Source organism: Alteromonas gracilis (assembly GCF_036870955.2).
GTDB lineage: Bacteria > Pseudomonadota > Gammaproteobacteria > Enterobacterales > Alteromonadaceae > Alteromonas > Alteromonas gracilis_A.
In genome coordinates, this window is the sequence record NZ_CP145482.2 from 3,633,302 (window position 1) to 3,690,972 (window position 57,671).

At 44.1% G+C, this 57,671-nt stretch carries 41 protein-coding genes, 2 tRNA genes, 4 rRNA genes and 3 pseudogenes (2 of these 50 running past the window's edge); 24 read left to right on the top strand and 26 right to left on the bottom strand.

What is annotated here, in order from left to right; genetic code table 11:
- Both V6N89_RS17505 and V6N89_RS17510 read right to left on the bottom strand, forming a co-directional pair.
- On the bottom strand, positions 1-286 hold the 5' portion of the coding sequence (locus V6N89_RS17505) for a substrate-binding domain-containing protein (protein WP_338518701.1). Its footprint begins 284 nt before the window's first position; the window shows 286 of its 570 coding nt (coding positions 1-286); its start codon is at positions 284-286; its stop codon lies off the left edge, out of view.
- On the bottom strand, positions 267-602 hold the full coding sequence (locus V6N89_RS17510; RefSeq protein ID WP_338518702.1) for a LysR family transcriptional regulator: 336 nt from the start codon (positions 600-602) through the stop codon (positions 267-269). The genes V6N89_RS17505 and V6N89_RS17510 overlap by 20 nt, the downstream gene beginning before the upstream one ends.
- A 113-nt stretch (positions 603-715) precedes the next feature.
- Between V6N89_RS17510 and V6N89_RS17515 the strand changes: the two genes are divergently transcribed.
- Positions 716-2,215: a CoA-acylating methylmalonate-semialdehyde dehydrogenase gene (locus V6N89_RS17515; RefSeq protein WP_346993032.1), complete on the top strand. Its 1,500-nt coding sequence runs from the start codon at positions 716-718 to the stop codon at positions 2,213-2,215.
- Positions 2,216-2,233: 18 nt separating this feature from the next.
- Complete coding sequence (gene mmsB / locus V6N89_RS17520; protein ID WP_338518703.1) at positions 2,234-3,109, top strand: 3-hydroxyisobutyrate dehydrogenase; 876 nt, start codon at positions 2,234-2,236, stop codon at positions 3,107-3,109.
- An 88-nt stretch (positions 3,110-3,197) separates the two neighbouring features.
- On the opposite strand, the gene dld is transcribed toward mmsB, so the two are convergent.
- Positions 3,198-4,931 carry a D-lactate dehydrogenase gene (gene dld, locus V6N89_RS17525; protein ID WP_338518704.1) on the bottom strand — a complete coding sequence of 578 codons (1,734 nt, stop codon included), beginning with the start codon at positions 4,929-4,931 and terminating at the stop codon, positions 3,198-3,200.
- Between the two features lie 248 nt (positions 4,932-5,179).
- Between dld and V6N89_RS17530 the strand changes: the two genes are divergently transcribed.
- The gene (locus V6N89_RS17530; RefSeq protein ID WP_338518705.1) at positions 5,180-5,857 is read left to right on the top strand and encodes a helix-turn-helix transcriptional regulator; all 678 of its coding nucleotides are present in this window, start codon (positions 5,180-5,182) and stop codon (positions 5,855-5,857) included.
- Positions 5,858-5,927: 70 nt separating this feature from the next.
- On the opposite strand, the gene V6N89_RS17535 is transcribed toward V6N89_RS17530, so the two are convergent.
- The 8 genes from V6N89_RS17535 to V6N89_RS17570 form a co-directional block, all read right to left on the bottom strand.
- The gene (locus V6N89_RS17535) at positions 5,928-6,689 is read right to left on the bottom strand and encodes a CsgG/HfaB family protein (RefSeq protein WP_338518706.1); all 762 of its coding nucleotides are present in this window, start codon (positions 6,687-6,689) and stop codon (positions 5,928-5,930) included.
- A gap of 8 nt (positions 6,690-6,697) precedes the next feature.
- Entirely contained in the window at positions 6,698-7,147 is a 450-nt protein-coding gene (locus tag V6N89_RS17540) for a curli assembly protein CsgF (RefSeq protein ID WP_338518707.1), read from the bottom strand.
- Entirely contained in the window at positions 7,147-7,503 is a 357-nt protein-coding gene (locus V6N89_RS17545; protein ID WP_346993033.1) for a CsgE family curli-type amyloid fiber assembly protein, read from the bottom strand. Before V6N89_RS17545 ends, V6N89_RS17540 begins: the two co-directional genes overlap by 1 nt.
- A gap of 74 nt (positions 7,504-7,577) precedes the next feature.
- Positions 7,578-8,258 (bottom strand): hypothetical protein, encoded by a 681-nt coding sequence (locus V6N89_RS17550; RefSeq protein WP_346993034.1) that lies wholly within the window; start codon positions 8,256-8,258, stop codon positions 7,578-7,580.
- On the bottom strand, positions 8,242-8,421 hold the full coding sequence (locus V6N89_RS17555; protein WP_346993815.1) for a hypothetical protein: 180 nt from the start codon (positions 8,419-8,421) through the stop codon (positions 8,242-8,244). Before V6N89_RS17555 ends, V6N89_RS17550 begins: the two co-directional genes overlap by 17 nt.
- Before the next feature lie 13 nt (positions 8,422-8,434).
- On the bottom strand, positions 8,435-8,854 hold the full coding sequence (locus tag V6N89_RS17560; protein ID WP_346993035.1) for a hypothetical protein: 420 nt from the start codon (positions 8,852-8,854) through the stop codon (positions 8,435-8,437).
- A gap of 50 nt (positions 8,855-8,904) precedes the next feature.
- The gene (locus V6N89_RS17565) at positions 8,905-9,030 is read right to left on the bottom strand and encodes a hypothetical protein (RefSeq protein WP_338518711.1); all 126 of its coding nucleotides are present in this window, start codon (positions 9,028-9,030) and stop codon (positions 8,905-8,907) included.
- 31 nt (positions 9,031-9,061) lie between these two features.
- Positions 9,062-9,574 (bottom strand): curlin subunit CsgB, encoded by a 513-nt coding sequence (locus tag V6N89_RS17570; protein ID WP_338518712.1) that lies wholly within the window; start codon positions 9,572-9,574, stop codon positions 9,062-9,064.
- Positions 9,575-9,981: 407 nt separating this feature from the next.
- Here V6N89_RS17570 and V6N89_RS17575 point away from each other — a divergent pair, with 407 nt between their 5' ends.
- The 4 genes from V6N89_RS17575 (at position 9,982) to V6N89_RS17590 (ending at position 15,898) form a co-directional block, all read left to right on the top strand.
- Positions 9,982-12,504 carry a S8 family serine peptidase gene (locus tag V6N89_RS17575; RefSeq protein ID WP_338518713.1) on the top strand — a complete coding sequence of 841 codons (2,523 nt, stop codon included), beginning with the start codon at positions 9,982-9,984 and terminating at the stop codon, positions 12,502-12,504.
- A gap of 166 nt (positions 12,505-12,670) precedes the next feature.
- Positions 12,671-13,321: a response regulator transcription factor gene (locus V6N89_RS17580; RefSeq protein WP_338518714.1), complete on the top strand. Its 651-nt coding sequence runs from the start codon at positions 12,671-12,673 to the stop codon at positions 13,319-13,321.
- 42 nt (positions 13,322-13,363) lie between these two features.
- A complete protein-coding gene (locus V6N89_RS17585; RefSeq protein WP_338518715.1) occupies positions 13,364-14,965 on the top strand; it encodes an MASE1 domain-containing protein in 1,602 nt (533 codons plus the stop codon).
- Between the two features lie 96 nt (positions 14,966-15,061).
- A complete protein-coding gene (locus tag V6N89_RS17590) occupies positions 15,062-15,898 on the top strand; it encodes a thioredoxin family protein (protein WP_346993036.1) in 837 nt (278 codons plus the stop codon).
- A gap of 46 nt (positions 15,899-15,944) precedes the next feature.
- Here V6N89_RS17590 and V6N89_RS17595 read toward each other — a convergent pair.
- From V6N89_RS17595 to V6N89_RS17605, 3 genes and pseudogenes are all read right to left on the bottom strand, one after another.
- Positions 15,945-17,340 (bottom strand): annotated as a pseudogene (locus tag V6N89_RS17595) (DEAD/DEAH box helicase).
- 362 nt (positions 17,341-17,702) lie between these two features.
- On the bottom strand, positions 17,703-18,833 hold the full coding sequence (locus V6N89_RS17600; protein WP_346993037.1) for a putative bifunctional diguanylate cyclase/phosphodiesterase: 1,131 nt from the start codon (positions 18,831-18,833) through the stop codon (positions 17,703-17,705).
- Positions 18,799-22,677, bottom strand: a complete 3,879-nt coding sequence (locus V6N89_RS17605; protein WP_346993038.1) for a response regulator — start codon at positions 22,675-22,677, stop codon at positions 18,799-18,801. The genes V6N89_RS17600 and V6N89_RS17605 overlap by 35 nt, the downstream gene beginning before the upstream one ends.
- 562 nt (positions 22,678-23,239) lie before the next feature.
- Between V6N89_RS17605 and V6N89_RS17610 the strand changes: the two genes are divergently transcribed.
- The gene (locus V6N89_RS17610) at positions 23,240-24,565 is read left to right on the top strand and encodes a mechanosensitive ion channel family protein (protein WP_338518718.1); all 1,326 of its coding nucleotides are present in this window, start codon (positions 23,240-23,242) and stop codon (positions 24,563-24,565) included.
- Between the two features lie 57 nt (positions 24,566-24,622).
- Here V6N89_RS17610 and V6N89_RS17615 read toward each other — a convergent pair whose 3' ends face one another.
- Both V6N89_RS17615 and katG read right to left on the bottom strand, forming a co-directional pair.
- Positions 24,623-25,108 (bottom strand): hypothetical protein, encoded by a 486-nt coding sequence (locus tag V6N89_RS17615; RefSeq protein WP_338518719.1) that lies wholly within the window; start codon positions 25,106-25,108, stop codon positions 24,623-24,625.
- Positions 25,109-25,360: 252 nt separating this feature from the next.
- Complete coding sequence (gene katG / locus V6N89_RS17620) at positions 25,361-27,655, bottom strand: catalase/peroxidase HPI (RefSeq protein ID WP_338520168.1); 2,295 nt, start codon at positions 27,653-27,655, stop codon at positions 25,361-25,363.
- A 520-nt stretch (positions 27,656-28,175) separates the two neighbouring features.
- On the opposite strand from katG, the gene V6N89_RS17625 reads away from it, so the two are divergent.
- The 3 genes and pseudogenes from V6N89_RS17625 (at position 28,176) to V6N89_RS17635 (ending at position 32,038) form a co-directional block, all read left to right on the top strand.
- Positions 28,176-28,772, top strand: coding sequence for a porin family protein (locus V6N89_RS17625; RefSeq protein ID WP_346993039.1), 597 nt, complete (start codon positions 28,176-28,178; stop codon positions 28,770-28,772).
- 345 nt (positions 28,773-29,117) lie between these two features.
- Positions 29,118-31,334: pseudogene (locus tag V6N89_RS17630) on the top strand (VTT domain-containing protein).
- Positions 31,322-32,038 (top strand): annotated as a pseudogene (locus V6N89_RS17635) (endonuclease/exonuclease/phosphatase family protein). Before V6N89_RS17630 ends, V6N89_RS17635 begins: the two co-directional pseudogenes overlap by 13 nt.
- 9 nt (positions 32,039-32,047) lie before the next feature.
- Here V6N89_RS17635 and V6N89_RS17640 read toward each other — a convergent pair.
- Positions 32,048-33,034 (bottom strand): LysR family transcriptional regulator, encoded by a 987-nt coding sequence (locus V6N89_RS17640; RefSeq protein WP_338518722.1) that lies wholly within the window; start codon positions 33,032-33,034, stop codon positions 32,048-32,050.
- Between the two features lie 434 nt (positions 33,035-33,468).
- Here V6N89_RS17640 and V6N89_RS17645 point away from each other — a divergent pair, with 434 nt between their 5' ends.
- The 6 genes from V6N89_RS17645 to V6N89_RS17670 all read left to right on the top strand — a co-directional run bounded on the left by V6N89_RS17645 (position 33,469) and on the right by V6N89_RS17670 (position 40,672).
- Entirely contained in the window at positions 33,469-36,117 is a 2,649-nt protein-coding gene (locus tag V6N89_RS17645; RefSeq protein ID WP_346993041.1) for a TonB-dependent receptor plug domain-containing protein, read from the top strand.
- An 87-nt stretch (positions 36,118-36,204) separates the two neighbouring features.
- Positions 36,205-37,026 (top strand): sulfite exporter TauE/SafE family protein, encoded by an 822-nt coding sequence (locus V6N89_RS17650; protein WP_338518723.1) that lies wholly within the window; start codon positions 36,205-36,207, stop codon positions 37,024-37,026.
- Between the two features lie 33 nt (positions 37,027-37,059).
- Entirely contained in the window at positions 37,060-38,226 is a 1,167-nt protein-coding gene (locus V6N89_RS17655; RefSeq protein WP_346993042.1) for a pyridoxal phosphate-dependent aminotransferase, read from the top strand.
- A 231-nt stretch (positions 38,227-38,457) separates the two neighbouring features.
- Positions 38,458-38,823 carry a response regulator gene (locus tag V6N89_RS17660; protein WP_338518725.1) on the top strand — a complete coding sequence of 122 codons (366 nt, stop codon included), beginning with the start codon at positions 38,458-38,460 and terminating at the stop codon, positions 38,821-38,823.
- Complete coding sequence (locus V6N89_RS17665) at positions 38,820-39,404, top strand: chemotaxis protein CheX (RefSeq protein WP_338518726.1); 585 nt, start codon at positions 38,820-38,822, stop codon at positions 39,402-39,404. Before V6N89_RS17660 ends, V6N89_RS17665 begins: the two co-directional genes overlap by 4 nt.
- Positions 39,404-40,672, top strand: a complete 1,269-nt coding sequence (locus V6N89_RS17670) for an ATP-binding protein (protein ID WP_346993043.1) — start codon at positions 39,404-39,406, stop codon at positions 40,670-40,672. The genes V6N89_RS17665 and V6N89_RS17670 overlap by 1 nt, the downstream gene beginning before the upstream one ends.
- 24 nt (positions 40,673-40,696) lie before the next feature.
- On the opposite strand, the gene V6N89_RS17675 is transcribed toward V6N89_RS17670, so the two are convergent.
- Positions 40,697-41,713: an MBL fold metallo-hydrolase gene (locus V6N89_RS17675; protein WP_338518729.1), complete on the bottom strand. Its 1,017-nt coding sequence runs from the start codon at positions 41,711-41,713 to the stop codon at positions 40,697-40,699.
- Positions 41,714-41,891: 178 nt separating this feature from the next.
- Between V6N89_RS17675 and V6N89_RS17680 the strand changes: the two genes are divergently transcribed.
- Entirely contained in the window at positions 41,892-44,288 is a 2,397-nt protein-coding gene (locus V6N89_RS17680) for a DNA polymerase II (RefSeq protein WP_338518730.1), read from the top strand.
- Positions 44,289-44,346: 58 nt separating this feature from the next.
- On the opposite strand, the gene rrf (V6N89_RS17685) is transcribed toward V6N89_RS17680, so the two are convergent.
- From rrf (V6N89_RS17685) to V6N89_RS17710, 6 genes are all read right to left on the bottom strand, one after another.
- Positions 44,347-44,462 (bottom strand): 5S ribosomal RNA (rrf, locus tag V6N89_RS17685).
- Between the two features lie 141 nt (positions 44,463-44,603).
- Positions 44,604-44,719, bottom strand: a 5S ribosomal RNA gene (rrf, locus tag V6N89_RS17690).
- A gap of 123 nt (positions 44,720-44,842) precedes the next feature.
- A 23S ribosomal RNA gene (locus tag V6N89_RS17695) occupies positions 44,843-47,721 on the bottom strand.
- Positions 47,722-48,155: 434 nt separating this feature from the next.
- Positions 48,156-48,232, bottom strand: a tRNA-Ile gene (locus V6N89_RS17700).
- Between the two features lie 125 nt (positions 48,233-48,357).
- Positions 48,358-48,433: transfer RNA gene (locus V6N89_RS17705), tRNA-Ala, on the bottom strand.
- A gap of 77 nt (positions 48,434-48,510) precedes the next feature.
- Positions 48,511-50,043 (bottom strand): 16S ribosomal RNA (locus tag V6N89_RS17710).
- Together the 16S, 23S and 5S rRNA genes with 2 tRNA genes alongside form the textbook arrangement of a ribosomal RNA operon.
- Before the next feature lie 483 nt (positions 50,044-50,526).
- Between V6N89_RS17710 and V6N89_RS17715 the strand changes: the two genes are divergently transcribed.
- Positions 50,527-50,991: an RNA recognition motif domain-containing protein gene (locus V6N89_RS17715; protein WP_338518731.1), complete on the top strand. Its 465-nt coding sequence runs from the start codon at positions 50,527-50,529 to the stop codon at positions 50,989-50,991.
- A 63-nt stretch (positions 50,992-51,054) separates the two neighbouring features.
- On the opposite strand, the gene V6N89_RS17720 is transcribed toward V6N89_RS17715, so the two are convergent.
- Positions 51,055-52,374 (bottom strand): DUF5610 domain-containing protein, encoded by a 1,320-nt coding sequence (locus tag V6N89_RS17720; RefSeq protein ID WP_338518732.1) that lies wholly within the window; start codon positions 52,372-52,374, stop codon positions 51,055-51,057.
- 203 nt (positions 52,375-52,577) lie between these two features.
- On the opposite strand from V6N89_RS17720, the gene trmA reads away from it, so the two are divergent.
- Positions 52,578-53,672, top strand: coding sequence for a tRNA (uridine(54)-C5)-methyltransferase TrmA (trmA, locus tag V6N89_RS17725; protein WP_338518733.1), 1,095 nt, complete (start codon positions 52,578-52,580; stop codon positions 53,670-53,672).
- An 8-nt stretch (positions 53,673-53,680) separates the two neighbouring features.
- Here trmA and fabR read toward each other — a convergent pair whose 3' ends face one another.
- Positions 53,681-54,283, bottom strand: a complete 603-nt coding sequence (fabR, locus tag V6N89_RS17730) for an HTH-type transcriptional repressor FabR (RefSeq protein ID WP_338518734.1) — start codon at positions 54,281-54,283, stop codon at positions 53,681-53,683.
- 219 nt (positions 54,284-54,502) lie between these two features.
- Between fabR and V6N89_RS17735 the strand changes: the two genes are divergently transcribed.
- From V6N89_RS17735 to V6N89_RS17745, 4 genes are all read left to right on the top strand, one after another.
- On the top strand, positions 54,503-55,558 hold the full coding sequence (locus V6N89_RS17735) for a hypothetical protein (RefSeq protein WP_346993044.1): 1,056 nt from the start codon (positions 54,503-54,505) through the stop codon (positions 55,556-55,558).
- 147 nt (positions 55,559-55,705) lie between these two features.
- The gene (locus V6N89_RS21865; protein ID WP_431189811.1) at positions 55,706-55,843 is read left to right on the top strand and encodes a hypothetical protein; all 138 of its coding nucleotides are present in this window, start codon (positions 55,706-55,708) and stop codon (positions 55,841-55,843) included.
- A 66-nt stretch (positions 55,844-55,909) separates the two neighbouring features.
- Positions 55,910-56,842 (top strand): alpha/beta fold hydrolase, encoded by a 933-nt coding sequence (locus tag V6N89_RS17740; protein WP_338518736.1) that lies wholly within the window; start codon positions 55,910-55,912, stop codon positions 56,840-56,842.
- Between the two features lie 149 nt (positions 56,843-56,991).
- On the top strand, positions 56,992-57,671 hold the 5' portion of the coding sequence (locus V6N89_RS17745) for an acyl-CoA desaturase (RefSeq protein ID WP_346993045.1). Its footprint extends 448 nt past the window's final position; only the first 680 of its 1,128 coding nucleotides appear in the window; it begins with the start codon at positions 56,992-56,994; its stop codon lies beyond the right edge, outside the window.

Sequence of the window (57,671 nt, forward strand, 5' to 3'; positions counted from 1 at the left end):
TTAGCTGAGGCGCATAAACAAGGTCTGGAACATAACTCACTAAATTGAACTGGCTGAGCTCTTGTAGTGTTTTAGGCTTAGACGTTTCAACAAGCGACTGATGCGTATACAAATAAAGGCTATAGTCGGTAAGCTTTTGCGTAACGAGTAGCCCCTTGTTTGGCTTTTCTAGCAAAATAGCCATGTCTGCTTCGCGCTTATTCAGGTTTAAAAAGCCGCTGGTCGCCACTAATTCAATACAAATGCCAGGGTATAGCCGTTTAAATTCAGGTAATAGTGGCGCCAAAAACCAGCTGCCAAACCCTTCTGATACGCTTACGCGAATAGTGCTTAGCTAGATGAGAACGTTCATCGCTAAGCTCGTTCTGCGCCTCTAGAAAATAATGCTCGGCTTTTTCAATATAACGAACGAGTTCACTGCCTTGGGACGTGAGCACATAACCTTTTTTTGTCAGTTCAAATAACTTGCAATTTAGCGAATCCTCCAGCTTTTTTACACGACGTATTAATGTTGTCGGGTCTACACCTAAACCTTTAGCTGCAATAGCTACACGACCATTTCTTGCCAACCCAAGAAACAGTCGCATGTCATCCCAATTCATAATTTCACCTGCATTTTTACAGCACTTAGCTGCAAGTATATGTATTGCTATTGCAAACACAAGGTTTCAATATTGTTAATATATTTTTGAAGCGCTTAGTCAGGAGCCACGTCATGAGAAAAATTGTTCACTTTATTGCTGGTAAAGATTTTGAGGATAGCAGCGAGCGTACATCGCCAGTGTACGCGCCAAACACTGGCGAAGTTCAGGCCGAAGTAAGTTTAGCCAATAGCGCCACGCTTGAATATGCCATTGATACTGCAAGGGCAGCGCAAGCTGAATGGGCCGCTACCAACCCTCAGCGACGTGCTCGTGTTATGTTTAAGTTCAAAGAACTGGTAGAAGCTAACCGCGATCGCCTTGCCGCACTACTTTCAAGCGAACACGGTAAAGTACTTGTTGATGCGCAGGGTGATATTCAGCGCGGTCTTGAGGTTATCGAGTTCGCGTGCGGCATTCCCCATGCTCAAAAAGGAGAATATACCGAAGGTGCAGGCCCTGGTATTGACGTTTATTCAATGCGTCAAGCGCTAGGCGTTGTTGCGGGTATTACACCGTTCAACTTTCCAGCCATGATCCCTATGTGGATGTTTGGTGTGGCTATTGCGTGCGGCAATGCTTTTATCCTCAAACCTTCTGAGCGCGATCCATCGGTTCCTGTGGAACTTGCAAAGCTTATGATTGAAGCCGGGTTACCCGCGGGCGTACTTAACGTTGTTCACGGTGACAAAGAAGCGGTAGACGGCATTTTAGATCATCAAACCGTTAAGGCAGTCAGCTTCGTCGGCTCATCAGATATTGCTAATTACGTGTACGAGCGCGGCGCACGCGCAGGTAAGCGAGTGCAAGCAATGGGTGGAGCAAAAAACCACGGTATTGTTATGCCAGATGCTGATTTAGACCAGGTTGTCACCGACCTTGTGGGTGCAGCCTATGGTTCTGCCGGTGAACGCTGCATGGCATTGCCTGTTGTAGTGCCAGTCGGTGACGAGACCGCAGAAAAACTGAAAGCCAAACTTATTCCTGCCATTAAAGCCATTATGGTGAGTAACAGTGAAGATCCTAACGCGCACTACGGCCCTGTTGTTACCGCAGCGCACAAAGCGCGAGTAGAAGGCTATATCGACTTAGCCATCGAAGAAGGCGCAGAGCTAGTATACGACGGTAGAAACAGCCAAATTCCAGCAGATAGCAATGGTTACTTTATTGGCCCAACATTCTTTGACCATGTGACCAAAGACATGCGTTCTTACAGAGAAGAAATTTTTGGCCCGGTACTTCAGATGGTGCGCGCTAAAGACTTCAACGAAGCAGTAAGCCTTGCAAGCGATCATCAATACGGTAACGGTGTTGCTATGTATACGCGAAATGGCCATGCCGCACGTGAGTTTGCCCAGCGCGTCAATGTAGGCATGGTAGGTATTAATGTACCTATTCCAGTGCCTGTGGCATACCACACATTTGGTGGATGGAAGCGTTCGGCATTTGGCGATACAAACCAACACGGTATGGAGGGCGTGAAGTTCTGGACCAAAGTGAAAACCATTACCCAACGCTGGCCTGATGGCTCAGATACTAACGATAACGCCTTTGTTATTCCAACCATGGGCTAAGATAGCGAGGACATGACAATGACAACAGTAGCATTTATTGGCCTAGGTAATATGGGCTCAGGCATGGCGGATAACCTTGTCAAAAATGGCTTCAATGTAGTTGCGTTTGACTTAAGTGAAGCGGCACTGGCTAAAGCCAAAGACGCTGGCTGCGCTATTGCGCAAAGTACACAAGAAGCCGTAAGTAATGCCGATATCGTGGTAACTATGTTGCCAGCGGGCAAACATGTGATGGACATATACACATCGCAGATCCTTGATAATGTGGGTGGAAACACGCTGCTTATCGACTGCTCGACCATTGATGTTGAAACCGCTAATAAAGTCTCTGAACTGGCTGCAAGTAAAGAGCTTCAAATGCTTGATGCTCCGGTGTCTGGTGGCATTGCCGCCGCAGCTGGCGGTACACTAACCTTTATGGTTGGTGGAGACAAAGAAGCGTTTGAAAAAGCACAAGGCGTGCTTGGCGCCATGGGTAAGAAAATTGTACACGCTGGCGGACACGGCGCAGGGCAAGCAGCAAAAATCTGCAACAACATGCTACTAGGCGCAACCATGATAGCCACGTGTGAAAGCTTTCAACTTGCCACCAAGCTTGGCTTAGACGCCCAAGTTTTTTTCGATATTGCCTCGAATGCATCGGGCCAGACATGGTCTATGACAAGCTACTGCCCAGTGAAAGGCGTAGGCCCGCAAAGCCCAGCCGACAATGACTTTGCAGGCGGTTTTGCATCAGCGTTAATGCTTAAAGACTTAGGTCTTGCCATGCAGGGCGCTAAGGGTGTGGATGCTCAGGTGCCTATGGGTGAACTTGCAGCAAAGTGGTTTGAAATGCACTGCGAAGAAGGTAATTCGAGCATGGACTTCTCATCTATCATCAACCGCCTAGCGTAGTCCCAACTTACACGCTCTTAAAAACAAAAAGCCAACAGTGTTGGCTTTTTTTGTGTACGCAGTAATTTAGCGTAATGATGACAGCACGCTAATCGTGGCCACCACAACAACCAGAAGAATGCTCTGCCCAATTTTTCAATTTTGTGGTTTTACCAATACCTGGGTTAAAGCTGTTTGTTGGGTCGAGCTCACGATAAAAGTTTTTGAGTGCGTCTTTAGCAAAATACTCATGCCCCACATTATGTTCAGCTGGGTACTCAGCGCTTCGCGCGTCAAACGTTTCCAAAATTTTACCTTTAAGCACTTTCGCGTCGGCACCCTTTTTCAACACATAGTTCTGGTGCATCACGTGGCAAAACAAGTGGCCGTAATACAACTTGGTATCTATTTTATCGTCTATTTCTTTAGGCAGTACTTCAAACCAGTCGGGATCATTTCGTCGAAGTGCCACATCAATGGTCATCATAGCGCCGACCTCTTTGCTGTGCATAACGTGATATCTGCCTATTGCACCACCCGCTACAAAGCGATGTAAGATTGCCTTATCTGCCTCTTCTTCAGTACATTCAAAGTAACTACCTTCATTTGTTTTGAAGAATTCATCAAGATACGCCTTTGCCTCGTCAACGCCGTCGTTACTCATCTCCAAAATCCAATGATGCTGATATTTGTCGCGGTAGTCTTCCATTCTTTTTGGCAAATGGTTGGGGAATAGGTAGCTCATGTACTGCATTACACGATCTGACATTTTATTCGGTAAAAAGCCCAATTTGTCGGTAAATGCATCGAACTTACGCTTAAACGCGAAAAGCTTAGGAATAAATTTAGCACCTAATTTACTAATAACGATAAACATGTCTTTACCGTACTTTTTAGATACGTCGTAGCAATCGCGGTGTAAATACTCACCTGAATCTGGCAGGTTTTTAAACGTAGAGAGAATATCGCGGCGTACTTTTGTAAACACCGCGGCGTCGTTAGAGCCTACGTAGAACACCTGTTTCTTTTCAGGAATAGGAAAGGTGTCTAATCGAACTGCAAATACTGCTAGTTTGCCTGCACACCCTGATGCCTCGTGTAGTCTGCGACCATCATTGTTAAAACGCGACGGTGTATCTGAGTCAACGTCGCGCACGCGCTCATCGTATTCATTATCAGACGCCCTTGCATCAGGATGTTTAACATCACTCGCTTGATAGCGTTTTTGTTCAAGGTTGGTCAGTATTTCTTCTGGTTCGCTTCCAAGATCAATACCTAAGTTATTAACCAGCGACAGGTCACCATTTGCATTGATTTGAGCAAAAAGCGAGAGTTCGGTATACGCTGGCCCGCGTTTAACTAATGCTCCCCCCGAATTGTTGCAAATGCCGCCAACAATAGACGCGCCAATACAGGATGAGCCAATGACCGAATGAGGCTCTCGGCCGTAAGGCGCTAATGTCTCTTCAAGGCCAAACAGTGTGCTTCCCGCTAAACCAACTATCTGCTTTCCATCGTCCACCAGTTGAATATCGTCGATACGCATAGTACTGATAATGACAAGTGGGCGATCGTAGTCTTTACCATCAGGGGTTGAACCACCCGTTAGGCCAGTGTTTGCGGCTTGCATAATAACCGCCACATCCGCTTCAACACACAGCTTAAGCACGCGCCAAATTTCCACAAGTGAACCAGGACGAACAACCGCGAGGGCCTCACCCGCGCCAAAACGAAAACCTTTACAATAAGGCTGTTTTTTCGCTTGATCAGTTAACAAATAGGCTTGCCCTACTACATCGCGCATCGATGTAATCAAAGACTGTGTGTCAACGTTTACGGTCATGGTTCTCTCTGTGGTGTTAGTGGAAAATGACATTGGTGACGAACTATACACTAATCATTTTTTTAACAAAGGGGGCAGGTGCATTTTGCACCGACAATTTACTTATATTTAATGCTGATTTTATGCGCATTAGCTCCCGTTTTTGCTTGTTACATTTTGTTACGCTTTGACACATCAAGTAAGACCAGGCTCCTATTGTAAAGACAGGGCGATACTCGTAAGGTTGGATGATAGAAAAAGGAGCTTTCATGTCACACCAAGCGTTTGTTCTTACAAGAAATAGCCATGCTGAAAGCATTAAAAATAAAAGCGGTCACGAGCGTTTTCTGGCTATTCTTTCTTCTTGCGGCTTCACTATCACAACGGGTGCCATTCATCCGCCGCGCAGCGTACTCAACAGTACCCATATTTTCTTTATCGACGCAGAATATTGTAACCCTCAGGCTATGTTGAAACTCCCTGTCGTTAACGATTACCCCGAGCTTAACAAAGTCATTTTTAACGCCCCTGAAGATAATGTAGACTTCCACCTCGATGTACTGAAAAAAGGAATAAATGGTATTTTTCACACGCACGATAACTTAGAGCTTATCGTAAGAGGTGTGCAGCAAGTTCAAACGGGTAACAAATGGTTTAGCCGAGAGATAATGAGCCGATATATAGATGCTAATTTGGCGGCAAAAACGAAGTCCGTTACACCGCTTCAAATCACATCGTCAGTGCTTACCAAACGAGAAATGGCTATAACGCAAAAGATTGCGGAAGGTGCACAAAATCAAGAAATTGCTGACAACTTCCATATCAGTGTAAACACGGTAAAAACCCATGTTTACAGTATTTTTAGAAAAACAGACTGTAGGAATCGGGTAGAACTGATTAAATGGTTTGATAACCAGTACCGTCAAATTCAACCAGTAAATTACTGATGGTAAGAAAAAGCGCCATTTGAAAAATTACAAAATGGCGCTATGCGGCGAGCCTTCTAGTATATCTAGCTTAGGTTTTTGCTCGCCACACTCCTTTTTCCATGCCTTGAACAACAAGTTCAGCAACCGCTTTTTCTATGCTTTGTTTCACACATTCAAACATAGGCTCATTGGTGGTGTAGCCCGTCTCTGCCTCTAATAAACGCTTTAATGAAACATAGCGAAACAGACCAGCACGCACCTCTTGGCTTAGCACTTTTTTCGACGTGGAGACCGAAACCAAAATTTGTCCGGTTCTTACATCAACGGCTCTCATGTAAATTGAGATAAGATCTTCTCGAAACAATTCACTCGTGCCTATACCAAAGTACTCTACACCCGCTCCGCCTGTTCTTATATTGGTGTCGTAGCTAATAATGCCACCTTCGATAATAATTCGCGCAGTGGTTAGAGGAGGCAGTTCGGCGCTATTTTTGTCGTCAGCGCGAATAATTTTTCGTTCGGTTAATACATTCTGTAGCCCTTCCCGCTCAACGGGTAAAAACCACGAGGTTTCACTTAAGGTTTGTACCAAAATTGAGGTTGCGCCTTGGGTAACCGCAGTAGAGAAGGAACTTGCGCCTGAACTAGGTTTATATTGCCCTGTTTGATCGCGAAACGCATAAACCGACACCGGTATTTGTCCCATTGGCTGGGGTAAACTTTTGACTTCTGACAGTGTTTCACTGTCTTTGATAATTGCCGCAGCAGTGGCGTCGGGCGGCAGTGTATTTTTGATTGCCTGACATCCTGACATCATTAATGCAATCACTAGTATTACGGTACTTCTCATGTGCATCCCTACCCAAACCGTGGAATTTCGACAACGGTAACTTCACCTGTTAGCAAGTTCGTAATATTGACAATAATACTGTCGGGATTACTAGTAATAAGCTCTACTTGAAAATCTCCGCTTACAAACAAGCTGTCTTGGTCAAATATGCTCGGTATTGGGTTGCCATCGTCATCAAGCTCTTGCTCACCAAAAGCTAAATCAGTTATTTCGCGAACAATGCGGTTGATGTACGCACGTTCCAATGATTCTTGTAGCCGTTCGTCGTAAGTTCTTTCATTTATTGGCGCTGAATGTGCATTTTGCGAGTTGGCTTTACTCAACAAAAACGCCCCATTTAAGGGGTTTCCACCAAACGAAGGGTTAATTGGTTCATACACCAACTCTGTAGCAAATACAGCGGTAGATAGCAGTGTACTGCCGACCACAACTGCTGCGGCGTTAATTGTTTTTCTCATCAAAATTCATCCCCTGCTAAATCTGGACTTCGACTGTCCACATTTGCATTTGCGACTGCATCAAGCACCAAAACAATGGCTTGCTGGACCTTTTCATCCATTGGTACTTGCCTTCTTCCCATGTATGTTTGATACACCACTTTGTTGTCGTAGATTATTGAAAGCAACGTGCCTGCCTGAGGGACAATAACCTCTTTGACTATCAGATTTTTACCCGAACTATCAGGCACCTCTCGCCAATATTGACCAATTTTTGAAGCGAACTCGTGTCCTTGGCGGCTTATGCTGTTGTCGAGCAATAGCCCACCAAGATGAATTTCATCGGCGAAGGCGGTGTAAAAAAAGCGTGCGCCCACAAAACGCACGCAAAACCAAAGGAAATAAACTTCATTGCAATACTAAAGGCCGAGATCACTCGGCCCACACTGCTTTACATTTGAACAACAGTAGCGACATTATAGTCACCCACTTGTGTAACGCTGATTGTGCCACCGTTACCTGAGATGCTGCCTGTCACTAAGTTATCATTGCCCATTTGCGTTACTTCAAAAGTATTTGAATTACCGCTTATAGCAAATTGACCACCTGCGTCACTTGTTACCCAGTTACCCGCACCTTCTTGCATGATGCTGATAGTGTTCTCTTCACCATTAACCAGTAAATCGAGCAAGTTAAGGTCGCCACTCTGCTCAACATTGATTGAGTTGAAGTCAGTTGTCATATCACTTGCTAATTCAACAGAGGCCGTATTTTCAATACCGTCTTGTGACATTTCAATCGCATTGCCATCAGCAATATTGGTTGCTTCACCAATTCCTGCTTGTGCTAGTGCTAAGTTGCCATCACCTGACTGTTCAATCTCTACCGTGTTGAACACACCGTTGAAGTTAACCGTGCTAATTTCGTTGTTATTACCTACCTGAGTGAGTTCAAATTCATTAAACAAACCGATAACGCCTGCGTAGGCAACGTTTTCATCACCAACTTGGTTAATTTCAAAAGAATTGGAAATACCGTCAACGGTTTCGATAGTAGCAAGGTTTAAGTCGCCAATTTGGTCTACATTTACTTCGTTAGTAGAACCTTCGAAAATGCTAGGTTGTGATCTCATTCGAGTTACCATCTTGCTCAAACTCAATCTCATTTCCGTCGCCGACTAAGCTCCAGTTAACCGCGTTTTGATCACCATTTTGATCAATCTCAATTTCATTTTCAGTTCCAATAACAGACGCAATATCGGTTACGTTGTAGTAACCATCCTGAACGATTTCGATTTCATTTAAGTCGCTAAGTCAAGTCGCGTACATATGACTCGTGCCACTCGCCAACCTGCTCTACAGAAATGCTGTTATCATCACCTTCAATACTATTATTGGCCCAGTTGCCACCATCGCCTTGATAAATAGACATGGTGTTGCCGCTACCTGACACGGTATTAATTGAACGGTTAAAGAAGAAACCTAAAGGTCCGCCATCGCCTAGCTGTGTAAGAGATAATGCGTTATCGTCGCCTTCTACGACAAATTCAGCGGCGCTTTGTACACTATCCTGCTCAGCCTCGATGAGGTTTCCGCTACCCGTAACGTCTGCCAGGAATGCATTGCCAGTTTGCATTTGTGAGACCATTACTTCGTTAGCATCTCCCATAACGCTAACAACCATTGCATTTTGGTCGCCTTCTTGGCTTAGAATTGATTCGTTACCCACATCGCTGCCCACTAAGCGCCGTTTGTGTTAGTGAAATGCTATTTCCCTCACTAGGCTGCAACAAAATCGACAGATGCGTTCAATTCAACATTTTTACTGCTTGGTACTTCCTGCGCAGCAGCAAAACCCGCCGTAGCAGCAAGTAGTAATGCGCTCGCTATTTTTGTTTTTTTCATTTTCACTTCATGTCTCCCCATGGCGTCCACATCATTGTTGGTATTGAGTGATGTTGACTACCATCTCGTTCCCTATTTGGTAAACAGTAAAGGCCTGTTCACCCAATTGATTAACATTAGCAACGTTATCAAACCCGTCTTGGACAATCTCAAAGTAGTTGTTGTCGTTTTGCTGTACCAAGTTCACAACGTTGCCTTCACCAAATTGCATGATGTTTGCGCCATTGTTGCTACCTGCTTGTACAACTTGAGAGAGATTTGATGCGTTACCGCTTTGGATAATGTTAGTTATGTTATTTAACCCAAACTGGCTGACTGAAATGAAGACCGTTTCATTGTCGACAGCGATAGCGCGGGCATTCAGACTCATTGAGAGAGAAGATTCCACCATGTCTGAACTTGTTGCTAAATCGGGGCTTTGTGCTTGGGCAGGTATGCTTGCAGTGCCTAAGGTAGTGCCGATAAGTAGCGCACAAACCGCAAAGCGATTTGCTTGGCGACTACAAAAACACTGACATACCTTTACTGCTAACGTCTTGTCCATAAGCGCAACGACTTCCTCGTGATAACAACAAAATTGACTCGTCTATATCACTCTTTCTGGGAAGGGGAATCCATCACCAATAAGTTGTATTTATGACGGATGTATTATCTGTTGCTAACAGAAAATCAGCAGCTTATCGTTTTTTCATCATACCTAAGTACTAGTTTTGAACAAAAAGTATACGCAAAAAAATTTAAAGGTAAGACCACATGAAGTTCGCTCCCTGATAATGAATTAGTACTAGTTTCTAACTCAAAATAATTAATCTCTCATCGAATAGTAGTATTTTAGAGATAATTGCTGGCACTCATTTTTAATTGAGTTATAAGTTTTAACCGTTAGTTATATCAGACCGAACCGAGAAGATTTCGTAATTGTACCTTTTGTTCTAATTATGGAATCTAAAAATGAAAACAAAGCCTCTTAAAACAGGTCTTTCCGCATTATCTGTGGCGCTCTTACCGCTGTTTACTGCGGGAAATGCCCATGCATCAAAAGCAGAAATCTTCGATGACAGCGTCATTGTTGTTTACAAAGAAAATGCCAGCAGAGAAGCAAAAGCGCGTGCACGTTCATCTGTAGGTGCGCAAATTAGTGACGTCAATCGCGATGAAATAGACGACCGCTTTTCCAATATTCTAGACGGTCGAATTGCTAAGCTACAGCTAAGCGGTAGATCGGTGAAAGATGCTATCGAGATTTTGAGCCGCAATCCTTCGGTGAAAATTGCAGAGCCAAACTACCTCTATCGTAAGGCACTTATTCCAGATGACCCTTCTTACGGTGACTTGTGGGGCTTGAACAATACAGGCCAAGCTGGCGGTACCGACGATGTTGATATTGATGCACCTGAAGCGTGGGATATTACTACTGGTGACAGTGATGTAGTTATTGGTGTTATCGACACGGGCGTTGACTATAACCACGAAGACTTAGCAGATAATGCATGGGTTAACCCTGGCGAAATAGCGGGTAATGGCATAGACGATGACGGTAACGGTTACATCGATGATGTATACGGCATCGACACGGCTAACGCCGATACAGACCCAATGGATGATGACTCACATGGTACTCACGTCGCTGGCACCATAGGCGCAGTTGGCGGCAATGGCATTGGCGTAGTTGGCGTCAACCATGAAGTATCTATTGCTGCGTGTAAGTTTTTAGGTGCTGATGGCACAGGCTCTACCGCTGGTGCCATTGAATGTATCGACTACTTCACTGACCTGAAGGTTAATCGCGGTGTTAATGTAAAAGCAACCAACAATAGTTGGGGCGGCGGCGGCTACAGTGAAGCGCTAGAAACTGCTATTGAAGAGGCAGGCCTGGCAGGTATTCTTTTCGTTGCGGCAGCGGGTAACTCAGGTTCAAACAATGACAATGTGGACAACTACCCTTCTAACTACCAGACCTCAACAAACAGTGTTTTGGCAGTAGCCAGTATTAACCGAAATGATGGTGATAGTGGTTATTCATATGGTGTAGAAACTGTAGACTTAGCGGCACCTGGCACCGCCATCCTTTCAACCGTACCAGGCAATGGCTACGCTGCATTTTCTGGGACTTCAATGGCAACGCCACATGTGGCGGGAGCAGCTGCGCTAGTTTGGTCACTAAACCCTGAATTAACAGCATCAGAAATGAAAGAGTTGCTAATGATGACGGGCGAAACCAGCTTATGGGCTAACGGTCGCACTGCGTCAGGGAATCGACTAAATGTATTAAACGCATTAGAAGAGGCCGACCCAACACCAGGGTTTAAACTAGGCATTACACCAGGTTCTGCGGAAATTACAGCTGGCGAAACGTATTCGTTTGATATTGCTGTGGGCTCAATCGCAGGTTATGAGGAAGAAGTAACACTATCACTAGCCGAACCAAGTGACCTTGCAGCACTAAGCGCAACTTCGGCAATGCCAGGTGATACAGTAACGCTTACCGTTACCACAACAGAAGATACACCTTGGGGGCCTTATAGCTTTACCGTCAATGGTGTGAGTGGTGATATTGAGAAGTCTAAAACGGCAAACTTATACGTTTATCCCGTTGGTCTGAACAATTTCCCATATGACTATTCAGGTGAAGCAGTACCTACATTGCCTAACGAGGATGATCCAGATGATGTTGGTGTAGACTTGGTTATCAATGTTCCTGATGACATTACTGTCTTTGGTATGGAAGCATCCGTTGACATTACGCACACTTACAGCGGTGATATCGTTATTTCTCTTACCTCTCCTCAAGGCACTACCACGGTTCTTCGTCAGAACCAAGGCGGTGCAACTGATGACATTGTAGAGTCGTATAACACTGACGCCTTTAATGGTGAGATTGCGACGGGCGATTGGACGCTAAATGTGCTAGATACGTTTAACGGTGATAATGGTACAGTTAACAACTGGAATGTGGTTATCACTGGTATTGGTGAAGTTGGCCCAACACCGCCTAATGCAGCATTCATGTATGATGTATCGGGTTTAACCGTGAATTTTACCAATGACAGCAGTGACGTTAATGGCGACATCGTGAGCTACAGCTGGGACTTTGGTGATGGTAATACGTCAACAGAAGAAAACCCAACGCATGTGTATGCCGGAACAGGCGCATATGACGTCACATTGTCAGTGACCGACTCGGAAGGTCAAACGAGTACTGTGATGCAAACCGTTTCAGTCTCAGACAGCGATATTGTGGCAGAAATAGACCGCGCGATGTTGTCTCGCTTTGGCTCACTGCGCGTTGACTTGTCTTACAGTGGCTCATTTGCGAATACGGTTATGATCTATCGCAACGGTGAACTACTTGAAGAAGTGAGCAATACAGGTCGCTATCGCGACAGGAGTCGTGGTGTTCAACCTGGCGCATACACTTACATGGTGTGCGATGAAACGTCAGCATGCTCGGCGCCAGTAACGGTTAATCTTTAATCGTGTGAATGCTGCGTTTTTGCGCAGCAACCTTTGAAGTGATTGCCAGCCTAGAGATGGGCTGGCTTTTTTATACGCAAACAAACGGCTCTAAGCCTTTGGCTTATTTAACATAAGCCATTTTAGTCATACACTTACGAGATAATTGGAGCCCGTGTGTAAGTATATGGAAATAGTATTAATTGACGATCATGAAGTAGTACGAGACGGAATAGCTGCCTTGATTGAACAAGAATACGGCTGGCACGTTAAGCATTCCGTTAGCGCTCTTCCTGAACTTCCGTCTTTTGCAATCCTTGATGACATTGATGTAGTGGTTCTTGATATTTCCTTAGCCAACGAATCTGGGTTTGACGTTCTAAAAACCATTAAAAAGCACGCCCCTCACACCAAATGTTTAATGTTAAGCATGTACGATCACGTTGCCTACATAACCAAAGCGCTAGAACTAGGGGCCGATGGATACGTGACTAAAACGGCCGCAACAAAAGAGCTAATGGATGCCCTCGAGGCACTTGAGCGTGATGAAAATTACTTAAGTTCAGATATCAGTAACAAATTGGCCTTTGGTGAAAAGCGGGTCATTGCTCAGCTAACAGAGAGAGAAAAAGAGGTTTTTATTCTTTTAGCCCGAGGGCTTCAACCCAAAGAAATTGCATATAGAATAGATACCGCACCAAAAACTGTCATGGTTCATCGCACCAATATTTATCGTAAGCTAAATACCACATCTCAGTTTGGATTATTAAAAATAGCTCTTGAGACGGGCATGCTCGACGTAGCGGACTTTATGAACGAAGACGCGAATTCACTCTAAAACCAATAGCCATTGTGCATGGCCCCTGCTTCTATAGGATGTATGGAAAAACATTTACACGCCTTCGCTTTAAGTATCAATAACGGTTCTAACACAATTTTATCAATGCGTTACTTCATCTATGGCATTCTATACACGTGCTGTTTTCACGGCGTATGGTTAATAAGTAGTAACTTTGAGACCGTGAGTGACACAGTAAGTTGGTACTTACCAGCTGGCATCAGACTCAGCGCGTTTTTGCTTCTTCCTATACGCAGTTGGCCTGCGTTGCTAGTTAGCGAAAAGCTCACGCATTTAGCTTTATTTCACCCAGGCGGAATACTCGATAATAGTGAATTCATGAGCGGCAGTATTCATTGGTATTTCGTACATTTGCTCATTACCCCTGTATTGTTGTGCGCAGCCGTTTATACATTTAGACGCTATTATCGAAGCCCTTATTTGGACAATGTATCCAGTACGCTTTCGCTGTTGAGCTTTTCGATGATTCTAAGTATCTCATTAGGTTTTATGTTTCTTGGGCGCCGTGCCATAGAATCTGAGATGGGGCTGGTACCATTTTTAGCGACACTATTTGAGTTTTCGCTAGGTGACTTTGTCGGCATTATCGTTTTATTACCCTTTTTCATTACGCTATTCACCAAGCAGTGTTTCAAGCACGACAATCGTCAACTGACCTATATCGTCGTGGGGTGGCTTGCCATACTTATTGCAAGCGCTTATGCCTACACAAATGGAATTAATCTAAGCTATCAACTTAAATACATTGCAGTACTTCCCGCACTTTATCTAGCACATCGGTTTGGTATTTTTGGAAGTTCGTTGTCGTGTTTACTAATAGGGGTGACGGCCTTTACCGTGTCCACGCAGACGTCATTAAACCCGCTTGAACATCAATTTTATATTATCTCGTTGTGTGTAGGTTGCTTGATACTGGGCGCGTCTGTTACCCAAGCTAAAGAAATGACTCACACGTTGGCAAAATCTAATGCTCAAATCCGCGAGAAAAACATGCAGTTAAATAAAGCGGTAAGCAATACGCGCGCGGTAACCGCCATGTTAGTGTCTGTACAGGAAGAAGAACGAAGAAAACTATCTCGAGATTTACATGACGATTTTGGCCATCGCATAGTAGATTTAAAACTACAGCTTTCGCTTAAATCTAAAGACGATTTACCCAGCGTGCTTTCAGACAAAATAGACAATCTCTATTTTGCAATGAAAAAAAGCCTTGGAGGTCTGCGTCCATCTGGTATTGATAACCTCCCTATTGAGTCAGTACTTGAGCGCTCGGAAATTATATCGTCTCTTAACTCGTCGAAGATTGCATATATGATGAATGTGGAGGGCACGCCTGTCGCGTTTGATCATACACAGAAAATACATATTTACAGGATTTTACAGGAAGCGGTCACCAACAGTATCAAGCACGCTAACGCGACGCGTCTTGTTATTGATATTTGCTACTGTAAAGACAGAGCCGTCTTTAGTATTTCTGATAACGGAGTAGGCATACCCTCGCCTTACTTAACCGCCAATAGTCAATATAGGTCTGTAGATTTTTCTATGGGCATTTTATCTATGCACGAGCGTGCTCGAATAATAAATAGTGAACTCTGCATAAAGCAGAACACACCGACCTAACACACGCATTTCTCTGTCTATGCCTCTATAAATAGCGATCCTCAGGTTTTTATGTATGATAAGCACAAGATGTCACAACACTTTTTGGTCGTAAATATGGATTTTAGAACCACCAGCATGTATACGCTATTCAACAACTATCTCAACGTTTCTTACAAAGCATTAGTCACTATGCTTATGTTGCTCTTTGTTTTGAGCGGCTGCGTAAGTACAGAGCATGCTTCTAAGTATCGCTACGAACCTTCCACCACCGCGTTTGAAGATGTAGTAGACGCACAACAGCGTGCGCTAGAAAATGACAAGCTGCTTCTCGTGGTTCTAGGAGCGCAGTGGTGTCATGATAGTACAGGCCTCGCGCAACGGTTTGAGACAAAAGAAATGCAGTCTATATTGATGGCATCTTATGAAACTGTATTTGTTGATGTGGGGCTGCTTGAGGACCGCAGAAATATTACTCAGCGATTCGATTACCCTACCTATTACGCGACCCCGACAGTAATGATAGTAGACCCTGCAACTAGCAGTTTGTTGAATCGCGCGAGCATGGCAATGTGGGGACGTGCCGACAGCGTTGAGTTAGCCCAGTATGTCGATTACTTTTCATCGTTTGCTGGATACACTCAAGCCGAAAAGGCCCCAATGATTGCATGGAAACCAACACCTTTAGAAGCTCAATACAATGCTCAACAAGCCAGTCGTCTCCAAAATGCTTACGATCTTCTAGGGCCGCAACTACAGCGAGATATAAATGGTGCGCCACCTGAGGGATTTTATGAATTTTGGCAAGAAACAAGAGGATACAGAACCGAACTTCAAAGCACGCTAGAAAAACGCGCTGCAAATCAGTTAGAGAACATTGATAATGGAAAAGCAGAGGCACAGGCAGCGCTAGCTTTGCGACACTACCACCCGTTCTCATGGGAGTCTAAATAACTATTTGTTAGAGAGGGCGCGACGCATGACGCGCCAACACGCGCTACTAAACAGTAGCGCGCTGAGGTTTAGACTTGGGGTTATTGTTTCTGTTAGCGGCATCAACTCGCTTTGGCGACGTATTGTTGCTACGACGCTTCAGTCTAGAACGCTGTGATTTAACATTCCCTCGCTCATTTCCCTTGTTAGATTCCACATTACTATTTGACCTACCTGCAGCGTTGGCATTCCCAGACACTCTAGCGTTTTTTGTTTTTTTAGGTTTCTTAGGCTTTTTAGGTTTCGACAAGGTGGTTTCTGGCACTGACTGCTGCGGCTCGAAGCCTTCTAACGTTTCACGTGGTAAAAGTTTCTGAATAAGAGTTTCAATATCCTTAAGGTTCTGCAATTCTTCTGCACACACGAACGACCATGCTTGGCCACTTGCACCTGCTCGCCCTGTCCTACCAATACGATGCACATAGTCTGCTGCTGTATTAGGCAAATCCAAGTTAACTACGATGGGAAGTTCACTAATGTCGATGCCGCGCGCCGCAATATCAGTGGCAACAAGTACTTTAATGTCGCCTTTCTTAAAGTCGGCAAGTGCCTTTGTTCTAGCACCTTGACTCTTGTTACCGTGTATTGCTGCACTTGGGATCTTAGAGCGTGTTAACTTCTCTGCGATACGATTAGCTCCGTGCTTAGTGCGGCTAAAGACGAGTACTTGTTCCCATTTTTTCTGCTTTATCAGGCAAATTAGCGCAGTCGTTTTTTTCGACTTATCAATCGTCACTAAATGCTGTTCAACGGCATCAACCGTCGTGTTTGCTTAGCGCTGTAGAAATACTCACTGGGTTGTGAGTAAGGGTTTGCGCAAGCGCAGTAATTTCAGGTGAAAACGTTGCAGAAAACAATAGGCTTTGTCGCTTTTCAGGCAACAGCTTTAATACTTTTTTAATGTCGTGAATAAAGCCCATGTCCAGCATTCTGTCTGCTTCATCCAAGACCAATACTTCTAATTGAGAAAACTTAACGGCATTTTGTTGATATAAATCTAGTAGACGACCTGGCGTGGCGATAAGAATATCAACGCCTTTTCTCAATTTCATCATTTGAGGGTTAATACCTACCCCACCGAAGACACATGCCGTTTTAAGAGGAACAAACTCACCCAATTGGCGAATGCTTTCCTCAACCTGTGCCGCTAATTCTCGTGTAGGCGTAAGGATTAGCGCTCGTACATTGTTAGCAGAGACGTTATTCCCCTGCATAAGTTTGTGCAATATTGGAAGTCCGAAGCCAGCTGTTTTACCCGTACCTGTTTGCGCCGCAGCCAGTACGTCATGTCCTTCTAACACCACAGGAATCGCTTTTTCTTGTATTGGCGATGGCGTAGAAAAACCACGCTTTTCAATAGCTTTTAACAGCGGCTCAGCAAGCCCAAGCTGGGTAAATGACATTAACTAACTCCTAGAATAGCGATTTAAGGCTCGGCAACGCTCTTGCGCTGTAAGTCCTTGGTCTTGATACATTGTTTTCAAATGAAAGTAGCGTTAGCGCTTTAGCACTTACCGTGTGGAAATATAGCCTAAGAAGAAATTCTTAAATGAAACGACATTTTTATACACTATGAAGCACAACAAAATATCGACTAGGGAAGAATGTATTTTAACTCTTACGCAACGCGGCGCGGAGTCTACCACCATTGCGCACCACGCACCAGCTTATTTTTTAGACAACTAATAAAATGGCATGTATTCAACCATCGTTTATTTTGTCGAGTTCGAATAACTACCCTAGGCGAGAAGGAATTTAGGAGAAACTAGACATTATCAACACGATAATGCATATGAGAAGTTGCGTGGCAAGCTTGTAAATATTCCATGAGCTCGACTAAGTTCATGGGCTTAGCAAAATGATAGCCTTGCATCGCCCCAACACCAATCATTTTAGCAAAACTTACTTGTTCACTGGTTTCTAAACCCTCCAGAGTACAAAGCATGTCCAACTGTCCACACATCGCAATAACGTTTTTAATTATTAATGCTCTTCGTTTACTAGCGGTAGTCTGCAGCGGAAAATCAGGCAATAAAGAACGGTCGATTTTTATAGCATCGTAAGTGTCTTCAGCAAGTTCAGCTATGCTGGAAAACCCAGTTCCGAAATCATCGATGGCAATCGTTACTCCTAACACTTTTAATTGAGCAAGGATCTTACGAGCTTTTGCGCTTTGTAAGGTCGACTCCGTGATTTCAACCACGATTTTTCCAGGGTCGACTTCATGCAATAGAAAACGCTCATTAAAAATTTCGACGACGCTGTCATTTTGCAGCTGAATTGAGGACATGTTTAAGTTTACGCGAATATCGTCAAACCCCCATGTTTTAAGTGTTTTAAGAGCGAGACACGCCTCATCAAGCATCAAAAAACCAATTTCATGAATATATTTAGTACGCTCGGCAATAGGAATAAACTTGTCTGGCCGAATACACCCTTGCTCAGGGATGTACCAACGAGCGAGAGCTTCTACAGCTAAAACATTTCCATCAGCACTTACTATTGGTTGAAAACACGCGACAATTTGCTTTTGTGCCAGAGCGTTTGCCAATCCTTGTTGTATAAAAAGGCGATATTCGATGTCTTTTGATAAACTTTCGTTAAATATAACCGTGTTGTTTTTACCAAATTGCTTCGCTGAGTACATGGCAATATCTGCATTCTTTAACAAGTCAGACGATGTCATGTCTTCTGTTACTGAGGCCACGCCAATACTCGCAGTTACTCGAAAAGCACCAGAGGTAGTGCTGAATACGCGGGAAAAAATGGCATTAACTCTTTCGGTTATTTTGGATAATTCATCATGAGATGTGGCTTTTGTGACTATGACGAATTCGTCACCACCAAATCTAATAATATTATCATCTTCTCTTACTGTTGCTTTTAGTAAACACACAACCTCGCAATATCTCATCGCCCACTTCGTGACCGTGAGTATCATTAATCAATTTGAACTCATCTATATCGATGAAGATGATTGAACAAGGCTCGCGCGAGTCAGTAAACTTTTCAACGACGCTATTTAAGTAATTCCTGTTCCCGGCTCCTGTTAAGGCGTCAGTAAACGCAAGATACTTTAACTGTGTCTCTGACGTTTTGAGGTCAGTAACGTCAGTAAAAATTGCCACAAAACATCGTTGTGTTGATGATGCACTAAAAGAAGATACCGACATCACAAGGTGACGGCGAACACCAAACTTATTTACAATCGTGACATCAGTACGTAAGCCATCAACGAGGTAGTTCGGCCTATCATCACCTTTTCGCAATTGTGGAAATACAGTATCGATGTGCGCTGAGAGCAGTGCCATTCTCTCTTTTCCGAGTAACGAACAGATAGCATCATTAACTTTGATAAGTACTCCTGATTCGTCACAAACCATTACACCTTCTTGAATTTCACTGACTATCTTATCAGCGATACCCAAGCTAGACTGTGTGCTTTGAAGCTGCGATATATCTTGAATTGCACCAATTTGAACTGTGTCTTTGGCAAGTGTCACGTCTGAGAGGACTACCTGATGCCATTGTGTTTCTCTGCCCTCAATGTCGATTTGCAAAACAGAGTGAAATTTTGTTCTTTTATCAACAGCGTGCTTGAGTTCCTCTAACTCTTCATCTGGGAATAATGATAAGAAATCATCCAACGCCAAGGTTTGTGGAAAGCTGAAAAGGTTATCTACACTTTTTATAACCACTGAGCGCGATGCCGCATCGACCTCTAATACACCTAAATTCGCAACCTTTGATGCCATCTCAAAACGAGTATTAGAGCGAGTCAGCTCGTTCTCTATTTTCTTTCTCTCTAATGCAACCTGAACAGCTGTTTTAAGCGAAATCTCGCCATAGGGCTTGATAAGGTATCCATACGGCGAAACGGACAGTGCACTTGAAATGGTTTTATCGTCACTAAAGGATGTTGTGAAAACGATTGGTATGTTGTGTTGCTTTGTAATGATTTCGGCTGCATCAATGCCTGACTGTCCACCACCTAAATTAATGTCCATCAAAATGAGGTTGGGCGATTCTTTTTTTATAAGCGACAAAATATTGGTTAAGTCAGCAGTCACCCCCACGACATCCATATTGAAGTGCTTCAAGCGGTTGCTCGTATTGATCGCCTCAACTATCTGATCTTCAACAATAAGAATCCTAGGTTCTATCGCCTGCTGCATATTGCCGCCCCCTAAATCGAAGCCATTGATGGCCTTCATCAATAGTTTGGGGTCGACAGGCTTCGTCAATATTACTTCCCCCTCCAATGACTCAGGAAGGTCGATAGAAGCGCCGTAGCCAGTAATAAAAACAAAAGGAATATTGAGTGCTTTTAACTCTATTGCCAGTTGAAAAGTGTTTTCGTTCCCTAAATGAACGTCTAAAAACATCATTTGCGGAGGACGCTTAGCCAACGCGACCCTTGCAGAAGAAATCTCACCGAAGATATCTATACTTTCGAAACCAATTCTCTTCAGGTGCTTTTGTAAGTCAAGAGATATCAATAGGTTATCTTCCACTACGTATGCACTTACCAATGGTTCGGGCAGTGTTTCCTTGTCTTTAGGGGCCTCCATTTTTAACACTGTATTGTCCGTATTAGAGATACCGTCGCGATCCATCTCTACATATTTGCTTGGTAGCACAAACCGGGCACACAATCCTGCCATTTTAGGTTGAAGTTCGACGCGACCTCCCAGTTCATGTGGGATTACCGATTTTATAACCGTCATGCCAAATCCTTCTGCATTGATACCCTGTAATGGTGGACCGCCTAATTCTTCCCAACAAATTTCGCAGTCATTTTCACTATTAAATTGCCACGTTATTGATACCCGTCCATCGTTGCTCGTTGCACTCAAAGCGCCATATTTGGCGGCATTGGTTATCATTTCGTGAAAGACTAAAACGACGGGCGTTACTGCATAGGCGGTAAGCTTGATGGAAGGTCCTTTAATGTTAAAAGAGGACTCATTCACCATGTATGCTTTTAACTCGTTACCTAGAAGCGTTCTAAAACTAATACTGTTCCACGATGCATGTGTTAGTTGGTCATGTCCCATTGCAAGAGCTGATACCCGTGCAGATAAAGATGCAACGAACTCATCCACATCACTTTTTGTTTGCGAAGTTTGTCCCACAATAGCGTTGACTAGATTAAGAATGTTTCTTACCCGGTGGTTTAGCTCACCAATTAGTAATTCTAAGCGTTTCTTAGCTTCTCGCTGAAGCGACTCTTTTTCATGTAAATGACGAATCGTCAGCTCCATTACACCGAGTCGAATAGACTTCGCGCGCTCGATATCTAAATCAGTCCACAATTTCGCTCTAGTTTCATTAGTCTCGAGCCACTTCTCAAAGCTGGCTCTTGGCGTAAGTATTGCCTGATCGCCCCTCTGCTCTACCCTTTTGTCAGGGTTTCCCGCCCACGCCACGTGCTGAACCACTGACTTTCTAAACAGGAAAATATAGTCCATAGGAGAGGCAGATATTTTGATTGCGAGAACACCAGCAACATTGCTTTGAGCAAACTGTTTGTCCGCCGCGACAAGGTTATCGAACTGATACACCTCTTTTTCAGGGTTTTTCGTAATTGCTTCTATGAGCACATCGACCTTGCTGGTACTAAGTGCTACACCAGCCTTTGAGTATTCACCGCTAAATGCGCAACCTATTCCATCAATTTCAATAAGCGACTTAATCAAAGGGAGTTGCTCGACAATCGATTTAGCAAGCGAACCACCTAAGGATAATTTACTTAACACAAGAGCAAACGTTTCGTTCGCTTTTTCACTGACATTTATTCTTTGTTTTATTAACCGATGTGATAGCTCTAGCGAAAACATTTCCGTAAACAGCTCTAGTTGGGACAATAGTCGCCCGGGAACGCGCTTAGATTCATTGTGATGGCAGGCGATTAACCCCCATAGATCACCGTCGATAATAATTGAAATTGACATCGAGGCGCCTACCCCCATGTTTTTCAGATATTGAATGTGAACTTCAGACACTGCTCGTAACGTCGATAATGACAAATCTAATTCAACACCATCATTGGCTTCGCTAAGGATGACTGGTGTATCTGCATGCACATCTGCGATGTTACGTATCAAATTGCGTTTATAGAGTTCTCTTGCTTGAGTTGGAATGTCTGACGCGGGATATCGAAGGCCTAAAAACGTTTCTACCGAACTCGATTTTGCCTCTGCTATTACCTCTCCGGCCCCATCATCAAGAAACTCATAAAGCATGACACGATCAAACCCCGTAGCAATTCGAATACCTTCAACCACCGCGCTGTATAGAGGCTCAAGCTCTTCAAACTGAGATACTTGCCTAAGCATTGCTGTTAGCACGTTATCTGGCGTTTTTGTCCTATCTGCGTTTTCAAACTCTATAACTAAATAATCACCACTTTGATGCACAGCAATATCAAATGGGTCTGTAGATTGAGGCAGGACTACGGAATAAAGATGGCAGGCTTTTCCAAGGATACTAGACTGCTGATGAGCGCCGCGGATCGCGTGAACAAGTTGCCTATCTAGCAATGACCAAAGCGATGTTCCCAGTAAATTATTATTTTTTATACCGAGAAACCGTTCAGTATTTTCAGATAGGTGCGTGATGAACCCTGCACTACTTACCGCAATTAAAAATCCGCAAGATTGAATCCGCCCCAGCAGATGAATAGGTTCTTTGTCGCACTGATTAACCAGTGCTTGTATACCGTCAGAATTACTGTGCATTGCACTCGCTCAATAAATGAATCCCTGTGCGCGACTTAGTGACAACATTTTTAAAACGTGCACGGTTGATATGACCACTTGCGTTTTTTAATTGCGTATGTTCCTAAAAGATAGACCAACATCCTAAGATGTCACAGTTTTTCATGCGATTGAGTTTATATACTTTAGACTAGCTTAGGCCACTATCGAGTAGCGATGACTTTGCTCGACTGTAGCTAGCTGTCAGGTAATTCAGCGTAAGAGAAAACGGTAAAATTGTTTTTATCATAATGACAAAAAAGATTAATTATCTTAGGGCAGAAGCATGTGCCACGTCATTGATTGAAGAGAAATATCTAATTTAAAAACATAGCCTTACATCGCGCCAAATGATTATTTTATGCGGACATTGCTAGCGTTTCACTTCGACTCTGTAACTGCGGGAAAACCAAGTAGCAGCAAGAAAACCCTATTAGCAAAAAAAGCTTTACGATGTACGGTATACAGGATAAAAAGCGCACAAATGAGTAAACACCTAACTTATGCAAAAATGCATAGGTGTACATAAGAGTATTGTGAAAACATGAATGTTGAGAATGTATTAGTGCATCTAGAAGAAAAACTGGCGCTGATAAAAGCGTCAGTGATGTCCGATAGTTTTCTTATTCAGCTAGCGACTATTGCAGTCATCTATTGCGTAGCCTTTATATTGGCGCGCCAAGTTAAAAAGCCATTCAAGTTCACCCGTGAAGCCCCAGAACAAGGCGCGCATACACTGCACGGCTTTATGTATAACTTAGGTGAAGCCTTGTTCCCATTAATCACCATAAGCATGCTGAAGCTAACCACAGTGCTAGGCGCGCAGTTCCAATTTGACGCTTGGCTATTGGAAATAGCCGTTGTCGTTGCGCTAATGCTGTTTGTTAATTCATTAATTCACGGCTTTGTAGAAAATCGCACCATCGCTGCTTTCATGCGTTGGATAGGCCTACCTATTTTATTTTTGCACCTCATTGGTGTATTGCCTCTTATTACGTCAGCACTTGAATCTATTGCTATTTCAGTAGGCAATGTTGAAATTTCAGCTTATGGAGTAACTCGCGTACTTCTTTTTGGCGCACTACTTTTCTGGCTTGGTCGAAGCTCCAATGCAATTGGTCAAGATATCATTCGAAATCACAAATCTCTTGATGTCTCCACAAAAGAGGTGTTTGCCAAACTATTTGAAGTCGCGCTATTTTGCGTTGTTTTTCTTCTACTGCTCAACGTTATGGGCATCAACCTAACCGCTCTTGCTGTATTTGGTGGTGCGTTGGGTGTTGGTTTAGGTTTGGGTTTACAATCTATCGCGTCTAACTTCATATCTGGCATCATTATTTTGCTCGATAAGTCGCTTACCGTGGGCGATTATGTAGAGCTGGAAGATGGTCAAAAAGGCATAGTGAGAGAATTTAGGATGCGCTATGCAGTATTAGAAACCTTTGATGGCAAAGACATCCTTGTCCCAAATGAAAAGTTCATTAGTTCATCGCTTATAAACTGGACGCACAAAAATCTGAAGCAGCGCTACCGCATTGATTTCTCGGTCGCATACAAAACGGATATTCGCGCCATGGTAGGTATAGTAAAAGAAGCTGTGGCTGCTCACCCACAGGTCATATCAGGAGATGATATTCCGTTTGAAGAACTACCCGACTGCGAAATTGACAGCTTTGGCGACTCTGGTGTCAATATGTTTGTCGAGTTTTGGATGGAAGGTGTGGATGACGGCAAAAATCGCGTAGGGGGCGACTTGCTACTTATCGTGTTCGAGACACTTCGTGAACACGGCATTGAAATTCCATTCCCTCAACGTGAAGTAAGGGTCATCAATGAACAAGGTAGTGGTATTAGAAATACCACCCCTTAATTTCTATAAAAGCACCGATAAGAGCGCCCACAAGAAAATAGTATCTGTCGCGCTGGGTTAGAACCTGGCGCGAAGATTGTCCCATAACCAGTCTTGAGCAGTTAAAGCAAAAACTTGGGTAAACTTTTCGTAGTCAGCTTTTCCCATAGCCGTAGCAACGGTCTTGAGTTGGGATTTTGCCTTTATTGCCTTAACTTGTAACAGCTCAAGACGCTTATCAGCACCTTCATCAAAACTATCAGTAATAATGACGTTGGCTTTTTCGGTGGCTTCCCATGAAGTAATAACATAGCCCACCAGTTTCTTGTAAACATTAACCATACGCTTACGTTCAAACTTGTCTTCGAACAACGAGCCCTTTAACAGCGTTTGAAAGCCCGTTTCAGTCTCATTCAGGGTGTGTAACTCTACTTCTTCCAACACATTTCGTATGCCGTGCAATAAGCGTAAGTGAGGCGAATGCCCCCGCTCAGCGTCACTGAGAAATGATATGTCTTCTGTGAGAATTTCAAGATTCACTAACGTACGTTGTAATGTCGCCATGTCGACTTAAACCTTAATCAGAGCCCAGTTGAAAGTGGGATACTCAACGCGTTTCGTTTCAAAGTAATGATAGAGTGTACCTAATGCGCAGCATGTTTGCGATGGATTTGCCTGGTGTTTTTATTTGGCAAATGTACTTTAGTCGTTGGCATAAAAAAACGGGGTAAGACCCCGTTTTTTTTACAGTGATTTACATGTTTCGGTTACGCTGTTGGAAACATACCCACTATGACCTTTTTGGCAAAATACGCTTTAAAGATCGGCATGTAAATCGTGACGTAGGTCAAAGCGATCAAGTGTCATGACTTTCGTCCACGCATCTACAAAGTCCTCGGCAAAACGTTGCTTCGCGTTATCGTAAGCATAAGCTTCTGCCACTGCGCGCAGTTCACTGTTAGAGCCAAAGACCAGATCTACAGGTGTCCCTGTATACATCACTTCTCCGGTTTGGCGATTAACTCCCTCGTACACCGCAGGGTTGTCAGTCTTTCTCCACTTAATACCCATATCAAGTAAATTAACGAAGAAATCATTGTTTAGGGTACCTACCTTGTCGGTAAATACACCGTGCGTCGCATTACCAGTATTTGCACCTAATGAACGCAAGCCACCAAGCAATACCGTCATTTCTGGCACTGTTAGACTGAGTTGATCCGCTTTATCTACCAACATGTCGGTTGGTGAGCGGTAACTTGAATCAGCGTTGTAGTAGTTTCTAAACGCATCAGCTGTGGGCTCTAGTAACGAGAACGAATTGACGTCTGTTTGCTCTTGCGTAGCATCTGTGCGACCAGGGATGACAGGAACGGTGACTTTAACACCTGCATCTGCTGCCGCTTTTTCAATTGCTGCCGCTCCACCTATGACAATAAGGTCAGCCAACGACACCTGCTTCTTAGAGAACATGCGTGAATTGTACTCTTCTTGCACTTCTTTAAGCTTGGCAACAACAGACTTAACTGTTTCTGGTTCGTTAGCTTCCCAACTCATTTGTGGTTCAAGAGCAATGCGTGCACCGTTCGCGCCACCACGGTAATCTGATGCTCTGAAACTGGCCGCTGAAGCCCATGCGGTTTTCACAAGCTGTTGTACCGTTAATCCCGTGTCCAAAATTTCTTTTTTCAGCTTTTTGACATCTTTGTCAGAGATAACTTTGTAATCTGCTTTTGGCACAGGGTCTTGCCAAATAAAGTTCTCTTTTGGAATATCATTACCCAAGTAACGCGCTTTTGGTCCCATATCGCGGTGTGTTAACTTAAACCACGCCTTGGCGAATGCAGTTTGATACTCTTTAGGATCCGCTAAGAAACGCTCTGCAATTTTGCGATACTCAGGATCGTATTTAAGCGCCAAGTCTGCAGTTGTCATCACTGGCGGATTTTTCTTACCTTTTACGTGAGCATCAGGTACTGACGTGTGCGCTGACTCGTCGGTCGGGATCCAAATAATGGCACCTGCAGGGCTACGTGTTTGCTTCCACTCAAAACCGAGAAGATTCTGTAAGTACAAACTAGTCCATTTGGTAGGTAGCTGTGTCCACGCACCTTCAAGTCCGCTGGTAACCGTGTCTTCTGCGTTACCTTTACCACAGTTGTTCTTCCAGCCTAGCCCTTGTTCCTCAAGCCCAGCGCCGCCTGGTTCTGCTCCTAAGCAATCTGAAGGTTTGTGCGCACCATGCATTTTACCAAATGTATGACCTCCCGCGATAAGTGCGACCGTCTCTTCATCGTTCATTGCCATGCGGCCAAACGCTGTACGAATATTTTTCGCCGAGCCCACTGGGTCTGGCTTACCTTTTGGACCTTCAGGGTTAACGTAGATTAGGCCCATATGTGTTGCACCTAATGGACGCTGGAGTTTGCCACCTTTCTCTTCACGATCACTGGCAAGCATTTCAACCTCTGGCCCCCAATAAACCATATCAGGTTCCCAATCATCTGTGCGGCCTCCAGCAAAACCATAGGTGTCAAACCCCATGTTTTCCATGCCTACCGTGCCCGCTAAGATCATCAGGTCACCCCAAGAAAGGCTTTCGCCGTATTTTTGTTTAATGGGCCACAATAAACGTCGAGCTTTATCTAGGTTTCCATTGTCTGGCCAGCTGTTTAGGGGGTCAAAACGCATTTGGCCACCGTCGCCACCACCACGGCCATCAAGCGTTCGATACGTGCCCGCACTGTGCCATGATAGACGAATAAAGAAAGGACCATAATTTCCGAAGTCTGCTGGCCACCAGTCTTGCGACGTAGTAAGCAGCTCGTTTACGTCTTTTTTCACCTCGTCTAAATCAAGCTTCGAAAATGCCTTGGCATAGTTGAAATTCTCACCCAATGGATTTGAGCGGCTGTCATGGTCTCGTAATGGAGAAAGGTCAAGTTGGTTGGGCCACCAGAATTGGTTGGTTTTGGCTTGAAATGCTTTTGTCATTCCTGTGCCTTTTGCCCCAGCTGGTTTGGTCATTTGGTCATTGGCCAAAGCACATGTCGCGCTCAAGCTTAATGCGACTAATGCTGAAAGCGTGGTTTTCTTAAACCGTGTTGTGATCATAGTCATTTCCCATCTTTGTCGTATTATTTTTAGTTCGCTGTAAAAAACACAACAAACCCTAGCGTTAACAATTCGTTTACTTATACGTTTAAAAAGATAGACAGGCTCTGCTTACATTTACAGTCAATTAAATGAATTCAAAGCATCGATATTTCCAATCAAATAAAGAAGTTATATTTTTCAATAACTTGAAAGCACCCGTTCATAAAAGATCACCGTCTTTATTCAACAAAGTTAAACAAGAGTTTATTGAGAATCAATTTCACAAAGTGCGAAATTTTTACCACCTTCATTTATTGACCACAGGCCAAAAATCAAAATTAAAGTATAAAAATCAGACTACTACGCCCTGAATTTGAAATTTTCTCATTGAATAAGCTTGTTCTTTGAAACTTCTACGCTGGCACAGCAATTGAAACGTGAGATGTGAAAACCAATGAGTAACGTTTATTGCTCATTTAGACGCATTCACTTCATGTAAGAAGTCAATGGAATGTTTAGTAAATACGAGGACGAACTTATGAAAATCACATTCAAATCACTAGCCAATATTGCTGCGATGGCTTCGATTAGCACACTTGCCTCATTCGGTGCTAATGCCCAGTCTGGTGAAGTTGAAGTGCACGACAGTGGCTTCTATGTAGGTGGTAATTATGGTTACTTGCGCGTAGAAGGTGAGGACGATTTTGATGATGATAAAGACGTATGGCAAGGGCTTGTAGGATATAAATTTAACCAATGGATAGCGCTAGAAGGTGGCTATATTGATTTTGGTGACTATGGAAACAACATTGCGGGTGCAGAAACAGACGGCTATACCGCAGCTATAAAAGGCATTCTTCCACTCACTGAGCGCTTTTCATTGTATGCCAAAGCAGGGCAATTATGGTCAGAGACAGAATACAGGCTTGCCTCTATACGCCAAGATAGCGATGACGAAAGCCTATTTGTGGGAGCAGGATTGAGCTACGCGATAACCGGTAACTTCTTAGTAAACGCTGAATATGTGGTCTACGACACACAACTGGATGCAGATGAAGCGTTTGATGATATTGACGACACCAACTTCGAAACAGACTTGAAGCAGGCGAGTTTAGGTGTTGAATACCGCTTCTAAACGCTGCTAACTACACGAAATACATATGGCCCTCCTTCGCATTGGGTGAGGGAGGTGATTCGAACTCACGCAAAACAAAAGTCCTATATTCACATATATTGAATTCAACATAACTATCTCCCATCAGAATTACGCACTAAGTACTTTTGCCACATTGCATCGTGAAATTATTACAAGTTGGCGTCACTCAAAGTAAATTTAAACAACACGGACTTTCATTAAAATATATTTATATCATAACGTTACGCTTATTTTTGTTACCAAAAGAGGGGCGGAATGGTTTCTGCAAGCTTCTGTGAATATCTATTACACAGAACACTTATCGATTTAAGTAGGGAAGCCGTCATGTCAGCGAGTCAAAATATATTCGAGCCTGGGCAAAATTGTTGGGTAGAGAGCAAAGCACGCTTTGCTACTCCATTGATTGATTGCGCGAACTACTACAAAGCTCTGCACAGCGCTATCGTTAAAGCATCTCACAGCATTTTCATTGTTGGATGGGACATCGATAGCCGTATCCGTTTACTTCGCGGCGAAGACGAGCAAAACAGCGATGCGCCGAGTGTTATCAGTGACCTCCTCAAATGGAAAGCGCAGCAAAACCCTGACATAAAAATTTACCTTCTGCGTTGGGACTCGTCGTTGGCATTTTTTGCACAACGAGAAATGTGGGCCAAAGAGGTTTGGGAAGAGAAAACGCCCGATAATGTTGAGACGGTGCTTGATGACACTATTCCTATGGGCGGTAGCCAACATCAAAAAATTGTCGTAATTGACGATGAAGTGGTGTTTTCTGGCGGCATGGATGTGTCAACCAATCGTTGGGATACCAGAGACCATCCTGTCGTTTCTTCAGAACGCAACGGACCCGACGGAGAATATGGCCCCTTACACGATGTCCAAATGGTATCGAGCGGCCCTATTGTTTTAGACTTCGCAAAACTCGTGCGCTGGCGCTGGCAGCGTGTGGCTGAAGACACGCCTATCGACATCAGAGAAGAAGCGCGTAACGGTGAAAATGCAGCGCTGCCAGAGGTGTGGCCAGACGACTACCCGCCTTTGTTTGAAAACGTTGAATGTGCTCTTGCCCGCACTATTCCATTTATGGATGAGGTAGAGCCTGCACAAGAAGTTCGGCATATGCTGCTCGACCTAATCGGCCAGGCTGAATCGGTTATTTATATTGAAAACCAGTTCACTACACGACAAGAAATTGCAGAAGCGCTGAATAAACAGCTTAAGTTGAAGCCTGGTCTGAGTGTTATTGTTGTAAGTTCGTACGAGCCCAAGGGAAAATTTGAATGTGAAGCATTTTGGGCTAGTCGCATTGAGTTTAAGGCTATACTGGAAAACGGTATTGACTCCAAACGTGTCAAGCTCACCTACTCGTCAATAGAAGATATGAAAGGGCGTAAAGCTTACAAGCGGATCCATTCAAAGGTAATGACAATCGATGATAAGTACCTTGTTATTGGTTCGTCCAACTTAAGTAATCGATCGATGACCCTTGATACCGAAATAGACACCGTACTTTATGGTAATACACCAGAAAACAAAGCACGGGTTGCACAAGTACGAAACGATCTCCTTGCTGAACACACCTAGGCCGAGCGCTTAAGGATATGGACGAAATATTCAACAGTGAGTATCCAGTACAAGCGCTGGTTAATAACCAGATTGCCCACGGCTATGTGCTTACCGAGGTACATGACGAAGTATTCACCGAACATTCAGTGAATAATATCTTTCGCGCGTTGTCCGACCCGGAAGAGCCTCTTATCTCAGTACCAACCCTAGATGGTTCAGCGCTTCCTGCCCGAAACCCCAGAAGGCGAAGTATTATGGTGATGATTGGCGTAGCGGTGATAGCGGTGCTGGGTGGTCTCATGTTTTGGGCAAGTCAATCTATCGATTGGCTTAGTTCAGACAACATAAGCGCATTTTTGGAAAAAAGTCGAGGAACATACTTCGCGCTGCCCACTGTTCTGCTTGTTTATGTTGTAGGTGGGATTTTGTTTTTTCCCGTCACGGTCTTGTCGTTAGCGGTAGCCGCGATATTCGGCCCTATCTGGGGCCCCATTTATGGCATTTTGGGCGCATTGTTAAGTTCTGCCATCTTATTTGGCATCGGAAAAATTTCTGGTAACGCTGGTCTTAGAAAGATTGGGGGACCCAAAGTCGCAGCCGTAGACGAAAAGCTGAAACAAAGTGGTATTGTTGGTGTTGCCGCAATTAGGATGTTGCCCATCGCGCCATTCAGCCTGGTCAATCTCGTCGCGGGTATTTCATCGATTGGTATTATTCAATTTCTTGTAGGTACGTTTCTGGGAATGTTCCCACCAATGATTGCAAAAGGGTTGGTTGGCGACTCTATTGCGCAAATTTGGCAAAACCCCTCAGCATCAACCATTAGCTATCTTGCTTAACGGTATTGTGCTGTGGGGATTGATGATATGGGGTTCTCAAAAATTTGCGCAGTACTATCAGGCGCGTAAAGGAATGGCGAGAAAAGAAGAGCAAACATATCAAAAAAGTGACGAGAGTGAAAAATGTGCCGCATAGTCACATACAATATTCACAGTGGCGTTGGAACTGACAAACGCCACGACTATAAACGCATAGGTCAATTTCTCGTCAGCACCTAGGTGCTGATATTGTGTTGCTGCAAGAAATGGATACCCGCTCTTCGCTTAGAGAAACGGCACAAGATGTCGAGGACGTTTGTGCTGAAAATGCGTTTCAGCTTGCGCCGTCCCCAGCCATACGAGAAGCAAATGGCTGGTACGGCAATGCTGTGCTGTCGCGGTTTAAAGTGCTGTCACAAGAAGTGATTGATGTAAGTCAGTCAGGTAGACAGCCAAGAAATGTTCAAGTTGTAGAGCTACAAACAGAAAAAGGCCCACTAACGGTGGTGAACACCCATAAGGGGCTAAAAAAACTGGAACGGCGCTCGCAGTTAACGCTGTTACACAATTATTTAGCTAAGCGCCTTGAGAAAACACATTCCCCCCTTGTGCTCGCCGGAGACTTTAACGAGTGGCAGTTTTTTTCTCGCGCGTTCTCAGCGCTGAATTCAATGTTGGTTCAACACAAGGTTGGCCCTACTTTCCCCAGTAAATTTCCCATTTTTTCGCTCGATAGAGTCTGGGTTACAAAAGATATTCAAGTACAAAACGTTTCGAAAATAAACACAAAGCAATCTGCGGTTATGTCAGACCACTTGCTAGGTGCAAATTGACGTTGTCCTGCCTGAGAGTGGCAGCTGAATGTCTCAGTCATTTACTATTGGAAAGTTGATTCAATAGTGACGCAGCAAACTCTAACGAGCCACACCAGTGATGTGACGCGTTCTCTTGCGCGACGACTTTGCGGATAATGTTAACAACGTTTACTGCAATCTTATCGGTTTTGACATTTCTATTCGTTGCAGCCAAAACTCTGCGGTGCATTTCAGGCTCTGTAATTTTGAGAGTAGAAACTAGCCCCGCTTCAACGAGGTGAAAGATAGCGGACGTAGGCAAAATCATTACCCCTTCACCTTGCATAACTTGTCGCAACCCAGTCATTAACTGTCCTGAGTATGCTAAATCGTGCTTTAATGATACCCCTGTTGCTAGTTCGTAATTTGCAATCAACTGCCCTAATGCATCTTTTTTACCTGGCGAAAGCAGTGGTAAATCACTCATTTCCCAAAACCGAATAAACTGTTTTTCCCTTAATTCAGAATAACGCGGAAACGAAACACTGGCCGCGAACACCAAATGCATCTCTTCTTGAATAAGTGGAGTGACTGACATTAACTTTTCATCAAGAGCTTGTTCATAAGTTAATGCGATGTCGACCTGTTTAGAGGCTAGCCAGTCATTAATGGTATATGAAGGACCCGTACTTATTTCTATCTTAATATTGCTATGATGTTGTGAAATTTCATTAAGCAGCGGTAACGATAATACGTTTCCAATTGACGGTAACATTCCTATCTTAACTACCTTTTGCTGCTGCTCATTGAGTTGAGCAAGCGCGCGCTTTGCGAGCTCTATTTGATTGACTATTTTTTCCGCATGCTCAAGAAAGAGTTGCCCTGCCGGGGTAAGAGTAACGCCCGAAAAGCTTCTTTCTAACAATCTCGACTTAGTTTCACGTTCTAAACTCGCTAGCTGCTGACTGATAGCAGGTTGCGCAATATCCAATGCCCGAGCGGCGGCCGCTATACTCCCCCTTTGTGCAGTAGCAATGAAATAATGAAGCTGTTTAGCGTGCACATTACATCTCCTAATTATCCTATGACATTATTGGCGTTAATGCATATCGAACGTGTCCATGTTGTTTTTATGCAGTCGAAGCGTTCATACAGCAGCAATGAATATGCCATTCGATTTAGTTATATGAGACAAATTTGTAAACAATGTCTTTAAAAACAAGCACAAAAAAATCGTTTCTAAAGCGTCAAATTTGCGCACGTCTCTAAATCTAAGGCGTTGAGGAAGGCCTCAATAGTTTTCTTATACCCATAAATAATCTTCTTTCTTCCTGAAAGGCAAAAGACTTTTTAGCCTAATTCTTGTTCACAGGTAGTCAAACAATAATAACAAGATGCATTTCGCATCAATGTGGTGCCTGTGCGTGCCAAAAAAGGGCGTGTTTGTTAGCGCTAGCCCGTCATAAAAGCAATGTTTAAGCACGAATAGGAACACACATGAAAAAGAACAAACTTCACACTGCAATCACACATACTCTCACTACACTTTCCTTGCTGAGCTTGCCCTGTATAGGTATCGCTCAGGAAACACCAGAAACCGCGGAAGAGACCGCTGAATCGACTAACCTTGAGCGCATTGCTGTAGTCGGTGCACGCGGCGCCCCTCGCTCTGTCACGAGTTCCCCCGTGCCAGTAGACGTGTTAACCGCCGAAGATATGCAGTCGGTAGGGTTCACAGACATGAACAATGTACTGATGACGCTAGTTCCTTCTTACTCCCTTGCGCGCCAGCCAATTTCTGATGGCGGTACGTTTGTAAGGCCAGCAACCTTGCGAGGATTACCGACAGACAAAACACTTGTCTTGGTAAACTCGAAAAGGCGTCATCGCGCAGCCCTAGTTCAAATTGGAGGCTCTGGTACGCAAGGACCTGACATTGCGACAATTCCTACAGCCGCTATCGACAGTGTTGAAGTGTTACGCGATGGTGCTGCTGCCCAGTATGGTTCAGATGCTATTGCTGGTGTAATCAACTTCCAGTTAAAGAACAACAGTGAAGGCGGTTCGATAACAGCCGATTATGGGACGTTTTACGAAGGTGATGGCGACCAGCTAACCGTTACTGCAAACAAAGGCTTTGCATTAGGCACTGATGGCTTTCTCAGCGTATCCGCAGAGTATGCAGATAGCGAAGCCACTTTTAGGGGGGAGCAGTATTGTGAAAGCTGGTTCTGTGTGGACGAACAATCTGAAGAATTTATCGCGGCGGCAGAAACTATGGCAAACGAAATACATGGTTCTGACCAAGTTCAGCCATGGGGTCAGCCGAATTCGAGTGGTACAAGAGTTTTTGTAAATTCGGGGTACACACTAAACGCTGAGGCTGAGCTCTACGCATTTGCCAATTACTCTGAAAGTGAGGGTGACGGCTCTTTTTTCTATCGCTACCCCGGCAATGGCACCATTGAAGATATACGCCTTGAAGACGGTTCGATATACAACCCAATATCAGCCTTTCCAGGTGGTTTTACGCCACGTTTTTTTGGCGACGTAACTGACTATTCCTTTGTTGGCGGTATTAAAGGCATTGTCGGCGACTTTGGTTATGACATAAGTGGCCGATATGGCTCTAACGAAATTTCATATACCTTAAAAAATACCATCAACCCTTCAATGGGCAACCTGTCTCCAACTGAGTTCAACCCCGGCGATTTGACCAATGAAGAAGCCCAGTTTCAGGCAGATTTCACCTACGATCTGTCCTCCTATGTTCTAGCTTTTGGCGTAAGCTATCTCGATGAAAGTTATGAAATTAAAGAGGGCGAATTAGATTCGTACTTTGCAGGACCTTATGCAACATCAGATCCTTGGATGTTTTGTAACGATGATTTCACAGCCACAGATGCTGGTTTAGGGGTAATTGCAAACGGTTCATCGTTAAACTGTGCCAACTACACATCGGCTGACTCAGATGGTGATGGTATTGAAGATGATGGATTTGCTGGTGTCGATGCGGTGTATACCGTCGTGGGTGTTGGCTCAAATGGATTCCCAGGATATTCGCCCGAATTTTCTGATACTTATTCACGTGACTCATACGCTATTTACGGTGATGTATCGGGTGACATCACTGATAACATTTTTGCTCAAGGTGCTATTCGTTATGAAGACTACTCTGATTTTGGCTCTGAACTTGTCTATAAAATAGCGGGTATTTATCAAATTACCGATGAAGTTGCCGTTCGTTCGTCATTCGGCACTGGGTTTAGGGCTCCGACACCTGGTCAGCAAGGAACAACAAACGTTTCAACACGACTCCCTAACGGCTTTCCAGTAGCTACAGGGCTCTTTCCAGCAGGCGGTGACGTAGCTCAAGCGCTCGGCGCTAACGAGCTAGAATCTGAAAAATCTACTAATTTCACCTTAGGTCTTACGGCTAATTATGGTGACATGACTCTCACCATTGACTATTACAACATCAAGCTAGAAGACCGCGTTAACGCTGTTTCTACCCGTGACGTATCAACGACAGAGGTCACAGACCCTAATGCGGCGGGTTATAGCGCCTATCAAAACTATCTTGCATTGTCTGGTGCTGGGGTCGTGGGTGCAGAATCAATTGGCGGTGTGTTTTTCTTTCAAAACGCTTTCGATACGGTCACTGAAGGTGTTGATGTTGTCGCTACTTATAACGTTGAGACAAGTTTCGGCGCGACTACCCTGACCGCTTCTGTCAACTACAACACCAATGAATTTGATTCTGACCCAAGCGAATTTTTTAACGCCGAGGATCAATTCGATTTTGAGAATGGTACGCCAGACGTACGAGGCGTTTTGTCAGCCATCCATCGATATGAAGACTGGATGCTGGTTGCTCGTTTGAATTACTTCAGCGGGTACGAAAACGCTAACAATAGCTCCCTTGCAACGATTCAAAGCTTTAGCTCTGAGTTCCTGTTCGACATGGAGGGAAGCTACAACATTAGTGAGAACTTAACCCTTTCAGTGGGTGTGAGAAACCTTTTCGACAACTATCCAGACAGAGGCACCATGGGCGAAACCTGTTGTGGTCGAATTTATCGCTCTGACTCAATTGTCGACTGGCAGGGTGGCTATTACTACACACGTTTAGCAGCAAGATTCTAGCCACTAAAAAGCACTGGTATTTCGCCAGTGCTTTTCGATTCAAAGGAAATTTATGTTTATCGATGCAATTGACGGAGTAAGAGTTAAATGGAAATAGCGCTGTTGTGGTTTGTGGTGACGCTTTGCATTACTGGTGCAATAGCTGGGATAACAGCAGGCCTGTTTGGCAATGGCGGTGGCTTTGTTGTAGTGCCTGCACTACTTGCTGTTTTTCCATTTTTTACACCGCCTTCAGATGCGCTCGTCAAAGTAGCAATCGGTACCTCTCTTGCCTCCATCGTCGTATCAAGTGCACGTTCAGTGATGGCCCATCGCGCAAAAGGCGCAGTCGATTTTGGCATACTACGCTCTTGGAGTATTTGGCTAATTTTGGGCGTCTGTGGCGGCATATTGATTGCGAATAACGCCAGCTCAAATGGGCTTACTGTTGTTTTCGCTGCTGGCGTGCTTTTGTACTCAGTCTACTTTCTGTTTCCTGAGTTCGTTGTGCGCCCCGGTTTGGTGTTTGATATGCCGACAGGGATTGGTAAAGCAATTCTCGCTTTCATTTTAGGAGGCTTCTCAGCTCTACTTGGTATTGGTGGGGGCACACCGACTGTTATCACGATGGTGATGTGTCAACGCTCTATACAACAAGCGGTTGCTACCGCTGCTGGAGTAGGCTTTTTGATTGGTCTTCCCGGTGCTATTGGTTTTCTTTTCATGAAACACCCTGAAACCGCGTCACTGCCCGTTGGCACCATTGGTTACATCAATATTCCTGCACTAATCGCAATTAGTATTGGCGCTATTTTTACTGCGCCAATTGGCGCAAAAATGGCTCATAACTTCAGTGAAAAAAAGCTCAAACGCCTATTCGGTGTTTATTTGGTCATTGTCTCAAGCGCCATGTTTTACAAGGCCATGTAGACACATAAAACAATGTAACAAAGGATAACTCTCATGACGTACAATCGCTCAAGACGTTTATTTTTAGGTGGGACCGTCGCTGCTACCGCCTTTGGCGCAAGTGGACTAGTAGGTACTTCCGTCGCAAATGCAACACCTCTTCCTAAGAACGTGATGTTTGGCCCGAAACCCGGCGTTGCTAAGCTCAATGCCAATGAGAATCCCTTTGGTCCAAGCCCCATGGCACTCAAAGCTATAGCAAAAGCGTCTGCAGAAGGTGGGGCGTATTATGCCTACCCTGCCGCAATAACGCTTCTCGACATGATTGCTGAACGCCATGGCATCACGCGGGCAAACATATCTCTAAGTGCAGGTTCAAGCCCTATATTGTCTTACGCAGCGCTTGCGGCGAGTAACAAAGGTAAAATTCTAGGGCCCGATCTTTTCTGGGACACCACGTCTAAAGCACCAGAAAAACAGGGGGCTCCGGAGATAGTTCGAGTGCCGAATACGCCAGATCTCGATATAGACTTAGACGCTATTCACGCCGCAATCGATGACTCCGTAGCCATGGTGCACATATGCAATCCAAATAATCCGACGGGCAAAATTCTCGAACCAGAGAAACTGCGCGATTTCTGTATCAAAGCGTCAAAGAAAGCTTTAGTCCTTGTCGATGAAGCCTACAACGAGCTGATCGATGAGCCGCCAAAACACTCTATGATCCCTCTCGTTAAAGCGGGGCACAATATTATCGTTGCTCGAACGTTCTCAAAAATCTATGGGCTTGCAGGTATGCGTGTGGGTTACCTAATTGCGTCTGAAGAAAATACGCAATGGATAAATCAATATGGCATGGGTGGCTACACATTAAATCAAGCAGGGCTAGCGGCGGCTATCGCAAGTTACAATGACGATGCTTTTATCACATTTTCGAAAGAGAAGATTTATGAAGCAAAATCTATGGTGATGGATGCAATTAAGGCAAATGGGTTAACGGCGCTCCCCTCTAGTACAAATTTTGTTTTTGTTAATCTAGGTGACGGTAACGCTGAGTATTTCAGGCAAGCCATGGCTGAAAGGGACGTACTAATAAGAGGAGTTTATCGCACTTATACTAACTGGTCTCGCGTGAGCATGGGTAAAATTGCAGATGTTCAGCGATACATTGATACCATGCCATATGCGCTGGAAAAAATGACCAAAATGCAGAACGTCTAATATATCTTACTGCCTCCAGATTATCCGTGCGGCCGTGTTGATTTATCAATAAGGCCGCAATGCTTTGTAATATCTAAACATAACGCCTCAATACCTTTATCTTTACATGACGTTATTGCCCGTGATTGCTTTTGTTTTCACTATTTTTCAATGGATATTTGCAGTAACGCCAAACTTGCACATACTTTACTACAATGACAACAATCACAATGTGATGTAAGGAGGTTGTGCATGTCCATTTCAGTTTTGGTTGCTGATGATTCAAAATTGTCTAGGCGAAGTGTAATTCGCTCACTTCCAGAAGACTTAGACTATGAAATTACAGAAGCAACCAATGGGCAAGAAGCGATTGATTCGCTCTCTCAACGAGGTTTTGAATTACTGTTGCTAGATTTAACGATGCCTGAAGTGGACGGCGTGGGAGTTCTTGAGCATTTAAAAGACAAAGAAAGCAAACCCAATGTGATTGTAATAAGCGCTGACTTTCAGCCAGAGAAACAAAAAATTGTAATGGCATTAGGCGCAAAACGTTTTCTGCGTAAGCCTCTTGATAAAGAAGAGTTAGCAATGACTCTTTTCGAACTGGGGTACCTATGAGTATTGTGTTGCCGTTAGACGAAGAACAAAGAGATGCGCTTCAGGAGCTCCTCAATATATCAATGGGACAAGCAGCAAATTCGCTTGCTCAGCTGATTGAAACGAAAATTGATATCTCTATACCGACTATTTCCGCTGTTACGCCAAATGAACTTTACGGCCTGTTATTTGAAACAACAGGTGCATTTTACACACGCCAATCATTTCTCGGAGACGTGCACGGCGAAGTAATGTCGGTGCTATCTCGGTCTGGTTTGTCTGAAGTTGCCGAATTAATGGATTATGATGAGCCTTTATCGAAGGAGGATGTTCAAGAGATTATCCTTGAACTGTGTAATATCCTCGCTGGCGCTTGTTTAGCTGGACTGTCGGAGCAACTTGAATTAACAACTAACCTCAATATGCCTACATTGTTTGTCCCCGACAAAACCAATTTTGACGAACTAAGATGGCAGCATAGCTTGGTGATGGAAGTACGGTTTGCCATCGCCATTTCGTCATTCAGTATGAGAGTCGTTTTTTGCTTAGATGATGAATCGCTGACTCGAATGAAAAATACGTTGGACGAGTTACTTGAATAATGTTTGAACAACTGGTAGGTAAATTACCTGTCGGGATAGCGGTGGTAAACGAAGACTTTCGTATTGTTTATTTAAACGAATTTTTCCTTGATCGCTTACCTCACGAATTGCGGAAAGACTACAAGGAAAAAGTGGTCACCGACTTGTTTCAAGGACAGGGAAAATTCTTAAAGAGACGGCTAAAGTCTGTTTTCGTTCTACAGCACCCTAGCTTTAGCTATTGGGAACAGCGTCCTCATATATTTCCCTTTAAGAGCTCTCGGCCCATTACTGGAGAAGAAACACAGATGTACCAGAATATGGAAATTCTGCCGATAAAAGACCCTTCCACAAATACACGTCTCGCCTGTATTTTTCTTCAAGATGTTACGGCTCAAGCCAGTTATTTTCGAACTCAACAAAAATTGTCAGAGGCATTGAAAAGAGAGCACGATGCTCAGAAAAAACTGATCAAAAAACTCGACACCGCACAAAGCCAATTAATACAGGCAGAGAAAATGGCATCAACAGGACAACTCGCTGCCGGCATTGCACATGAAATTAATAACCCCATCGGCTTTGTTAATGCGAACCTAGATACTTTGTCTCAATACGCGTCACACCTCGTTACGATCGCTGATGGCATGTACCAACATATTGATGAGTTTAGTCATGAGTTGAAAGAACAATTCACGTCGTTATACCGAGCAAATCATTATGAAATGGTAAAAGAAGATATTGAACAATTGATTGCTGAGTCTACAGATGGACTCATGCGCGTAAAAGAGATTGTGGAAAATCTCAAAAACTTCTCCATTGAATCTAAAGAGGGCGAACAGTCAATAGAGCTAAATACAGTATGTAAACAAATTGTCTCTTTGATTTCAGCCCAATACACCAAACCTAACTTTAAGGTAGACTGTGCTACTGAGAAAGTAGACATTATTGGTTTTCCTGGGCCAATAAAACAAGCCTTGATGAACATCGTACTCAATGCTGCACAGGCTGTTGAAATTGATGGATTTGTGAAAATTTCAATTACAGAAGATGCACAAAACGTAACGTTAAAAGTGCTCGATAGTGGTCATGGCATTAACCAAAAACACCTGAAACGCATTTTTGAGCCCTTTTTTACGACCAAGCCCGAGGGTCAAGGACAAGGGCTGGGTCTCTCTGTTGCTTATACCGCCGTAGAGCAACATAACGGTAAAATTAGTATCAATAGTAAGGAGGGTAAAGGTACGGTAGTCGAGCTCACCTTGCCCAAAGAGTCCCCAAAAGCAGAATAAATCTCATGTGTTCCTGTCTATTCGCTATTTCGTTAATGCAGAAAACTCATAAACGCCGCCGTTATTCTCATACCTAGTCAATTGTCCTTGCTCAACCAAATAATTTAGGTGCGACATACACTCTGCAACGGCAAAAACCATATTGCGGCTCGATAGCTTGCGTTTGAACATTACGGGTAAAAGCGCGACCAATGTTTGAGGCGTTTGGCAAGCATCTACTAACGCAGACAAGTGGTTGTTATGATGTTCGATTAACTCATCTACTCGCTGATGCAGCCCCACAAAAGGCAGTTTGTGTGCTGGCAAGACTCTTGTATCTGACGGAAGTGACTTAAATTGTGGCAATGTGGTCAGATAGTCGTTCAGCGTGCTCGCATCGGGCTCAGTAGAATATGCTCCTATATTGGGGGTGATTATAGGTAAGATATGGTCTCCCGATATGAGCACACGTTTTTTGCCGTTGTATAAACAAACGTGCTCTGGAGAATGCCCGCGCCCTACAATAACTTCCCATTCGTCCTGACCTAACGACAATGTCATTTTGTGCTTTAAGCGTGTGTAGCTTATAGGGATAGGAGATACAACACTGCTATACCCCTTATTTCCCCCTGCCGTTAACTGATCGATAAGTTCAGCCTCGAGCCCTGCTCGTTGATAATACTGAATATCTCTGTCTATTGATGCGCCATTTCGACCTGCACCGAATGCGCGTGCTGTAAAATACTCTGTTTGAGACATGTAAAATGGAACGTGAAATCGATCAGCAATCCAGCCTGCTAACCCGATGTGATCAGGATGAAGGTGAGTAACAATAACGCCACATATAGGGCCGTCAAGCTGCTCAAAAATCTCTTCCCAGAGTGCTTTCGTGCCGGAGGTGCCTAACCCAGTATCAACAACAACCCATCCACCTCCAGACCGGATCAGATAAAGGTTTATATGATCAAGCTCAAATGGAAGCGGCATAGTAAGCCATAGTACGCCATCTACAACTTCAACCAACTTGCCCGGCTTTACTTGTTCATCAAATAGGTATTCCATCGTGCTTATCCATTTAACTTATCTAAATCACCACTTATGTTTCTATCGTGACACTAGAATAAAAACAAACGTATCTGTCGAATAGAGATCTATAGGAGCGGGTGATGACAACAAAAGGTATACTGGGACAACAACTTATTCAACTCGCCAATCGTTACTTCACACAATATTGCTAGATATGAAAAAAGCATCATTAGAACAGGGGTTTATACTAAGCAAAGGCACATTTACTCGAGACGGTAAAGTGTTTGTAGAACTTTGGGTAAAAACCAATACGGGTTGTGCAAGACTGATTTCAGAGCCCCAGCAACCCACTTGCTTTATAAAAATGAAAGAGCAAGAGCGACTGCGTAATGCGTTAGGTAACTTGCGTGGAAACGTTTTGTTCTCTAATGATGATTTCTCAACGCTAGATCAAAAAAACGTTGTAACGATAAAAGTGCCTACAGAAAGTCATATGCGCAAGCTGCGCCAACTTGCACAGCAACAAGGCGTGACACTATATGAAGCAGATATACGTGTCGCTGACCGATACCTTATGGAGCGTTTTGTTTATGGTGCAATTGAGTTTCTTGTGCCGGACATTAGCACATCAAAAGACGGTAACCTGATTATAGAAAATGCGCAGATCAGGCCTTGTCAGTACCGACCAACATTTAGCACGCTAAGTATTGATATTGAATGCGATGAGAATGAATCTCTTTTTAGCGTAGCTTTGGCTGGCAATGATATCAGCGAAGTCATACTCGTACAGCCAGCTTCTTTAGCAAATAAAGTGGTACAAGACGACTCTAACTCTGCTTACACGCTGACAGTAGTAGACAATGAAAAAACGCTGCTTCATTTGTTTTTCGAGCGAATCTCATCTTACGACCCTGATGTTATCTTAGGCTGGAATGTCAAACAATTCGATATGGCTGTGATTGCCAGACGTGCTAGCTTCAACAACGTTAAATTCAGTATTGGGAGACATCAACGCGAAGCGCAGGTAAGGGAATGGGAAGATCAAACACTGGTGGATGTACCAGGCAGGTCAGTGATAGATGGGATTGAATCGCTCAAAACCATGACATACCAATTTGAGTCCTTTTCTTTGGACTATGTATCTGAATCTCTATTGGGTGAAAACAAGCTCATTCAGGACTCAAACAAACTCGATGCGATAAAGCACCTGTATTACAACGATCCGATTTCGTTAGCTAACTACAATTATAAAGACACGGTCTTAGTTAATGAGATTCAAGAAAAGACACAGTTCTTAGACTTTCTTGCATTGCGCGGCACATTAACTGGGCTAGATTTAAGTCGTCCGGGCGGTTCTGTCGCCGCGTTTTTAAATGTTTATCTCCCTAAACTACATCGCAATGGTTATGTCGCCGGAGTTAGGCCTGAAAATGGCGGCCTTGCAAGCCCAGGCGGTTACGTAATGCATTCAAAGCCCGGTTTATACAAAGACGTGCTAGTACTCGACTTTAAGAGCCTGTACCCCTCGATAATACGCACGTTTAAAATAGATCCAATGGGATTAGCTGAAGGGCTCAAGTCACCTGACACAGCTATTGAAGGTTTTAAAGGCGCTGTCTTCAGCCGAGATAGCCATTTTCTGCCAGACATAATTGAAAACCTCTGGTTGCAGCGCGATGAAGCCAAAAGACAACATGATGCACCGCGCTCTCAAGCAATTAAGATCCTGATGAACTCATTTTATGGCGTGTTAGGTAGCGGTGGATGCCCATTTTACGATCCTAGGCTTGCAAGCTCTATTACCCTGCGTGGCCACGAAATTATGCAAACTACTGCACGCTGGATAGAAGAACTTGGATATACCGTTATCTACGGTGATACAGATTCAACCTTTGTACATGTTGAAGGAAATAATGCTTTTGGAACGCCGAAAAAGACAGGAAAGAAGCTGGCAGACATAATCAATACAAAGTGGCATGAGCTTTTACAATCGCAATTTAATATTACGTGTCATTTAGAGATTGAATTTGAGTCGCATTTTACAACCTTCTTTATGCCGACAATTCGTGGGTCATCTCAAGGCAGTAAGAAACGCTATGCTGGCCTAAAAAGTGAAGTGAAAGAAGGGAAGGAAACAAGCACACTTATTTTTAAGGGGCTGGAAAATGTTCGTTCTGATTGGACTGAACTTGCGAAACAGTTTCAATACACACTTTATCAAAAGGTATTTAATAACGAGCCTTTTAAAGAGTACATCAAGGGTACATTGGTTGATATCAGGCAGGGCAAATTAGATGACCAGCTAATTTACAAAAAGCGACTGAGAAAGCCGTTAACATCGTATACCAAGTCTATTCCACCTCATGTTAAAGCGGCAAGATTGGCCGACGCTTTGTATGAAGAGCGCGGTGAGCCTCTGCGATATCAGACCAAGACCGTAATACCCTATGTGATTACCGTTAAAGGCCCGCAGACCACAGACACGGCAACCGCTATACTCGATTACGAACATTATATAGAGAAGCAAATCAAACCAATCGCGGACAGTATTTTGCCAATGGTCGGATCGAACTTCGAACAATTGACGAACCAGCAGTTGAATTTGTTTTAGTGCCTTATCTTAAAACAAAAAACCCAGCTTTCGCTGGGTTCTTTGTTTTAGAATTAGGACCTGGCAGTGTCCTACTCTCACATGGGGAAGCCCCACACTACCATCGGCGCTAATACGTTTCACTTCTGAGTTCGGAATGGAGTCAGGTGGTACCGTATCGCTATGGCTGCCAGGAAAAACTGGTTTGCAGCTAGTTTACTGCGCAAAGTTGAATACTCTCAACTTCGCTGAATTCTTTTAGCTTTTGTACATTAAAATACAGTGGCTTCTACATAAAGCAAAAAACCCGCTGTAAGGCGGGTTTCTTTAATTAGGACCTGGCAGTGTCCTACTCTCACATGGGGAAGCCCCACACTACCATCGGCGCTAATACGTTTCACTTCTGAGTTCGGAATGGAGTCAGGTGGTACCGTATCGCTATGGCTGCCAGGAAAAACTGGTAACAATTTGGGAAAGATAATATTAATTCAATCAGTGAGTAACTACTTTTCACTCTACTTGCTTACTTTAGCTTGTCTACAACACTCAAAAGCCTAAAGCTTTTTGGGCGTTGTATGGTTAAGCCTCTCGGGCAATTAGTACAGGTTAGCTTAACGCCTTACAACGCTTCCACACCCTGCCTATCAACGTCATCGTCTATAACAACCCTTCCAGAACTTAAAGTTCAGGGATGACTCATCTTTGGGCTGGCTTCCCGCTTAGATGCTTTCAGCGGTTATCCGTTCCGAACATAGCTACCGGGCAATGCCATTGGCATGACAACCCGAACACCAGCGGTTCGTCCACTCCGGTCCTCTCGTACTAGGAGCAGCTCCCATCAATCATCCAACGCCCACACCAGATAGGGACCGAACTGTCTCACGACGTTCTAAACCCAGCTCGCGTACCACTTTAAATGGCGAACAGCCATACCCTTGGGACCGACTTCAGCCCCAGGATGTGATGAGCCGACATCGAGGTGCCAAACACCGCCGTCGATATGAACTCTTGGGCGGTATCAGCCTGTTATCCCCGGAGTACCTTTTATCCGTTGAGCGATGGCCCTTCCATACAGAACCACCGGATCACTATGACCTACTTTCGTACCTGCTCGACGTGTCTGTCTCGCAGTTAAGCTAGCTTATGCCATTGCACTAACCTCACGATGTCCGACCGTGATTAGCTAACCTTCGTGCTCCTCCGTTACTATTTGGGAGGAGACCGCCCCAGTCAAACTACCCACCAGACACTGTCCACAATCCCGATTAGGGACCTATGTTAGAACATCAAACATACAAGGGTGGTATTTCAAGGACGGCTCCACACAATCTAGCGACTGTGCTTCAAAGCCTCCCACCTATCCTACACATGTAGGTTCAATGTTCAGTGCCAAGCTGTAGTAAAGGTTCACGGGGTCTTTCCGTCTAGGTGCGGGTACACAGCATCTTCACTGCGATTTCAATTTCACTGAGTCTCGGGTGGAGACAGCGTGGCCATGGTTACACCATTCGTGCAGGTCGGAACTTACCCGACAAGGAATTTCGCTACCTTAGGACCGTTATAGTTACGGCCGCCGTTTACCGGGGCTTCGATCAAGAGCTTCGTACGAAAACTAACCCCATCAATTAACCTTCCGGCACCGGGCAGGTGTCACACCCTATACGTCCTCTTACGAGTTTGCAGAGTGCTGTGTTTTTAATAAACAGTCCCAGCCACCTGGTCACTGCGGCCCCCATCTGCTTACCACGTAAAGTGTTCACAAACAGGGGCGTACCTTCTCCCGAAGTTACGGTACAATTTTGCCGAGTTCCTTCACCCGAGTTCTCTCAAGCGCCTTAGTATTCTCTACCTGACCACCTGTGTCGGTTTGGGGTACGGTTCATATAATCATAAGTTTAGAAGCTTTTCCTGGAAGCAGGGCATCAACAACTTCACCACCTTAGTGGCTCGTCTCGCGTCTCAGCTTTAAGAACCCGGATTTACCTAAGTTCTCGGCCTACTCGCTTTCACTTGGACAACCAACGCCAAGCTTGCCTAGCCTTCTCCGTCCCTCCATCACTGATTATATAAGTACGGGAATATTAACCCGTTTCCCATCGACTACGCATTTCTGCCTCGCCTTAGGGGCCGACTTACCCTGCCCTGATTAGCATGGGACAGGAAACCTTGGTCTTCCGGCGTGGGAGTTTTTCACTCCCATTATCGTTACTCATGTCAGCATTCGCACTTGTGATATGTCCAGCAAGCTTTACAACTCACCTTCATCCACTTACACAACGCTCCCCTACCCAGCAAGTAAACTTGCTGCCGCAGCTTCGGTATATTGCTTAGCCCCGTTACATCTTCCGCGCAGGCCGACTCGACTAGTGAGCTATTACGCTTTCTTTAAAGGGTGGCTGCTTCTAAGCCAACCTCCTAGCTGTCTATGCCTTCCCACATCGTTTCCCACTTAGCAATATTTTGGGACCTTAGCTGGCGGTCTGGGTTGTTTCCCTCTCCACGACGGACGTTAGCACCCGCCGTGTGTCTCCCGGATAGTTCTCATTGGTATTCGGAGTTTGCAAAGGGTTGGTAAGTCGGGATGACCCCCTAGCCTTAACAGTGCTCTACCCCCAATGGAATTCGTCCGAGGCTCTACCTAAATAGATTTCGGGGAGAACCAGCTATCTCCCGGTTTGATTGGCCTTTCACCCCCAGCCACAGGTCATCCCCTAACTTTTCAACGTTAGTGGGTTCGGTCCTCCAGTTGATGTTACTCAACCTTCAACCTGCCCATGGCTAGATCACCGGGTTTCGGGTCTATACCTAGCAACTAAACGCGCAGTTAACACTCGCTTTCGCTACGGCTCCGTTATTCACTTAACCTTGCTACTAAATATAAGTCGCTGACCCATTATACAAAAGGTACGCAGTCACCCCACGAAGGTGCTCCCACTGCTTGTACGTATACGGTTTCAGGTTCTATTTCACTCCCCTCACAGGGGTTCTTTTCGCCTTTCCCTCACGGTACTGGTTCACTATCGGTCAGTTAGGAGTATTTAGCCTTGGAGGATGGTCCCCCCATATTCAGTCAAGATAACACGTGTCCCGACCTACTCGATTTCACTATAAAGAACTCGTCGTGTACGGGGCTATCACCCTGTATCGCTCCTCTTCCCAAAGGATTCCACTAAATTCTAAACAGCTTAAGGGCTGCTCCCCGTTCGCTCGCCGCTACTAGGGGAATCTCGGTTGATTTCTTTTCCTAAGGGTACTTAGATGTTTCAGTTCCCCTCGTTCGCCTCGTTACACTATGTATTCATGTAACGATACCTATAAATAGGTGGGTTTCCCCATTCGGACATCTGTGGCTCAAATGCATTTTGTCGGCTCACCACAGCTTTTCGCAGACTTACACGTCCTTCATCGCCTCTAACTGCCAAGGCATCCACCGTATACGCTTCGTCACTTAACCATACAACCCCAAACAGCCTTTTGACTTCTGTCTAAGTTATGTCGCATGAATGACAAGCTAATCGGAAGAATTGCCTTGCTATCGTCTTGTCAATCGGGCTTGCCGATTGACACGCTTTTCAACGCTTTTAGATAACAAGCAATTCAGTCAAGTAGAGTAAAAAGTCATCTTTCGATTTCTCAGTTACTCAATTTTGATTGATTACTATTAATATCAGCTTTCCAAATTGTTAAAGAACATTCGTAAAATGACGAATCATTTCACTTTAGAGTAAAAAACCCTAATCAATGCTTACTGAAACAGTAAATATTCATTAGGATTTAAATTCCGTTTTGACACATTTTTGCCATCTATTTCTTGCTTAGACAAGGCATCGGATTGCGTAGCGTGCTAGTAGCACGTGAGCGATACGATAACGCAGTATAAGTAAGAAATGGTAGGCTTGGGCAGACTTGAACTGCCGACCTCACCCTTATCAGGGGTGCGCTCTAACCAGCTGAGCTACAAGCCTTCAGTTTTGTTCGCCTAAGCGACCAACTCTTTACTTTAGCGAGTAGATAAATAACAAGTCGATTTTACATCGACGATAAGTTATTTATCACGACCACTTACAAAGTAAGTGTTTGTGGTAAAGAATGGTGGAGCTAAGCAGGATCGAACTGCTGACCTCCTGAATGCAAATCAGGCGCTCTCCCAGCTGAGCTATAGCCCCATAAACTTGTGTCGTTCTTCATTTTAAACAAGACTATCTGTGTAGGCACTGCATCAAGGCGTCTATCGACGTAATGGTAAGGAGGTGATCCAACCCCAGGTTCCCCTAGGGTTACCTTGTTACGACTTCACCCCAGTCATGAAACACAAAGTGGTAATCGTCCTCCCGAAGGTTAGACTAACTACTTCTTTTGCATCCCACTCCCATGGTGTGACGGGCGGTGTGTACAAGGCCCGGGAACGTATTCACCGCAGTATTCTGACCTGCGATTACTAGCGATTCCGACTTCATGGAGTCGAGTTGCAGACTCCAATCCGGACTACGACATTCTTTAAGGGGTCCGCTCCACATCACTGTCTCGCTTCCCTCTGTAAATGCCATTGTAGCACGTGTGTAGCCCTACACGTAAGGGCCATGATGACTTGACGTCGTCCCCACCTTCCTCCGGTTTGTCACCAGCAGTCTCCTTAGAGTGCCCAACTTAATGCTGGCAACTAAGGACAAGGGTTGCGCTCGTTGCGGGACTTAACCCAACATCTCACGACACGAGCTGACGACAGCCATGCAGCACCTGTGTCAGAGTTCCCGAAGGCACCAATCTATCTCTAGAAAGTTCTCTGCATGTCAAGTGTAGGTAAGGTTCTTCGCGTTGCATCGAATTAAACCACATGCTCCACCGCTTGTGCGGGCCCCCGTCAATTCATTTGAGTTTTAACCTTGCGGCCGTACTCCCCAGGCGGTCTACTTAGCGCGTTAGCTTCGCTACTCACGATTTAAAATCACAAACAGCTAGTAGACAGCGTTTACGGTGTGGACTACCAGGGTATCTAATCCTGTTCGCTACCCACACTTTCGCACATGAGCGTCAGTCTTTGGCCAGGGAGTCGCCTTCGCCACTGATGTTCCTCCAGATATCTACGCATTTCACCGCTACACCTGGAATTCCACTCCCCTCTCCAAGACTCTAGTCTGCCAGTTCTAAATGACCATCCCAGGTTGAGCCCGGGGCTTTCACATCTAGCTTAACAAACCGCCTGCGTGCGCTTTACGCCCAGTAATTCCGATTAACGCTCGCACCCTCCGTATTACCGCGGCTGCTGGCACGGAGTTAGCTGGTGCTTCTTCTGTTGTTAACGTCACGGCTAGCAGGTATTAACTACTAACTTTTCCTCACAACTGAAAGTGCTTTACAACCCGAAGGCCTTCTTCACACACGCGGCATGGCTGCATCAGGGTTTCCCCCATTGTGCAATATTCCCCACTGCTGCCTCCCGTAGGAGTCTGGGCCGTGTCTCAGTCCCAGTGTGGCTGATCTTCCTCTCAGAACAGCTAGAGATCGTCGCCTTGGTAAGCCTTTACCTTACCAACTAGCTAATCTCACTTGGGCCTCTCTTTGCGCCGGAGCCTAAGCCCCGTTTGGTCCGAAGACATTATGCGGTATTAGCAGTCGTTTCCAACTGTTATCCCCCTCGCAAAGGCAAGTTCCCAAGCATTACTCACCCGTCCGCCACTCGTCAGCGATGTGCAAGCACATCCTGTTACCGTTCGACTTGCATGTGTTAGGCCTGCCGCCAGCGTTCAATCTGAGCCATGATCAAACTCTTCAATTAAATATATCGAAATATGAATCGTCGTTGCGACACTCTTAACGAGTGCCCACACAGATTGTCTTGTCTAAATTTTTAAAGAACATTTCGCAAAACTCTTTCATTTTTTGCGAAGCACCTCTCTCGAAGTGGAAGCGCATTTTACATCGTTTAATTTTGATGTCAACCTTGTTTTTAAACTTTTTATTTGCTTGAAAACTTGGTTTCGCACTTGGCTCTTTGAAAACTTCTTTTTGCTTGAAGCCCCCTCAGAACGTGGAGCGCATTATAGATACCTGCAGGAAAAGATCAACAGCTAATTTGTCTTTTTTTGCATTTTAGCCCAATTTTAGTGTTAACCGCTCATTTCTCAATCATTTCTCCACTACTTAGTAGGTCAACATGCTTCTTTAGACTAGTTTTTTCACAATTTATTGTTCAATTTGTTACAAATGAGTAAACTATGAACAGCCTCCAACCCATAATAAACAATAGAAAGGTAGGTATATGAAAGTAGGCTTTATTCAATGCGCTGTTATTAGCGCTATTTTTGCAATTGCAGGTTACTTGTTATTTTCTTCAGCTAGTCTCAATGTACACGTTCCATTAACCGTGTCAGCCGCTTTACTCATAAGCGGTATCGTCACACCATGGCTAGCATCTCTTATTCAAAGCACATCTTCCTCAGATGCCAGAGATAATACTCAAGAAGGATCGATAGAAACTTTATATGTAGGTAATTTACCTTATCGCGCAAACGAAAATGCCGTTAAGGAGTACTTTAGCAGTTTCATAGAAGTGCAATCTGTCCGTTTGATGAAAGATCGCAAAACCGGGAAACGTAAAGGATACGGTTTTATTGAAGTGATCACAGACGACTTGAATAGTGTTATTGAAAAAACTAACGATTCGATCTTTCAAGAGCGGACTCTTAAAGTGAGACCCGCAAAAGACAAAGTCGAGCACGCCTAGATTTAGTACTAAACCAAAAAAGCCCGGATAGTTTCCGGGCTTTTTATTATCGACGTATTTTTCCTAAGACTGTACTTTACTATCTTCGCTTTGAGGCATCCCATCTAACATAGCTTGGTTAAATGTATGAAAGCGATTTATCGCTGATAGAAGATCTGGTACCTGTACGTCTTCCATTTTACTAATTAAACCCGCGATCAGTGTATTGTAATCTTCATTACTCGAAAGCGTATTCTCTACATTAGAGAAGGTATTCATCATTTTATCAAGGTACTGTGAAATCGGGCTCACTACGTTGCCATACTGTGAATTATCACTTTTCTCTTCATTATAGTGTTGAATGTTTTCGTAGGTCTTCAGTACCTCAGTTTGCGCAGTCCTATTTAATTGCAAAGCATATCCGACCAATTCCTTGTCATCGAACCCAAGGTCTAAAGCCTCTTCAAATGCTTTATCAATATCACCCCGGTAAAACGTATCGGCAAGATCTTGCACCTGACCAACAAGGTCAGCAATCGATGCTAGTTCGTCTTCATCCAATTCTCCTTTTAGAGAAAAACTGATCCCGCTTCTTTCGTAATATTGCAATGAAGTACTTTGCTCTACTGAAACCGATTGCGAAAGACCCGAACTTTCGTTCTCATCGGCAGTTTGCTCTTGTGTATTTTGAGCAGTGAAAGATAGTTGCTGTGATGCTTGGAATGACCGCAAGCTTTCAAAACTAAAAGTTACTTCGTCACCGTCTTTCGTACGTATCAATAAGCTGCCAGATTTTTCTTCAGACGCAGAGAGCGCTTCTAACGAAGTAAAAGACACTGCATTTGTCTCATTACGACCGAAAATGTCCGTTTCTAGATCATTAATACCAGTATCTATCAGATCTCGGCTTTTAGTCATGCCTTGCTGAATCTCGTCATTCATAAACCCTGCAAGATCTTTCTCGGCCATCGCGAAACCACGGCTCACTCCTTCCCTCGCCTGACTAAATAACCCATTGAGCTTTTCGTCATCCGCACCGCTGTTTGCCGCTCCTCGAATAACACCACCGACAAACTTAAGCACGTTTCTCGCAACCTTCTCGAAATCGAATAAGCTGGTAGGCTTGTCCTCGATACTCTTGTCCTTTGACTCTTGTGGCTTTTGGCCATCAATTTCGAGAGACTGATTGAGGCTATTGCTGACAACGCGTAAGCCAATGCTTGTTTGACTGCTTGATACCGATACAGATGCGGCTTGCTGCTTTGAAAACTCTGCGGCTTGCTGCAGTCCATCTTGCTGCAACTGCTTCTTCAGTGCCTCATTAGGGTGCACTGATGCCTTTTGATCTGCTTTAGGCTCCGCCTTCTGGTCTCCCATAAAGGCTTTAATTTGACCCACGTTCATAATTTGATCCTCACTATCCTCTTTCTTATTATCGGCATCAGTTCGAGATTGTTTAATTTTAATACACCTTTTTTGTCCTTGCCGTCTGAAGCGCGATTAATAGTCACAATTAACATTGCACATATTTTGTAAGGGACTACAATTCGCGACCTCGCAAATGAAAAAACATCGGTGTAAACCACGATATCGTGATGGAGAGTAAAATGAACGCGCCTGCCCCTCAAAGCTATCAAGACCAACTCAACGAGAAAACAAACCGTCTTGGTACTTTACTTACTCCCTTTAAAGCGCCTTCTATAGATATATTTGCTTCTCAGCCCACACACTACAGAATGCGCGCAGAGTTTCGCGTTTGGCATGATGGTGACGACTTGTATCACATTATGTTTAATCAGGAGACAAAGGAGAAATATCGCGTAGATCATTTTGAACCTGCTTGCGAAACTATCAACCAGGCAATGACGTCTTTAATGGAATTGGTAAAACCCAATGAAGCATTAAGGAAGAAATTATTTCAAATTGACTATCTTTCTGCATTGTCAGAAGAACTTGTTATTAGTCTTTTGTACCATCGCCAATTGGACGAAGACTGGGAACAGCATGCCCGTCAACTGAAAGACACGCTTGAACTAACATTTAAGAAAGTAAATATTATAGGAAGAGCCAGAAAACAAAAAATCATTATCGGCCACGACTATGTTATCGAAAAGCTACCTGTAAATGGTCGAGAGTTTGTTTTTAAGCATATTGAAAATAGCTTCACACAGCCAAACGCTAAAGTGAACTGCAACATGATTGAGTGGGCGCTCGCCTGCGTTGCACCACTTTCTGGTGATTTGCTCGAGATGTACTGTGGCGCAGGTAATTTCTCCCTACCGCTAGCCCTGCACTTCGACAATGTTGTGGGAACAGAAATTGCGAAACCTTCAGTGCAAGCCGCACAATTTAATATTCAGCAGAATGAACTGGATAACGTCAAGATTGTGAGACTTTCGGCTGAAGAATTCACTCAGGCCATGAAAGGAGAGCGCAGTTTTAGTCGACTTGAGGGCATAGAGCTTAGTGAATACAACTTCACAACGGTATTGGTTGATCCACCGCGAGTAAGCTTAGATGTTGATTCTCTGAAAATGATTCAGGCGTACGACAATATTGTATACATTTCGTGTAACCCTGAAACTCTGGCGCAAAACCTTGAACTACTATGTGAAACTCATAAAATAAGCGCAGCAGCCCTTTTCGATCAATTCCCATTTACACATCACATAGAAGCGGGAGTTCTACTTACAAGAAAGTAGCGCACGGTTTATTTTTGAGCAGGGATAGATATTGCGCCTAGCTGTACGTATCTAAGCTGGGTTTTTACTCTCTCACCAATTTCACTGCGAAGTTTGTCGTCGGCCTCTAGCGCCTCTGCGCCAGCACTAAATACAAGTCTAACCATAGCGTCCGCTTGTAGCTGTGCACACGCGTACTCTACGCTTTGCTGTTCGATAATATAGTCGGTAAGTTCATCAATAAAATGTTGGATCTCACGAAATACCGCTAGGCGATAAGCTGAGGACGTCCCCGTGTGCTCTCGCAGCAATAAACGAAATACATTTTTATTTGCCGCGATAAATTCCATGAAGGTTTCAACTGAAGTATGGATGACACCACCACCCGAGGCAATGCGTCTTCTAGCCTGTCTCATAAGTTGACGAAGTGCTAACCCGGCTTCATCGACTAGCGTCAATCCAAGCTCGTCCATGTCCTTAAAATGACGATAAAAAGAAGTGGGCGCTATACCCGCTTCTCGAGCGACTTCTCTCAAGCTAATTGCCGATAGACTGCGATTCTCATCGAGTAATGAAAATGCTGCATGGATAATATTTTGGCGCGTTTTTAATTTCTGTTCTTGTCGGCTCACAATTACACCATCCTTAGAGATCACGACTTTGGGACACGTAGTTTATCGCAAGAGTAGCTTTCAATGAAGATGATTTGTTCCCACAGCGTTGCTCGCTGTCTTTCTTTGATAGGCAAGGACAGACTTACGTAAATGCATTGTTAAAAACAACCATAAAACTATGCTAACGTGAAAATGTATTACGCTATCAAATATAAAGGTCTGCCAAGTCGGCTTATTGTGATTAAAACTATTCAGCCCTATGCGCTTCGCTTGTTATCCAGTAATATCGTTCGAGATAGTAAACGCAAGGTATTTCGTTTACAGCGTAAGCTTCTAAAACGCAGTGCGCGTCTTACTGTTTTTCTCAAGATTGACGACCCTTATTCATACCTCTTGCTGCAAGCACTGCCGAGTCTAGAACGAAGGTTTAAAGTCACCTTCAAGCTCCAAGTTATCTCCGCCGTTCCAGAAGACATGTTTCCTGAACCAGAATTATGGGCACAACATGCACTTGTGGACGCCAATCACGTTGCTTCGCTATACAACCTGAAGCGTTTGCCAGAGAGGTGCTCAACCCAAAGATTACAATGCGCCAAACACAACACCGCGTTTGCCATATATCTTCAGAACAAAATTAACAAACATGGAAGTTGGCAAGAGTTAATAGACATAGTCGAAGCGTATTGGGGACAGCAACACGAGCATTTTCTCGCCTCACATGAACAAGCAGTAGATGACGTTAAACTTAAATCGACGCTGGTAAAAAATAATGATGCACTAACCGCACTAGGCCATTATTTACCTGCTACTTTGTACTTTGAGGGCGAGTGGTATTGGGGAGTAGACAGGCTCTTCCATCTTGAACAGCGACTGATAATAGATGATCTTGCTAACACTCCTACTACTGCCGTTGTATTTGATCGTAGCCTTCAAGACTCTCATTTCAATTCCCGTGTTACGGCGTTTCCCGATAATAAACAAAAAGTAAACACAACTGCGGCCCCGATTGAGCTTTTCTGGTCAGCCAGAAGTCCCTATTCGTATATTGCATTGTACAAAGCCATACATGCCGCTAATTCATATAAGGTGCCACTCGATGTCAAACCCGTTCTGCCTATGATGATGAGAGGGCTCAATGTGCCGCGCAAAAAGGCACTTTACATTTTTTGGATACCAAGCGCGAAGCACAACATCTTGGTATTAAGTATGGTTTTGTTGCCGATCCACTTGGCACGGCGGTTGAGCGGTGTTACGCATTACTCGACTTTGCAAGACAAAATAATCGTTACCTAGAATATCTATTGGCATTTGCAGAAGGTGTAAATGCCGAGGGAGTGAGAGCAGATACTGACAAGGGAATGAAGCGCATTGTCGAGCGTGTTAGGTCTGAATTGGAATGATGCTAAGTGTCACTTGAACGACAGTCAGTGGAAAAACGAAGTGGTATCAAATCAAAAGGAAATGTATGACTGCGGAAATTGGGGTGTTCCTGTTTTTCGTTATCAAAATACAACAGTTTGGGGACAAGATAGGATGTTTGTCATTGAAAAAAAACTGCAAGAAAGTCAACCGCATTGACTTAGTTATTTTCAAAAAACTAAAGGCTGAAAACAGGCATATGGAAAAATTTAACAGGCGCTCTAAATGAATACTTCTCAACCGCACTACACATTTTCATTTCAGCAATGGCAGCAATCGGGCCAATATTTTTTATACAAGGACGTAGAAATATTTTACCAGGACAGTAAGTTAGGAGTGGCGCAAAATGAAAGCAGTGACTTTGGCACACGCCCGACATTATTGCTTATTCATGGGTTTCCTACAGCCAGTTGGGATTGGTTCAAAGTCTGGCCGTCTTTATGTCAGCACTTTCGCGTTATAACGTTAGACATGATCGGATTTGGGTTTTCTGCAAAGCCGGTCTCCTTTGACTATTCGATACATAATCAAGCAGATGTATTTGAGGCTTTGTTGGCTCACTTGAATATCAAGCAATGCCACATTGTTGCCCACGATTATGGAGACTCTGTTGCGCAAGAACTACTTTACCGTCATGCACATATTCAACACGCCAGTGAAGGCATAAATATCCAAAGTGCAACACTGCTAAATGGCGGGCTTTTTCCAGAAACCCATCGGCCCAAGTTTATTCAAAGTCTACTCAATTCTCCTATTGGCGGCGTTGTGACAAAGTTAATTACTAAGAAAAGTGTTGATAGCAATATGCGGTCGGTATTTGGAAAAAACTCTCAGCCGAGCGAACGCGAACTTGAGGAAATGTGGGCGTTGATAAACTTCAATAACGGAAAGCGAGTTTTCCACAAACTGATTGGCTATATGTCCGAAAGAAAATATCACAGACAAAAGTGGTTGGACGCGCTGACAAATGCAGTTTGTCCAATACAAATTATAAACGGAAGCGCCGACCCCATTTCTGGGGAGCATATGGTCGAGCGTTATGAGACTTTGGTATCAAAGAAAAACATCAAACGACTTACAGACATTGGACACTACCCTCAAATGGAAGCGCCAAAAGAGGTCAGTTCAGCAATCATCTCTTTTATAAACAAGCAGTAAGTGCAACTAGTCACAAATTTCAGTGTTAAACACAAGGCATAAACTATAATTAAACTTTACACATGTAAGCAGAACTTATCTTGGTTTTGCTTGCCTGAAACCCGTGAAAAAGATAAATTAGCGAACAGTTGTAAGCCAAGTTGTATAAAATGAAAAAACCTCCTCTTATTCTCACAAATGTACTGGTATTTCTTATTTCCGGTGCGATTGCATTTATTGGTGTGCCGCTATGGGTGGCTTACCAAGGTATTGATTGGGCGGAAATTACCGCTGCTGTATTCCTGTTCTATTTCACAGGAATGTCAATCACGGCGGGTTATCACCGCCTCTGGTCACATAAAACCTATGACGCTAACGTTGTAGTAAGAGTAATCCTCGCCATAGGTGGTGCAATGGCGCTACAAAATAGTATTTTGCACTGGTCTTCAGATCATCGCATTCACCACCGTCATGTTGACGATAATGACAAAGATCCCTATTCAGCTAAGAAAGGCCTGTGGTTTGCGCATATAGGTTGGATGCTTCGCGAGTACCAAGCGAAACGTTACGATGACTACAGTAACTGCAAAGATTTGCAAAAAGACAAAGTCGTCATGTGGCAACATAACCACTATTTACCTATCGTCCTTGCCGCTAATTTTGGTATTACTGGGCTTCTGGGTTATCTCAATGGCGACGTGCTGGGCATGATTTTAATAGCCGGTGTACTTCGCTTAGTGCTGGTTCATCACGTGACTTTCTTTATCAATTCGTTGGCGCATTTTTGGGGAAATCAACCTTACACTGACAAAAATACAGCGCGAGACAACGGTATCCTTGCATTCTTTAC

Excerpts from the sequence above, each read along its gene's own strand:
- V6N89_RS17610 (WP_338518718.1), top strand. The coding sequence starts at position 23,240 with ATGAATGTTGAGAATGTATTAGTGCATCTAGAAGAAAAACTGGCGCTG.
- katG (WP_338520168.1), bottom strand. The coding sequence starts at position 27,655 with ATGATCACAACACGGTTTAAGAAAACCACGCTTTCAGCATTAGTCGCA.
- V6N89_RS17660 (WP_338518725.1), top strand. The coding sequence starts at position 38,458 with ATGTCCATTTCAGTTTTGGTTGCTGATGATTCAAAATTGTCTAGGCGA.
- V6N89_RS17625 (WP_346993039.1), top strand. The coding sequence starts at position 28,176 with ATGAAAATCACATTCAAATCACTAGCCAATATTGCTGCGATGGCTTCG.
- V6N89_RS17550 (WP_346993034.1), bottom strand. The coding sequence starts at position 8,258 with ATGAGATCACAACCTAGCATTTTCGAAGGTTCTACTAACGAAGTAAAT.
- V6N89_RS17605 (WP_346993038.1), bottom strand. The coding sequence starts at position 22,677 with ATGCACAGTAATTCTGACGGTATACAAGCACTGGTTAATCAGTGCGAC.
- V6N89_RS17585 (WP_338518715.1), top strand. The coding sequence starts at position 13,364 with ATGGAAAAACATTTACACGCCTTCGCTTTAAGTATCAATAACGGTTCT.
- dld (WP_338518704.1), bottom strand. The coding sequence starts at position 4,931 with ATGACCGTAAACGTTGACACACAGTCTTTGATTACATCGATGCGCGAT.
- V6N89_RS17740 (WP_338518736.1), top strand. The coding sequence starts at position 55,910 with ATGAATACTTCTCAACCGCACTACACATTTTCATTTCAGCAATGGCAG.
- V6N89_RS17670 (WP_346993043.1), top strand. The coding sequence starts at position 39,404 with ATGTTTGAACAACTGGTAGGTAAATTACCTGTCGGGATAGCGGTGGTA.
- V6N89_RS17515 (WP_346993032.1), top strand. The coding sequence starts at position 716 with ATGAGAAAAATTGTTCACTTTATTGCTGGTAAAGATTTTGAGGATAGC.
- V6N89_RS17580 (WP_338518714.1), top strand. The coding sequence starts at position 12,671 with ATGGAAATAGTATTAATTGACGATCATGAAGTAGTACGAGACGGAATA.
- V6N89_RS17655 (WP_346993042.1), top strand. The coding sequence starts at position 37,060 with ATGACGTACAATCGCTCAAGACGTTTATTTTTAGGTGGGACCGTCGCT.
- V6N89_RS17540 (WP_338518707.1), bottom strand. The coding sequence starts at position 7,147 with ATGAGAAAAACAATTAACGCCGCAGCAGTTGTGGTCGGCAGTACACTG.
- V6N89_RS17715 (WP_338518731.1), top strand. The coding sequence starts at position 50,527 with ATGAAAGTAGGCTTTATTCAATGCGCTGTTATTAGCGCTATTTTTGCA.
- V6N89_RS17665 (WP_338518726.1), top strand. The coding sequence starts at position 38,820 with ATGAGTATTGTGTTGCCGTTAGACGAAGAACAAAGAGATGCGCTTCAG.
- V6N89_RS17645 (WP_346993041.1), top strand. The coding sequence starts at position 33,469 with ATGAAAAAGAACAAACTTCACACTGCAATCACACATACTCTCACTACA.
- V6N89_RS17650 (WP_338518723.1), top strand. The coding sequence starts at position 36,205 with ATGGAAATAGCGCTGTTGTGGTTTGTGGTGACGCTTTGCATTACTGGT.
- V6N89_RS17565 (WP_338518711.1), bottom strand. The coding sequence starts at position 9,030 with ATGAAAAAAACAAAAATAGCGAGCGCATTACTACTTGCTGCTACGGCG.
- V6N89_RS17535 (WP_338518706.1), bottom strand. The coding sequence starts at position 6,689 with ATGAGAAGTACCGTAATACTAGTGATTGCATTAATGATGTCAGGATGT.
- V6N89_RS17530 (WP_338518705.1), top strand. The coding sequence starts at position 5,180 with ATGTCACACCAAGCGTTTGTTCTTACAAGAAATAGCCATGCTGAAAGC.
- trmA (WP_338518733.1), top strand. The coding sequence starts at position 52,578 with ATGAACGCGCCTGCCCCTCAAAGCTATCAAGACCAACTCAACGAGAAA.
- mmsB (WP_338518703.1), top strand. The coding sequence starts at position 2,234 with ATGACAACAGTAGCATTTATTGGCCTAGGTAATATGGGCTCAGGCATG.
- V6N89_RS17615 (WP_338518719.1), bottom strand. The coding sequence starts at position 25,108 with ATGGCGACATTACAACGTACGTTAGTGAATCTTGAAATTCTCACAGAA.
- V6N89_RS17570 (WP_338518712.1), bottom strand. The coding sequence starts at position 9,574 with ATGGACAAGACGTTAGCAGTAAAGGTATGTCAGTGTTTTTGTAGTCGC.
- V6N89_RS17675 (WP_338518729.1), bottom strand. The coding sequence starts at position 41,713 with ATGGAATACCTATTTGATGAACAAGTAAAGCCGGGCAAGTTGGTTGAA.
- V6N89_RS17590 (WP_346993036.1), top strand. The coding sequence starts at position 15,062 with ATGGATTTTAGAACCACCAGCATGTATACGCTATTCAACAACTATCTC.
- V6N89_RS17575 (WP_338518713.1), top strand. The coding sequence starts at position 9,982 with ATGAAAACAAAGCCTCTTAAAACAGGTCTTTCCGCATTATCTGTGGCG.
- V6N89_RS17720 (WP_338518732.1), bottom strand. The coding sequence starts at position 52,374 with ATGAACGTGGGTCAAATTAAAGCCTTTATGGGAGACCAGAAGGCGGAG.
- V6N89_RS17680 (WP_338518730.1), top strand. The coding sequence starts at position 41,892 with ATGAAAAAAGCATCATTAGAACAGGGGTTTATACTAAGCAAAGGCACA.
- V6N89_RS17510 (WP_338518702.1), bottom strand. The coding sequence starts at position 602 with ATGAATTGGGATGACATGCGACTGTTTCTTGGGTTGGCAAGAAATGGT.